The following is a 46,424-nucleotide window of genomic DNA, read 5'->3' as shown; positions in this document are numbered from 1 at the left end:
CCCTCAAGATAAGATATCCCATCTTCGGAGTAAGACCCCTTGAAGACTACAAGGTTGATAGGCTTTGTGTGTAAGTGTGGTAACGCACTCAGCTGAGAAGTACTAATAGGTCGAGGACTTATCCTTAGAGGTTTCTAAGAGATAAGCTTTAGAAGATACCTCTTTCTGTGTGAAATTCTGAAGGTACAAGTTAAAAAAATATAAAAAACACTTGCATTTTCAAGTCAAATGTGTTAACATTGACAAAGACGCCGTGGTTTACCAGGTGATATTCCTCGATAGCTCAATGGTAGAGCACTCGGCTGTTAACCGAGGGGTTGTAGGTTCGAGCCCTACTCGGGGAGCTGCTTTTGAAAACCTGGCCCCATGGTCAAGCGGTTAAGACATCGCCCTTTCACGGCGGTAACACGGGTTCAAATCCCGTTGGGGTCATTTGACAATTAAATATGCCGATGTGGCTCAATTGGCAGAGCAGCTGATTTGTAATCAGCAGGTTATCGGTTCGAGTCCGATCATCGGCTTTTTGCTTAAAGCAAGAAGTTGCCAAAAGCAATAAATGGGTGGATTCCCGAGTGGCCAAAGGGGACAGACTGTAAATCTGCTGCGTAATGCTTCGATGGTTCGAATCCATCTCCGCCCATTTTATTTTTTTGCCGCGGGGTGGAGCAGTCTGGAAGCTCGTCGGGCTCATAACCCGAAGGTCATAGGTTCAAATCCTGTCCCCGCTATTTTTATGTAAGCCCAGATAGCTCAGTTGGTAGAGCAGAGGACTGAAAATCCTCGTGTCGCTGGTTCGATTCCAGCTTTGGGCACTAGATGAAAAGCTGAAACTTTTATGAGTTTCAGCTTTTATTTGTTTATGCGGGCAAAGCCCTCCAAAACGTACAGTATGTATATTTATAGGATTCCGAAGGAGGAGATATCAGAATGGTATTTGAGGTTGGACAGGTTATAAAGATGAAGAAGGCGCATCCTTGTGGAACGAATTCCTGGGAGATACTCAGAGTAGGAATGGATTTCAGACTCAGATGTACTGGCTGTGCTCATCAGGTCATGGTGCCCAGAAAATTGGTGGAGAAGAACTTCAAGGGATTTATTGAAGAATAAAAAAGAAGCAGGATCATGATTAGGCGATTATGATTCTGCTTCTTTTTTTATATAAAGTTTTTTGTGAGCCGATTGAGTATAACTCATATATTAGCTTTACTCTCTTTAAGGGAGGAGCGCAGCCGTCAAGCGGCTGCGCCAATTAAGGGATTGGGGGGTGTAGTCATTTCTGACTACAAAAAAGGGAGTAAATAACAAAAAATAGTAAATTGTCAAATTTCAGTGTAAGCTGTCAACGCTTTCTGTTGTCTTTCTGTATCTCTTGCTTACAAGTTGATAATATGATAAATGGATCAGGATTGCAATAGCATTTGGCTCATTTAGGTTATAATGCCATATTTGTTGGCGATTTTGACTGTTTTTGACTACTTTTGCATGTATAATCGTAAAAAATCATCTGATGTAACATAACGCAACGATATTGCGCAAGTTGCACACAGACAAGTTGCGCAATACAGAAGAGATATATAATAATAAAAGAGCAGAATCACGATTAGGCGATCATGCTTCTGCTCTTTTTATTTATATAAGATTTTTTGTGAGCTGATATTGAATATATCATAACATTTGGTTACTCACCTTTAAGGGAGGGACGCAGCCGCTTGACGGCTGCGTCAATTAAGGGATTGGGGGGTGTAGTCATTTCTGACTACGAAAAAAGGGAGTAAAAACAAAAAATAGTAAATTGTCAAATTCCAGTGTAAGCTGAAGATGTTTCTGTTGTTTTTGTATCTCTTGCTTACAAGCTGATAATATGACATAAACGTTATTTATGCAATAGCATTTGACTGTTTTCCGTCATATTCACATATTCATAATAAATTTTGACTGTTTTTGACTGAAAAGGAATAAATCAGACATTTGTACTATTCAAATGGTATGTTTATGTGATATAACTTTACTTATATGACGTGATAATACATTATTCCACAGATGAATTATCACAGATAATATGCATACGAAAAAAGATCAGGGAGGATCAAGATGAAGAGCAGCAAGAAAAATCTTATTGCCATCGCCGTGGTAATTCTCATTATTGCGGTTCTCGGAATTCTGTCTATATATGTAGATAAGATTCCATCGCCATCGACATATGCGACATTCTGGGCACTTGTACCATCGGTTGTCGCTATCACGCTGGCACTTATAACGAAGGAGGTTTACAGTTCACTGTTTATAGGAATTGTAATAGGAAGTGTGTTTGCCTCCGGATTCAGTTTTACGGGCAGTATATCGAATGTACTGCAGGATGGACTGATCGCACAGCTTTCAGATTCATATAATGTAGGTATACTGATATTCCTTGTCATTCTTGGAACCATAGTTGCACTTATGAACAAGGCAGGTGGATCCAAGGCATTTGGTGACTGGGCAGCTACCCATATCAAGACCAGACAGGGCGCGCAGCTCTGCACAGTTCTTCTGGGAGTTCTGATATTTATCGATGACTATTTTAACTGCCTCACAGTCGGCAGTGTTATGAAGCCTGTAACTGATAAACACAGGATATCAAGGGCGAAGTTTGCATATGTTATAGATGCAACAGCGGCACCTATATGTATCATAGCCCCTGTATCATCATGGGCTGCAGCCGTCAGTGGATTTGTAAAGGGTGAGGATGGCTTTGGTCTGTTTATAAAAGCCATACCATATAACTATTATTCATTCCTCACACTTGCGATGATGATCGCAATGATCGTTATGAAGGTTGAGTTTGGTTCCATGGAGAAGCATGAGCTCAATGCCCTGAAGGGAGATCTTCTCTCAATGGGAGATGGCAAGAAGACTGTCACAGCAGAGGAGACTGATGTGGTCAACAGCAACGGCAAGGTAGTTGATCTTATAATACCTATCATATGTCTTGTTATCTGCTGCATTATAGGAATGATCTACACAGGTGGATTCTTCAGCGGTGTAAGCTTTGTAGAGGCATTCTCAAACAGTGATGCATCTGTTGGACTTGCAATTGGAAGCTTGTTCGGACTGCTTATTACAATTCTTCTGTATGTGATAAGAGGAGTCCTGGATTTTGGTAAATGTATGGAGGCTATACCAGAGGGCTTTAAGGCAATGGTACCGGCTATACTGATCCTTACATTCGCATGGACGCTCAAGGGAACTACCGATATGATGGGTGCAAAGGATTTTGTACAGACAGCAATGACATCTGCATCGGGAAGTCTGTTTAGTTTCCTTCCTGCGGTTATATTTATAGTTGGATGTCTCATGGCGTTTGCAACAGGAACATCATGGGGAACATTTGGAATACTTATCCCTATTGTGTGTGCAGTATTTGAGGGTAAGAATAATGAGCTTATGATCATAGCGATATCAGCATGTATGGCTGGAGCTGTGTGTGGAGATCACTGCTCACCTATATCAGATACCACTATCATGGCATCAGCAGGAGCGCAGTGTAACCATGTAAATCATGTGGCAACACAGCTTCCATATGCGATAACAGCGGCTATCATGTCATTCGTGTCATATGCTATAGTTGGACCGCTTACATACCATCTGCATGTTAAGTGGTTTATCATGCTTCCGATATTCATAGCAATGATGGTTCTTCTGATATTTGTACTCAGGGTCATCAAGCGCAGGAATCCTGCAAGTTATGTGAATGCGGATACTAGAGTAGCGGATGCGGAGTAGGCAGATCAAATTGTAAATAAAAGGTATATTTAACGAAAAAAATAGTTGACTTATGATGGAACATAAGTTAATATGTGAGAGTAGAGTTTTCATTTATTTGAATCCTCTCTCCCCTCATTATGGTGACCAGGTACCCCCTGGTCACTTTTTTGTTTATATGGACAAAATATAGCATGGGCACTTTATATTTGTTAACTTGAGCAATCACATGTAAAGGTATATTCTATATACCATAGATGCCGGGGAGACAGACATCATAATAAATAAAGGAAAGAGAGTAGTTATGCAGGATAACAGAGAGATAACAAATGAAGAAGTCCAGAAGGCTTCGGAGATAATCAACAATTTGCTGAGTTACTATAACAGTAAGGTTGTGGGACAGCCTTATCTGGGATATTCACTTCTGGTTGCAATGATGACAAACGGTCATGTGCTTCTGGAATCCGTTCCAGGACTTGCCAAGACCACTGCTGCCAGGGTTATGACAGAGGCGGTTAATGGATCATTTTCAAGGATCCAGTGTACACCGGATCTTATACCGAGCGACATAATTGGAACCCAGATGTACAACATGGCGACCAATACATTTGAGGATAAGATAGGTCCGGTTTATTCGAACTTTGTACTACTCGATGAGATAAACAGGTCCAGTGCGAAGACACAGAGTGCCATGCTGGAGGCGATGCAGGAGAGAGAAGTCAGTATAGGAGGAAAGACATATAAGCTGCCGGAGGTGTTCGTGGTAATAGCGACCCAGAATCCGATCGAATCTGAGGGTACGTATGTGCTGTCAGAGGCACAGCTTGACAGATTCCTTCTAAAGGAGACTGTGACATATCCAAGCGCAAGGGATGAGATGGAGATACTCAACAGAGTGGAGGCAGGGGTTTTTTCAGACGTGAAGTCCGTTGCCAGCGTTGACGATGTGGTGTATCTTCAGAAGCTGTGCAAGAGGATTTATATAGATCCGGCGATAAAGAAATATATAGTTGATATAGTTCAGGCAACCAGAATGACGGATAAGATACTTGCACCTGAGCTTGCACAGTATGTTGCCATGGGTGCGAGCACAAGAGCGGCTATTGCGTTCATGGAGGTAGCAAAGGCGATCGCACTTATAAATGGGAGAAGATATTGTGTTCCTGATGATGTGAAAGCACTCAGATATTCAGTCCTGAGACACAGGATCATGCTTACATTTGCCGCTGTTGCGGAAGACGTGAAGATTGAGAAGATTATAGATGCCATAATAGGTTCGGTTAAGACGCCGTAGGGGAAGACAGTTAATTATGAAGATGACATATATATCCAGAATACAGGGAAATATGAAGGGATATAAGACCATATATACTACCAAGGCAACGTCGAGGATAATCGATGGTTCGTACAATTCCATCTATAAGGGCAGGAGTATGAACTTTGATGAGCTCAGGGAGTATGTCGTTGGCGATGATATCAAGGACATGGACTGGAAAGCATCTGCCAGGAGCCAGAAGCTTCTGGTCAGACAGTATATCGCCGAGAAGAAGCATAATATAATGCTGGTGATGGATGCCGGAAAACGTATGCTTGGATATGCCAATGATGTTCAGGAGAAGAGTGACGTTGCACTTATGGCGGCAGGAACCCTGGCATATATGGTGTGTGACAATGGTGATTATGTGAGCGCTACTTATGTTTCAGACAGGGGCGTGGAGCACTATCCGTTTAAGACAGGCTTTGCAAATGTCGAAAATATTCTTGCGGGTTACCACAGGAACGTTACCATGACTAATGACTCGGATACGGGGGATGCGCTGAGCTTCATTGCGAGGAATTTCAGGAGGAGAATGATCATACTTGTGGTGACGGACACCAGAGGTATCCTGAATATGTCGGAGGCAACTGTAAAGCAGTTAAAGGTACTGCATGATATACTGCTTATAAATGTTGAGGATGCCGGGATGAACGGTAAGAATGTATATGACATATCCGGTGACACATATATTCCTGAATTTTTTACCAGGGACATGAAGCTGGCAAAGAAGGAAGAGAGGAAAAGGCAGGAGCTTTCAAGTGCCTGTGACGACAAGCTTAAGAAACTTGGTATTTCGTACCTGACGGTCAGGTCTTCTGACAGCATGGATGAAAAGATAGTAGAGCTGCTCAACAAGCACAAGACTGAGAGCTCTGGAAAGTAGTTAAATGGGCTGATGCCCGGAGATAAGAGGAAGAAGATATAAGATATGGAAAGTTCAGTGAATTTGCAGGAGCCGCTTTCGTATGTGGTATGGCCGATCGTGCTGACCGGAGCGATAACAGCCGCAGTGCTGTTGTTCTTTGGTGTCTGCTGGTATCTGGGAAGACGTAGAAAAATGGCGGCGGAGCTGCCGAAGGTGGTGAAGCCTGCGCCTATGGATATGGGTAGAGTGAAGGCCAGATATCTGTCAGAACTGGCGGATATTGCGGGACAGTATGATCAGGGAAAACTTGATGTAAGAGGTGCATATCAGCGTATGAGCCGTTGTATCAGGGGATTTGTTCATGCTGCAACCGGCATAAGGGTTCAGAATTATACTCTGTATGATATAGAAAGATTAAACATGCCGGAGCTGTACTACCTTGTGGCTGAGTATTATGCGCCGGAATTTGCAAGAAAGTCCGATGGTGATGTGAGGGCTTCCCTTGAGAAGACAAGGAGTTTGATTGAGAGATGGCAATAAAATATCATATTGTTCTATATGCAGGCCTGGCTATTGCGCTGTTTATGCTGGTATTTGTGTTTGTGAAATACAAAAAGACAAAGAAATATGCCGGAGGAAAAAAGATCGCAGGGCTCATATGCCAGGAAGATGAGGCATATTTCAGGAAAAGAAAAATATTATATAAGACCGGGCTTACAGCCACGCTCATATGCTGCGTACTGGTTGTCGTATCGGCATTCCTGCTCATGGCAAAACCATACACGAGCAGGCGTATGCAGGATGAAAAGTATTGCAGGGACATCATTCTGTGTATCGACATATCAACATCCGTGGATTATCTCAACGAGAATCTGCTGGACAAGCTGAAGAAAACAGTTGATGAGCTTCAGGGCGAACGTTTTGGAATCGTGATATTTAACACAAGTCCGGTGCTGCTTACTCCGCTCACGGATGATTATGAGTATGTGAAGGATCAGCTTGATCTGATCGCACAGTGTCTGAAGAGCAGAAATGAAGTGAATCTGGACGATGCATTTTCATCGGGGTACGACTGGATATATTATCAGGCATATATATCATCTGGAACTCTGATTGGAAATGAGCAGAGGGGAAGCTCACTTATAGGGGACGGCCTTGCTGCTGCGGCAATCGATTTTTCGGATGCTGACAAGGAGAGGACAAAGGTGGTAATATTCTCCACTGACAATGATATACAGGGAACACCGGTGGCAACTCTGGATGAGGCGGCCGATATATGTGTTTCAAACAATGTCACGGTGTATGGAGTTGGAACAAAGGAGATGACACCGGAAAACAAGGAGTCCATGAAGAATGCGGTGGAGAAGACCGGTGGTAAATTCTATCTTGAGGAGGAATCCGGATCATTTGGAGAGATAGTATCATCGATAGAAAAGCTGAGTAAGAATCTGGTCAAGGTGAGGATGGTGGATGTTGAGACACCTGAGCTGTTATATCCATTTGTATTGATGCTGGTTCTGTTTGCAGGAATGCTAGGACTTGGCCGCTGGCTCAAATTATAAGACGTTACAGGAGAGAATTATGAGAATAGATCCAATTATACCAATCTGGCTTATGCTCATATTGTGCGTTGGCATGGCGTTCCTGAAAAGGCGGAAGAGAAGCGCATATATAAGGCAGATAGCTGCCATCATACTGATATTTCTCATCAATCTGAGGATCATGGTCCCAAGCAGCAATGTGGAGACAAGTGTCCGGAAGCTTGACACATATGTGCTGTTCGTTGTGGATGACACCATAAGCATGCTGGCTCAGGATTATGCTGGGGATACAGAGAGGCTGACGGCGGTGAAGAAAGACTGCGAGCACATAGTTGATGAGATGGACGGTGCTAAATTTGCAGTCATAACTTTCAATAATAGTGCAAATCTGATATCGCCATATTCGGATGATTCAAATTTTGCAAAAAGTGTTCTGGATTCAATATATCCGCTGGATTCGCTATATGCCAGGGGGTCGTCCATGAATGTCTGCATAGATGTGATGACGGATACCCTTAAGCGTGCAAAGGAGAAAAATGATGGAAATGTGGTCGTGTTCTTTATAAGCGATGGTGAAATAACCAACGACGACAGACTCAAGTCATTTGACGGGGCGAAAAAATATATTGATGGAGGCGCAGTGTTGGGGTACGGCACAAAGGAAGGCGGCAACATGTATGTGAAATCATATTACGATGACCGGAAGGAGCTGCTTGAGGACACATCGGACTACCCGTATAAACCAGCGGTGTCGAAGATCGATGAGGATAATCTGAAAAAGATTGCCGATGATCTGGGCGTCGACTATATAAATATGAACGATGGTTCTGCGCTGGATAAGGTTGTGGAGAAGTCACTGGGAACCGCTGAGTCAACGGATAAGGGTAAGACCATAGGATATGTGGATATATATTATCTGTTTGCAGCATTATTTGCAGGACTTGTTGTATATGAATTTTTTGATATGAGAAAGAAAGTCATAAAATGAAAAACAGATCAGGAATAATAAAGATCGTTGCTGCAGTGACCGGAGCTGTCAGCCTGCTGTGTATGGCGGTGCTTCTGGTGAATTATCTGTGCAATGAGCATTTTATAAGTGAATACAAAAAGGGACAATATGTGGACAGCACAGTGAACGCCGTGCTTGGCTTTACTCAGCCACATATATACCATTATAATCTTGGTGATGTATATTACAGTCAGGGAGATTACGAGGGCGCCGAGCAGGAGTTTCGTAAGGCACTTGAAAAGAAGCCGGGTGGTGAGTCCGACTGTAAGACAAGGGTCAACCTCGCGCTGTCCATAGTGAAGCAGATAGATCCTGATGGTGTTACCAAAGAGAATCTGGATGAGGTGATAGACATACTTGAGGGGGCAAAGGACATTCTCATAGAGAATGACTGCGCCCACAGGGATGATGAGGATGGACATTACGAGGATGCACAGACTCTGAAGGATGAGATAGATGCCTTTGAGGAGCAGCTCAGGAAGCAGACGGAGGAACAGGATCAGAAAGGTGATCAGGATCCAAATGACCAGAAGAGTCAGGGCTGTGACGATGAAAACGAAGAGGATACACAGGAGCCTCAGTCTTCTGATAAAGAATCGGAGATACGAAAGCAGCTCGATGCCATCCAGGGAGACAGTCTTGAGCAACGAAATCAGGAGATGGATGCATACGAGACATACAAAAATGAACATGATTACTACGGCGGACGCACTTGGTGATCATACATTAATAGACATTAAATTCTAAATATAAAACTTGCGCAATATTAAGACGCGGGGTATAATACTGCTAGTTATGGTCATTTGTGGAAAAGTGACCAGAATAAGGAGATAGAATCGAGCAATGGTAAATGAAGAAAAGGTCATTCTAATGACGAAGATCGCCATGTACAAGGAGTCGCTTGGACGTGAGGATCTCGAAAAGGGTAAATATTTTCAAAGTGACTATGTGAAGCTTAACTGTCTTAAGACAATTGTTTCATCTACGGTGCTGTTTGTAGTTTTTGCCGCAGCTTACATATACTATAATCTTGCAGATATAGTTGAGAAGCTCACAGAGCTTGACTATGTGAAGGTGGCGAGCAGCATTGTGGGCGGCTATGCAGTGGTGTGTATTGCATTTGCGCTTTTCGCGTGGGTCTTATATACATACAGATATATGAAGGCAAAGCCAAAACTCATAAAGTATAACCAGAATCTTAAGAAACTGATAGAATTTTATGAGAACGAGGACGGAACACGCCGTTCTGTCAAAAAAAAGAGGAGGGCTAACTGATAATGTCAACACTTCTGGATTTCCGCGATGGAGTAAAGAATTTTTGTAGTAAGTATGATAAATTTGTTTCACCACTGTGTAAGTTTATACTGGCACTTGTTGTGTTCTGGTCAATAAACCATCTCACAGGATATAACAGCACGATAAGCAGTATCGTAGTGGTCCTGGCAGCAGCTTTTGTGTGTGCGTTCCTTTCAGGCCAGCTCACACTTGCCATTGCAGGACTGTACGCATGTGCCCAGGTTGCCAGCGCAAGTCTGGAGCTTGGAATCTCATTTGTTGTCATATTTGTGATAATGTATTGTGTATATATAAGATTTTTCCCTAAGGCATCATGGATCATTCTGTTTATGCCATTCTTTTACATTATAAAGTTCCAGTATTTCATGCCAATCCTGGCTGGAATGACAGCTGGATTCACAGGAATGGTTCCTGCAGCATTTGGCTGTATATTCTACTTCTTCCTGAAGCATACTGCTGATTACGTTGCTTTAAGCTCAAGTTCAGCAGAGGGTGATCTGATAGAGGGATACAAGTATATTTTCCAGCATCTGGTGCAGGATAAGACACTTCTGCTCACCATAATAGTGTTTGCAGTTGTTATAGTTCTTACATACATAATATATAGAATGTCATTTGCATATTCATGGTACGTTGCCATCATCACAGGCGGTGTGGTAGAGATCATACTGTTCCTGGTTGGAACTTTGTCCATGGAAGTTGAGGTATCCCTTGCGGGGGCTCTGCTTGGATGCATACTGGCGATACTGGTGACCATAGTGGTTCAGTTCTTCAAGATAGTTGTGGACTACTCAAGTGTTGAGAATACACAGTTTGAGGACGATGACTACTACTACTATGTAAAGGCTGTGCCAAAGGTCATGGGTGGTGCCCAGAGAAAGGCAGCCAGAAGAGAGCAGCCATCGCCAAGACCACAGCAGAAGAGGACGACTTCGTCCGGATCAGGCGCACAGAGAAGCCGGTCAGCGGCAAAGGAAGATTCTGTTACAGGATCAACAAGATAGATACATTGAAAAGAGCTTACATGTGAGTGACCTGACTTTTGTCAGGTCACATTAATTATACGGAGTATTTATATACCGAAAGGAGGATGAAATGGATAAGATATCAACGTTTATATCAACGTATTTTGATTGGTTTTATATAACAGTTCCAGGCACAGTAGATATAATAGAGATACTTATTTTGTCATTCTTTATATACAGGATCATGTTGTGGTTCAAGCAGAGCAGAGCATGGACTCTTCTGAAGGGTATAGTTATGATCGTGCTCTTCACTGCCATTGCGGCGGTGTTCCAGTTCAATACGATCTTATATCTGCTTAAGAATGCATTCAGTGTGGGAATAATAGCGGTGGTGATCCTGTTCCAGCCGGAGTTCAGACGAGGACTTGAACAGCTTGGAAGAAAGAAGCTGATCAATTACATTATACGAGATGGCGAGGATGATGGTGTTATATCGGAGAAAACGATATATGAGCTTGTGAAGACGGCCCAGGTCCTGTCTGCAAACCGTACCGGTGCACTCATAGTCATTGAGAATGAAGTTGCACTGGGCGAGTATATTGATACGGGAATACCGATCGATGCGGTCGTGACTAACCAGTTACTTCTCAATATATTTGAGCACAACACACCGCTTCATGATGGTGCGGTGATCATAAGAAAGAACAGGGTAGTTTCTGCCACATGTTATCTGCCACTGTCTGCAAATGACTCCATCAACAAGGAGCTTGGAACACGACACAGAGCCGGTATAGGTATCAGTGAGGTGTCAGACAGTATGACTCTTATCGTATCTGAGGAGACAGGTTCAATATCCATTGCACAGGGAGGCGAGCTCTTCAGGAATCTGGACAGCGAGGGCGTGAGAAGGCATCTTCAGACGCTGTGCAAGGAGTATAATGGAAGAAAGAGCCACAGGTCTTCAGGTGCCCGTCCGGTTAAGCGGAGAAAGAGAGTCGTTGTGGAGAATAAGAATAAAGCTTCCAGAAAGGAGGCTGATGAGAATGAAAAATAACAGCGCAGAGCCTAAGAAAAAGGCAAATAAGATATACAGCAATATAGGTCTTAAGCTTCTGTCGGTTGTGCTTGGATTTCTGGTGTGGCTTCTTGTACTGAACATCGATGATTCAGCCGTGACAAGGACCATAAGGGACATTCCGGTCAATCTGGTAAATACTGACGCCATAACAAGTCAGAATCAGTTGTACACGATAACTTCAGGTGATACCGTGGATATAGTCGTCAAAGGACGTAAATCACTTATAAGCGATCTTGATGCGTCGGATTTCAAGGCTGTAGCGGATATGTCAAAGATATCCATAACAAATGCGGTGCCTATCACTGTAACTGCGAACAGCACCAACATAGCTAAAAAGGTCAGCATAACTGTTGTGGACAACGTGCTGTCAGTTGAACTTGAGGACGAGAAGTCAGTGTCAGTTCCTGTGTCCGTGGTGACAACAGGCGAGGTTGCTTCCGGATATACGGTTGGTAACAGTGTGGCAGCTCCAAACCTCATAACGATAAAGGGTGCTGCAAGTATAGTTTCGAGCATAGATCGTGCAGAGGTGACAGTTGATGTGACCAGTGCAAAGGATGATATAACGACAAACTGTACGCCTGTATTTGTAACCGCTGATGGTGAGAAGATATCAGACAAGTCGATATCCTACGATGAGATATCGATAGCAGTCACAGTTCCGGTATACAAGACTAAGAATATACCTGTTCATGTGGATGTCACAGGAGATCCTGCGGATGGATATCTTGTATCAGATATAACATATGTACCGGAGACCGTTGATATAGGTGGAGACGCATCGATAATAAAGGATATAACAAGCCTTGATATAACGGATGTTGATGTGAGCGGATGTACAGCAGATGTTGAGACGACACTTGATGTATCAAAGTATCTTCCAGAGGGTGTGGTCGTGACAAAGGAGAGCGCATACATCAATGTGAAGATAGCGATCGAGAAATCAGTTACAAGAAATATAACGGTGACCACAGGGGATATCATCCTGAGGGGCAAGCAGAGTGGATACAGCTATGAGATGAGCATGGGTGATAGCAATACGATAACCGTGAGTGGAATCTCAAGTGCGGTGTCCAAGGTATCGGCCAAGAGCCTGAAGCTGTCCATAGATGCTTCCAAGCTCTCATATGGCGATAATACGATCACGCTCAGTGTCCCTGATGGAGATAAGTACACCGTGGTAAATACGTGTACAGTTATGGTAAAGGTTACTGAGACACAGTAGTCATTGTCTGGAGGTGTATGTATATGGATACAGAAAAGTTGAATGAGCTGAGACAGATCATAGAAGATTCGGATAATATCGTTTTCTTTGGCGGTGCAGGAGTATCGACGGAGAGCGGTATACCAGATTTTAGAAGTGTGGATGGACTGTATAATCAGAAGTATAAGTATCCGCCGGAAACTATAATCAGCCACAGCTTTTACAGACGTAACCCGGAGGAATTTTACAGATTCTATAAGGACAAGATGATATTTGCTGATGCAAAGCCGAACAAGGCTCATATAAAGCTGGCGGAGCTTGAGAAACAGGGAAAGCTCAAGGCGGTGATAACGCAGAATATCGACGGACTTCACCAGATGGCAGGTAGCAGGAATGTCATAGAGCTCCATGGTTCTGTTCATAGAAATTACTGTGAGAAATGCCATGCTTTCTATGACCTGGATTATATAGTCAATTCGGATGGTGTGCCTAAGTGTGAAAAGTGCGGAGGCACTGTAAAACCGGATGTGGTGCTGTATGAGGAGGCACTTGATGAGGACAATATGTCGAGGGCACTCCAGTATATATCCGAGGCGGATACGATGATAATCGGTGGTACATCGCTTGTTGTGTATCCGGCAGCAGGACTTATCAGATATTTCAGGGGGCGGAAACTGGTGGTTATAAATATGTCCCCGACACAGTCGGACAGCAATGCAGATCTTCTGATAGCGGATAAGATAGGAGATGTGCTGGGCAGTCTGTAGCATATGACGACAAAGGCATGTTGAAGGCATGCTATACAGATTCTATATAGTATGGAGGACGGTTTATGTATTTTGACAGATCAAATGGCTTCCCGAAAGATTTCCTGTGGGGCAGTGCGTCTGCTGCATATCAGATAGAGGGAGCGTGGAATGAGGATGGCAAAGGCCCATCCAACTGGGATCAGTTCGTAAGGATCCCGGGAAAAACATTTAAGGCTACGACAGGTGATAAGGCGGTTGACCATTACCACAGATACAAGGAAGATGTGGCACTTATGGCGGAGATGGGACTTAAGACTTACAGGTTCTCAATATCCTGGCCAAGGATCATACCTGATGGCAATGGCGAGATAAATGAAAAGGGCTTACAGTTCTATGATGACCTGATCAATGAACTGGTTAAGTATGGAATTGTTCCTATGGTAACAGTGTACCACTGGGATATGCCACAGGCACTTGAGGAGCAGTATCACGGATGGGAGAGCAGACGAATAGTCGATGATTTCGTCAGATACGCAAAGGTTCTGTTTGAGAGATACAGTGACAGGGTAAAGCACTGGATAATCATGAATGAGCAGAATGTATTTACAGGTCTTGGCTGGAATGCAGGAATGCACCCACCAGGAAAGGTTGATGACCAGAAGATGTTCTATCAGGTAAACCATCATGCATTTATGGCACACGCCAAGAGCGTTATTGCACTCAAGGAGATCTGCCCGGATGCTAAGGTCGGTTCATCCTTCGCATACACACCGTCATACGCATTTGACAGAAAGCCTGAAAATGCGATGGCGAAGATGGATTATGATGATCTGAACAACTTCTACTGGATGGATATGTATGCCTATGGTCGTTATCCAAGGGCTGCCGCTGCTTACCTCAAGAGCAAGAATCTAACTCCGGTTATGGAGGACGGTGACGAGGATATCCTCAGGAAGGCTGCAGGTCTCATAGATTTCATGGGTGTAAACTATTATCAGTCATGCGTTGTCGAGCACAACCCGATAAACGGAGTGGGAACGACTCACGAGATGAACACGACCGGCAAGAAGGGCACGGCAAAGGTTCAGGGTGTTCCGGGACTTTACAAGAATCCTGCAAATGAATTCCTCCCTACAACGGACTGGGATTGGACTATCGATCCGATGGGACTTCGTATGTGCTGCAGACAGATCACTTCAAGATACGACCTTCCGATCGTAATATCTGAGAATGGTCTCGGTGCATTTGACAAGTTCGAGAATGGGGAGATCCATGATCCGTACAGGATAGATTACCTGAAACATCACATAGAGGAGCTCAAGAAAGCGTGTGATGATGGCTGCCGTGTCCTGGCATACTGCACATGGTCTTACACAGATCTTCTCAGCTGGCTCAACGGATATCAGAAGAGATACGGATTTGTGTATGTGGACAGAGAAGAGGACGAGAACAGTGGAACTCTGAACAGATACAAGAAGGATTCTTATTATTGGTACAAACATGTTATAGAGACCAATGGTGAGGAGCTGTGATAATAGAATAATATCAGAACAGGGAGAACCGGCACATAAGTGCTGGTTCTTTTTCGTACTAAAGTTATGCATTTAGTCATTTAATTTTTAAAACTAGCCGTTTGGCTAGTTTACTAAAAGCCCCAGTGTATTATAATTATTTGTTATGTTGATGGCAATATCTGGCAGTAACTGCCAGGGATTAAAGACAGGAGGAAAGGGATAATTATGAAATCAAAGAAATTGGTAACTGGGTTGATTATGGCATGTATATTTGCTGTAGTGATTATTGCGGGAAAGAACTCTGTGAAGGTGCAGGCCGCGGATGGGGATGTGGCAATTGTGACGGATGGCAATGGCGATGAGATCGGATCATATGCTACACTGGCTGATGCATTTGCAGCCGCACAGAATGGCTATACAATATGTATAATTAGTGATATATATGATCCTTCGGCTTCTATAGGATACAATGATAGTGAACATAATAAACATATCATTATAGATCTCAACGGTAAAAGTGTCACTTTGCAGATGATGAATTTTGATTATTCGTTATACGTGAAAAACGGAACATTAAATTGCGGTATCACAAATGGAAGTGTTGGATTTACTAATGCTATGCTGACTTTGTCAAATGTAAAATTCATTACGGATGATATCAACTGGATGACAAATGATGGAATCTGTCTGAATAATGGCTCAAATGTGACACTCAACGGTTCACAGTGTTGGTTTGAAAAACTTGAGATGGATACAGACTGTGTATTCACGGTACAGAACAGTAACGGACTTAGCAACTTTGGGAATATTGCAGATGGATTTGACGGCGTGAAAGAGTTTGTACCAGAGGGACTTTCTGTAGAAGGAACGACAATCATTGATGATGAGACAGGAGCCAAGGCTAAGGATTTTATTCTCCGTTACCGCAGCTTGTCGGATGATGCAGATGTCGCTGTCAGCATTGATCCAAAAACATATGTGTACGATGGAAAAGAAAAGAAACCTGCGGTTACGGTTTCTTATGGCGGAAAGACTCTGACAGAGGGAAAAAGTTACTCATGTGTATATGCGGATAATATTGATGCGGGAACAGCTACAGTTACTATCAAGGGTGAGAATACCATGCATGGACAGATCGTGGAAGAGTTCACAATAGATAAGGCAAAGCAGAAGGCACCTACAGGTTTGGTCGCAACGGCAGAAACTGTGGATGGGAAAAATGATGGTCAGATATCTAATCTGAAGACGTCAATGGAATATAGTGTCGACAAGAAAAAATGGTTGGATTGTGAAAGCACGGTACTTAAGAAACTTGCAGATGGAAATTATTATGTGAGATATAAGGAGACCAAAAATTATTATGCATCTCCTGCTGCAAAGGTAGTGGTAAAGAAGGGGAATGTACCAGCAACAAATGAACCGACTACAAATGAACCTTCAACTGAAAAACCAACGTCAAGTGAGCAGACGACAGAGAAGGTAACAACAGAGAGACAGACAACCGATGAGAAAACTAACGTGACCTCAACAGAGAATACAACTGTAGCAGACTCAAAAAAGGGGTCAGGTGTACCAAATACCGGAGATGACGGAAATGTGGCATTGATGCTCATAGTCATGATGGCATGTTTATTAGGGGCTGCCGGGGTGGTAGTTTACCATAGAGAGAAATAATTTAAAATAATAAAAAAATGTTAGCACTCAGTATTGACGAGTGCTAACAAGTGTGTTATATTATCATCAGACAGGGAAGTGATATTAAGGTATCAGTTCCCTGAAAGTTTAGTTTAGGAGGTAAACAGCTATGGAGATGGATAAATACACACGTAAATCGTTGGAAGTTGTAGAGAAAGCAAAAGAAAAAGCTCTGGAGTACGACAATCAGGAACTTACGCAGATGCACCTTTTGGCTGGCTTGCTTGAGATAGATGACAGTTTGATAGCCAAGATATTTGAGAAGATGGGCGTGAATGTTACTGGTGCCGTGAATGCGGTGGAGGATAAGCTGGCAAGGTTGCCGAAGGTCAGCGGTGGCAATATGTATGCCGGAAATAACTTCTCAAAGGCTCTCATCCAGGCAGAGAAGGAAGCGAAGCAGATGGGCGACACATATGTGTCTGTTGAGCATTTGTTCCTCGGCATGGTGGATAAGGCTGATTCGGATATCAAGGAGCTTCTTAAAGGCTGGGGAGTTAGCAGGAATGCATTCCTCAAGGAGCTGGCAGAAATCAGAGGTAACCACAAGGTGGACAGCGATGATCCGGAGAGCTCATATGAGGCTATGGAGAAGTTCGGATATGATCTGGTCGAGAGGGCAAGACAGCAGAAACTTGACCCGGTAATAGGACGTGACGCTGAGATACGAAATGTGATCAGGATCCTGTCAAGGAAGACAAAGAACAATCCGGTGCTTATCGGTGAGCCTGGCGTAGGTAAGACTGCGGTTGTAGAGGGACTTGCACAGAGGATACTCAGAGGTGATGTGCCAGAGGGACTTAAGAACAAAAAGATATTTGCACTTGATATGGGAGCTCTTGTGGCCGGTGCCAAGTACAGAGGTGAATTTGAAGAGAGACTTAAGAATGTCCTTGATGAGGTTAAGAAGTCTGAGGGTGAAGTGATTATGTTCATCGATGAGCTTCACACTATCGTCGGAGCAGGCAAGACTGATGGTGCAATGGATGCGGGAAACATGCTTAAGCCTATGCTCGCCAGAGGTGAGCTGCACTGTATAGGTGCCACAACACTGAACGAGTACAGACAGTATATAGAGAAGGATGCGGCTCTTGAGAGACGTTTCCAGCCGGTTATGGTGGATGAGCCAACCGTTGAAGATACAATATCTATCCTTCGAGGAATCAAGGAGAGGTACGAGGTGTTCCATGGAGTTAAGATATCAGATGGTGCCCTTGTAAGCGCAGCGGTTCTTTCCAACAGATATATAACAGACAGATTCCTGCCGGATAAGGCAATAGATCTTGTTGACGAGGCGTGTGCCATGATCAAGACAGAGCTTGATTCAATGCCTGTTGAAGTGGATGAGATCACACGTAAGATAATGCAGCTGGAGATTGAGGAGACAGCCCTTAAGAAGGAGGAGGATAATCTGTCAAAGCAGAGACTGGCAGACCTTCAGGCTGAACTGGCAGAACTCAAGGATCAGGCAAATTCCCTGAAAGCAAAGTGGGAGAATGAAAAGGCTGCAGTTGAGAAGATAAGAACACTCAAGGAAGAGATGGAGCAGGTCAAGGCCGATATACAGGCTGCTCAGAGAAACTATGACCTGAACAAGGCAGCAGAGCTTCAGTATGGTAAGCTTCCTGCTATCCAGAAGGAACTTGCAGAGGCTGAGTCTACAGCTTCAGATAAGGAGAGGGAGCTCGTACATGAGGTGGTTTCAGAGGACGAGATATCCAAGATCGTATCCAAGTGGACGGGAATACCTGTTGCAAAACTTACGGAGAGTGAAAAGAGTAAAACTCTTAATCTTGCCAGTGAACTTAAGAAGAGAGTTGTAGGTCAGGATGAAGCCGTTGACTATGTCAGCGATGCGATCATCAGATCAAAAGCAGGAATAAAGGATCCTAGCAAGCCAATCGGTTCATTTATATTCCTTGGACCAACCGGTGTAGGTAAGACAGAGCTTGCAAAGAGTCTTGCTGCGGCGCTGTTTGACAATGAGCAGAACATGGTCCGTATCGATATGAGTGAATATATGGAGAAGCACAGCGTGTCAAGGCTTATAGGAGCGCCTCCGGGATATGTAGGTTATGATGAAGGCGGTCAGCTGACAGAGGCTGTTCGTAGAAAGCCATATTCGGTTGTCCTCTTTGATGAGATAGAGAAGGCACATCCGGATGTGTTCAATGTGCTCCTTCAGGTACTTGATGACGGACGTATCACGGATTCACAGGGCAGAACGGTGGACTTCAAGAATACGATCATCATCATGACATCCAATATCGGCGGTGCGGATATCGCAGCTGCCGGCGGAGAGATCACAGATGAACTAAAGAATGACGTAATGGCTCAGCTAAAGAGCAGATTCAGACCTGAGTTCCTGAACCGTATTGATGAGATCATTACATTCAGGGCACTGTCCAAGGACAACATCAGTGGTATAGTTGATCTTCTCATGGCAGATCTCAACAGCAGACTGGCAGACAGAGAGATCGCGATCAAGCTTACGGAGAGTGCAAAGCAGCACATCATCGATCAGGGATATGATCAGGTGTATGGCGCAAGACCGCTCAAGAGATATCTGCAGAAGAATGTGGAGACACTGGTTGCAAAGATGATACTTGCGGGCAGCGTAAGCACACAGTCAGCCATAGTCATCGATTATGATGGAACGGCTCTTGTGGCAGAAAATGAGAGATAAAATAATACAGGTCATACAGAGAAGGGCACAGGGGTAATACTCCTGCGCCCTTCTCTGTATTCACAAAGAATGAAATTAATGGTATAATTGGCGCTGGTGAAAAATGTTCGGTATACTATTTGAAATTTACATGAGGAGGGCAGGGAGTGAGTACAGAGAATGTCAGCTTAAAAAAGATAGATCTTGGCGATTATGTTTTTCTGGCAAGACCATGCGTGACTGTTTCGGAGGAAGCTGTGAAGCATTTGGCAGAAAGGGCCGTGCAGGAGAAACTGGAATTTATCGGAGTGTTTGATGACAGAATGGATGACAGTGTCCAGCGGGAAGTGGTTATGAGCCTGGCATCGTCTCCTGAGATATCGATTGCGATACGGCATGTGTGTGCGGGGCTTTACAGCAGAAGCTTTCTGGACACATACTGCGACGGAGTGGAGGCACATCAGCAGGGCCTGTTTCCTGATCTGTATATATTGTGGATGGCATTTGTACATGCTGATAGGGCGATGTTTGCAGCCTGTGACATGTGTGACAGAGTTGAGATAGACACAGTGTGGATAGATGATGTGGATGCGGCGTACACGGTCAATATAACCTACGACCGCATAAAGGATCATCTCATGCAGGACTGGTCTGTGTGGGAGAAGTGGAAGGGATATTACACTCTTCAGAGATGGAGATGTTACTACGAGATGCTTCACTGGATGACAGAGGATGCGGGCTGGCAGTTTGCTGAGCGTATGGCTGTTGATTTCCACAGGAGCATGGAACTTGATGAGCTTGACCAGGAGCTGTTCAGCCAGGAGGAGAAGACAGGGCTTTATGTTCTTGCTAAGGATCCGGGATTTCTCAAGAGATATTATCTCGGCAAGGTAGTCTACAGCAAAAAGATATTTGACCTTAACAATGAACTGGGGCGACGCGCTGAAGAGCTGGATGCGAGTCACAGAGAAAATGATGAACTCAGAAGAGAGATGGAAGCTCAGCGGATCAACTATGAGACATCAACCACTTTCCGTGTGGGCAAGGCTGTGATGTTTGTTCCGGTGACACTGAAGAAGGCTGTAAAGAAGCTTTTGCATAGAAACTAACAGATGAGATGGAGGGGGTGTATCAGTGATTGATGTATCGATTGTGTTGACAGTATACAATGCGGAGAGTTACATAGAGGGATGTCTGGACATGATAACCGGACAGACCCTTAGAAATATACAGATAATATGCGTTGACGATGGATCCACCGATAATTCGGCGCAGATCATAGAACAGTATGCGCAGAAGGATGACAGGATCGTACTTATAAGAGAGAAGAATGCCGGAGCGGGTGCGGCAAGAAACCGTGGAATGCAGGAGGCAACAGGAAAATATATACTGTTTCTCGACTGCGACGATTTCTACGAGCCTGAGATGGTAGAGAAGGCTTTCCGCAGAGCCGAGGAGGAGCAGGCGGAGATAGTCATCTACAAATCAGACCAGTACAACATGGATACTGAGGAGTATGTATATGAGAAGTGGGCCATGATAGAGTGGGCACTTCCACCGTATGAGCCGTTTAACCGCAGACAGATATCCACAAATATATTCAGAGCATTTGTGGGATGGGCGTGGGATAAGCTGTATCTCAGGGAATTTGTGATGAAGAATGATCTGAAATTTCAGGAGCAGAGAACCACAAATGATGCGCTGTTCGTGTTCAGCGCGCTGGTGCTGGCTGAGCGCATATGTACAGTAAGTGAGATACTCATCCACAGAAGAGTGGATACCCGGGATTCGCTGTCCAAGACCAGAGAGAAGTCGTGGGATAACTTCTATCACATGCTGCTGGCACTCAGACAGATGCTGAAGGATCACGGTCTGTACACAGAGATAGAGAAGGACTATATAAATTACGCTCTTCACTTCAGCCTGTGGAACTACAACACGCTGGCGGAGCCGACAAAGACAAAGCTCAGAGAGAAGCTTCTCGGCGAATGGTATGACGAGCTTGGAATATCCGCAAGACCTGAGGAATATTTTTATAATGAGTACGAGTATGGCCAGTACAAGGACATGTTAAATTTTACTGTTGAAAAACAGTGATATATATGAGTATAATAGGAACAAATTTTTGATGGAGGTAAATTCGATGTTCAGTTTTGACGAGATAACAAAGGTAGATCCAGAAGTAGCGGCAGCAATGACAGACGAGTTCAACAGACAGAATAACAATCTGGAGCTCATAGCTTCCGAGAATATAGTATCAAAGGCGGTTATGGCAGCCATGGGCAGCCATCTCACCAACAAGTATGCAGAGGGATATCCTGGTAAGAGATATTACGGTGGATGTCAGTATGTGGATGTTGTTGAGGACCTTGCGAGAGAGAGAGCCAAGGAGCTGTTTGGCTGTGAGTATGTGAATGTACAGCCACACTCAGGAGCACAGGCAAACATGGCAGTATTCTTCGCAATGCTTAATCCTGGCGATACATTTATGGGAATGAATCTTGATCACGGCGGACATCTCACCCACGGTTCACCGGTCAACATGTCTGGAAAGTATTTCCACTGCGTGCCATACGGTGTAAACGATGACGGATTTATAGATTATGACAGAGTTCTCGAGATTGCAAAGGAGTGCAAGCCAAAGCTTATCGTAGCAGGAGCTTCAGCATATGCCAGAGCTATTGATTTCAAGAGATTCAGAGAGATCGCTGATGAGGTTGGAGCATATCTCATGGTAGATATGGCACACATCGCCGGACTTGTGGCAGCAGGACTTCACATGAGCCCGATCCCATATGCCCATGTGACAACAACCACAACGCACAAGACTCTCCGCGGACCTCGTGGTGGTATGATCATGTGCAGCAACGAGATAAATGAGAAGTTTAATTTCAACAAGGCTGTATTCCCTGGAATCCAGGGCGGTCCTCTCATGCATGTGATAGCCGGTAAGGCAGTATGCTTCAAGGAGGCTCTTACACCTGAGTTCAAGGCATATCAGGAGCAGGTTGTCAAGAATGCGGCAGCACTTGCAAAGGCACTCATGGCAAGAGGCTTTGATATTGTATCAGGTGGAACAGACAATCATCTGATGCTCATGGATCTCAAGAGACTTGGACTAACAGGTAAGGAAGTTGAGAAGCTTCTTGACGAGGTTCATATCACAGCAAACAAGAACACTGTTCCGAACGACCCTAAGTCACCATTTGTAACAAGTGGAATAAGACTTGGTACACCAGCCGTTACCACAAGAGGTGCAAATGAGGCTGACATGGAGATCATAGCAGACGCCATAAAGGCAGCAGTCCTTGACAATGATAAGGCAAAGGCTGAGCAGCTTGTAAAGAGTATTGTAGAGAAGTATCCACTGTATGCATAATCGATAAGAAATATTGATGCATTGCAGTACGTCAGGCATATAAGATAAGAACAAGAGCGGCACGGAAGTTTCCGTGCCGCTTTTTGAGAACATGAACATGAAAAGTAACAGTAAAGTTAAGAAAAAATTACTCATAGCAGCCATGGCTGTTCTGGCTATAGTTGTGGCGGTGATCCTGGTATGTGCGGCATATCTTCATGCGGGCAGAAGCTCCCTCAGAGGACAAAGATCCAGGGATGCTGAAATGCTGTATGAAGGTCACAGCTACATGTATGATGAAGACAACATTAATATACTGTGTATCGGTGTGGATGCCAGAGGAGAGGCTGACACCGTGGGACAGGGGGATGCCCTGATACTTGTCACACTCAATGTCAGGGACAAGACGATAAGATGCCTGAATATCAACAGGGATACTCTGGCACCTGTCAAGGTATTTGGTGTTGCGGGCAAATATATCACGACCCAGAATCTTCAGGCAGCACTGGCATTTTCATATGGCAGTGATGTGGCTGACGGTGCGGAACTCACGGAATATACGGTATCAGAACTGCTTGACGGACTTCCGATACATGCATATGTGACGCTTGACTTTGATGGGATCAGCAAGATGAACGAGCTTGTCGGCGGAGTGACGGTGAAAGCCATGGAGGATCTGGACAGAGCAGATATACGCCAGGGCGAGACAGTGACACTGTCAGGGGAGCAGGCGGTATATTATGTGACGGAGCGCAACAGTGCCTCGGAGGATATAGGAACAAATGCCGCCCGTATGGACAGGCAGAAGCAGTACATGTGTGCATGGTGTGGCCTGCTAAAGGAAAAGCTTAAGAGAAATCCCCTGAAGATATGGGATATGTATGAACAGATGTCGGGATATATATCAACAGACATATCCAGAACCGGGATGCTGTATCTGGCGTGGAAATTTGCCGGGGCGGAGTTTACTGATGACGGAATGTATGAGTTCCCGGGTTCATATGAGAGAGAGAATTATTATGATGAATATATTGTTGACGATGCGGCGTTAAAGGAGCAGCTTGTCGAAATGTTCTACAGAGAAGTGGAGTAATGCCTGTATGCAGAACGATGATAGACAGGAAGAATTAGAAAGAAAAATTGCAGAGGCGGTGGCGCTCGCGCAATCCGTTGTCGAGGACAATGAGCGGGAAAGTCACGCAGAAAATGGAAATACCGACAGCCCTGAGACAGAGGCAGTGATGACCGAACCGGGAGGAGAGCGTAAGAAGCTCTTATGGAAGGTAGTCTTGGGGGTATCATCGGTGGTTTTGCTGGTGTGCATCTGCCTGATCGTGAGATATGCGTTTGCACATAACCGGAGCAACCGTGCAAACCGGGCACTCAGGGAGTATGTGGATTATGGAACAGATGGAGCTACGGAGAGCGATGCCTCGTCCAAGCAGGATGCAGGAATTGATGATGTGATATTCCCGCATGTGAAGGTGGACTTTGATGAACTTCAGAAAAAGAATCAGGATATATGTGCGTGGATATACATACCTGGAACAGATGTCGATTATGCGGTACTGCAGGGCAGTGACAACAGCTATTATCTGAGCCATGATGCATATGGGGAGTACAGCCCTGATGGAGCAATCTTCATAGACTCTGCAAATTCCAGAGGATTTTCGGATTTTGATACGGTCATGTATGGACACAACATGTCCAGTGGAACTATGTTCAAGACTCTGCACAATTATGAGGATGAGGAATTCCTCAGAAGCAACAGGAATGTGTATGTATACACACCGAACAGTACGCTGTGTTATACGGTGTTTGCTGCATACAGGACAAATGACAGACATATATTCACATACAATGATTTCTCTGACAAAAAAGGCAGACGGTCGTACATAGATGGAATATTTGACGAGAATTTTGATACTGGGGTTGTGCAAAATGACCAAAAAATAGATGTTGACAGCAGACTGCTGACTCTTTCTACATGTTGTGGAATGGATGGAAAAAGATGGATCGTGCAGTCGGTACTCACAGGGGAAATAGAAGCGGATGCCAGATAAAAAAGGGAGTTTTGCACAATTGACGCTCTCTTTTTATGATGGTATACTTTGGAACAAAGTATGATGTCAGGAGAAGGACATCAGGGAGACAAGGAGTGAAGGTTATGACAACAAGATTGGGGAAGGCAGCTTCATTTAAGAGAAAAGCGGCAGCCTGGCTTGCAGCGGTGGCGATAACATTAGGCTGCGGAACAACAGCATTTGCGAATAACAGCCCGGAGAATGATTATGAGACAGATTCGACACACATTCTCATATCCGAGGCGGATACAACTATAGCGGATATTGACAATCTCATGCTTGGAGATGCACCATCGGAGGTGCTTGGAGATAAATCACTGGATGGATATTCAACTCTTGCAGTGTTCTCAGTTACAGCGGTGAATGATTATGATTATTCTGAGATAGAGACGACAAAGATCAGAGGAGCGGCCATCACCAGTGATATGACAGTTCAGGTGAGATTTCTTCCGGATGACGGAGACTGGACCAAGATCCCATTCAGCGTAGAGAGCGGAGTTCTTCTGGCAGAATTCCCATCGGATGGACAGCTTGCAGTGTTTGTCAAGGATGACATAGATATACCGGATGATGATGATCCTCAGACTGCGGGTGTATCACAGGCAGGAAAGGCACCACAGACAGGAGACAGACTTCCAATATACATATTTACCGGAATCGTAGCGGCGGCACTTGTGGTTGTATCAGTGAGAAAGATAAGAAAATAATATATAGTGTATATAAAAAAGAACTTTTGCATATATATGTGCAAAAGTTCTTTTTTATGTTTAGAAAGTCAAGTGATTATTTCATAAAGCACATTGAATAACATATTGATTTTTGGTAAAATTGTATATAAATGGGGTTTCCAGACACTTATACTGGTTATTCCGCAAATGTACATATCAAGAAAGGCAGGGAGTAATTTATGAGAAGAAGTTATGGCAGACGAATGATCGCATTTCTCATGGCATTCATTATGGCATTGTCCGTATTGTTCCAGAGTGATATTGCGATCGGAGGGATTGCGCAGGTGCTGGCGGCACAGTCACAGAATGTGGCGACGGCCAGTGATGCGGAGAAGCAGAGTGATGTGGGGGATTCTGTTGCCACGCTGGCGGCGGATGATGCCATAGATCTGAATGCGGACGGATATTATTGTTATACAACGGTGACATCCGGTAAGACGTATTCGGGAAAACCATGGACGCTCACTTCGTCAGAGCTGGTGGTAAAGAAGATTGGAGATACGACCAACGACACGAAGCTGTCGTCAGATTATTATACTGTAGAATACAGTAACAATGTTAATGTTGGTACGGCAACAGTTACAGTCAGAGGTAATGCAGACATGAACTGCAGCGGTACTCTTACATGTACCTTTACTATAAAGGCAAAGAGTATAACTTCGACTGCACTTTTCTATATAGATGGAAAAGAGAAAGCGAACCAGCATAAAAATTGCAAAAATAAAATTTACACATATCAGGCTGGTGGTGTATGGCCGCAGATATATGTAAAGACAGCGAATACATCATCAGGATATTTCCTTACAGAAGGAACTGACTATGTTGTCGATTATTATAACAACGACGAGGAGTCAGAGGTAGTGGAGGATCCTCTTGGGGACGGCCCTAGAGTTGTAGTGTCCGCTGCAAAGAACAGCAATTATAAGATCGGTAGCGACGGAGAGTATTACATATACTACGGAATCAGCGCTGCAAACCTCAGTGATCAGGAGATATCACTGGAGGGTGATACATTTGTATATACAGGAAAACCTATAAAGCCGGCTGTTAAGATACTGGACAAGACCAACAACAAGTATCTGCACAGCATAGACGAGTGGGGTACAAATGACTATGAGTACAAGGTTGAGTATACCAACAATACAGATGTTGGAACAGCGACTGTCACAATAACAGGAGCACCTACCAGATTCAAGGGAACTGTAACCAAGACTTTCCAGATCGTGGATCAGGGAACTGAGGTATACAGCATAGCAGACGCTGACGTTACGGTGGATGACGACCTTGTATATGACGGAACTGCCAAGACTCCAAGTCCGGTGGTTAAGTATAAGGGCACGACACTTGTCGAGGGCAAGGATTATAAGGTGTCATACTACACCAACAATACAAATGCATCCACATCCACATCTAAGCCATCACTGACTATATCAGGACTTGGTTCATATGTGGGTTCAAAGACGGTGAACTTCACCATCAAGCCTAGGAGCACGGAAAATCTCTCCGTAACATTTGATGATGCAGTGTTCAACACCGCAAACAACATAACGATACAGGTTTCTCCACAGAATATTTCTGTCAAGGATAAGGAACTTGGAACTACACTTAAGTTATCCCAAGATTTCTCATATGACTTCAGTGAGTATTGGAATGCCAAGGATTACAATGTAGGAACACATAAGTTTAATATAGTAGGTATTGGAAATTACACTGGAACTGTTCCATGTGAGTTCCAGATTGTTGCAGCGGATATATCCAAAGCTGTAATAACTGCCGATGACGCCGAGTACACAGGTTCTGAGGTGACCACAACCCTGTCAAAGGTCACATTCAGCAATACGGATCTTGTGGAGGGCGTTGACTACGAGATATCAGGTTATGAGAACAACGTGGAGATCGGAAATTCAGCCAGAGTCATGATCAAGGGTCTCGGCAATTTCCAGGGAACATGTGTAGGTACATTTGCGATAAAGACATCTAAGATCAGCATGAATGATGTGGAATTTTCCACGATATCATCGATGAAATATACCGGAGCACAGTTGAAGCCGGATGTGACATTGACATACGACGGCAAGACACTTGTGGAGGGAACCGATTACTCTGTTGCTTACGGCGAGAATATCGTGCCGGGAACCAACAATGGTAAGGTTACATTTACAGGTATGGGAGACTATGCGGGTACTGTGTACAAATCATTTAACATACTTGCAAAGTCATTCTCAGATGCCGATGTAAAGCTGACTGTGAATAAGTCCAGTTATGAATATACCGGAGAGAACATAAAGCCGGATATAACAATTACATACAACGGAATGACATTGGTTGAGGGAGTTAACTACACCTTCCCGTTCAGCTACAAGGAGACCGGAACATGGACAGTTATTGCCATGTCAGCATCGGTATATTATTCCGGTTCAAAGTCATTCCAGATCACTATAGTTGCTCCGTCAGGTGATATGGGCAAACTTACATATGAGGATATACCTGACCAGTATTATAACGGCGGCGAGGTGAAGCCGGAGCTTACCATTAAGAATGGCAGTTATGTTCTGAAGGAGGGAACAGACTTCACAGTCACCGACAGAAAGAACAATGACAAGGTAGGAACTTCTACTATTACTATAGAAGGAATGGGCTCATACAGCGGAACTAAGGTTCTTGAGTTCAACATTTTACCTAAGCCTCTTGAGAACTGCGATGTCAAAGATATATCCGACAGCCAGTACACAGGAGAGGCATTAGAGCCGGCAGTCACCATCAAGAATGGCAGTGTTGAGCTGGAGCAGGATGTAGACTATACGGTAGAGTACAGCAATAACACGGATGTGACAGATGAGGCCAAGGTCGTAATAAAGGCTGCAAATGATAATTATACAGGCGAGATCGTCAAGTATTTCAAGATAACACCTGTTTCAATCATTTCATCTTCAAGCGGAATGGGAATAACCCAGGCCGACCAGTCACAGATGTACACAGGTATGGCCATCGAACCGGTGATAAATGTAACCAGATACGTTAATGGTGAAATTATCAAGCTGGAGAGAGACAAGGACTATACTGTTGAGTATGCGAATAATATAGAGGTAACAGGTTCAGGAGAGAAGGCTTCGATCACTGTAACCGGTATAGGAAATTACACAGGACAGAAGGTTATACGTTTCGAGATAGAGAAGAGAGCTGTGTATAACTGTCAGATGGATGCTATAGCGGATCAGTTGTGGACAGGCTCAGCTATAACACCTGAGATCAATATATACAACGGTGAGATCAAGCTTGTTGAGAATGAGGATTACACAGTAGAGTATGCAGACAACACGGATGCCGGAAAAGCGTCAGTGACCATAACAGGCTGTGGTGATCATTACACAGGTCAGATCATCAAATACTTCAATATTACTAAGGAATTTATAGACATAAGCACAAGTGACAAGATCACTTTGACGGGACTTGAGGATCAGTCATACAACTTTGGCATGGCGGTCAGACCAAGCTTTACTCTGAGCTATGACGGCGAGGAGATGACAGCCGGATCAAACGGTGATTATACATATACCTTCAAGGACAACTATGAGGTCGGTACCGCAACACTTGTCATAACAGGTGTGGGCAAGTACAAGGGAACAAAGGAATACACGTTCAAGATCGCCAAGTATGACATATCAGGTGATACACTGATTATATCAGGCGACACATTTGAATATAGCGGTACTGCTATCAAGCCATCACTTGTGGCTGTGAAGGTTGGAACCGTCAACAGAATAACATCATTTGATGATTTCAATGTCACATACGGTGAGAATACAAATGTTGGAAATGGAAGTGTGACCATCACTCCAAAGGCGGACAGCAGCTATACAGGAGAGCTCACACAGAAATTTGTAATATACAAGAAGAGTATTACAGGTGCAACAGTTTCAGCTTCAAGTGTGACATACACAGGTAAGGCACAGACTCCTGCGGTGACAGTTACATGCAAGGACGGAATGGCAGTGCCTTCAGGAAGTTATAGCGTTGAGTATGCCAACAATATCAATGTTGGTACAGCTAAGATCACGGTAACAGCTCTGGAGGATGGCAATTTCGATGGAACCGCTACAGGAAGCTTCGAGATAAAGGCTATAGATATTGCCGGAGCCGATGTGGCTGATATAGCTGACCAGACATACACAGGCTCAGCGATAACACCGGATATAACAGTCAGCTACGATGGCACCGAGCTTGTTGAGGGTGAGGACTATGTTGTATCTTCATATGATAATAATGAGAATGTCAGCACGGCTTCAGCTAAGGCGTCGATAACCATAACTGGTAAGGGCGTATACAGCGGAACAAAGAAGATCGAGTTCAATATTGTTCCTGCATCAGTCAGCAAGGCAGTTGTAACAGGCGTTGAGGACAGTGTGGTATACACTGGCGCAGATATAACATTTGCAGGACTGGCAGTTACAGTGTCGGGCAGAAAGCTCACTGCTGCTGACTACACAGTGAAATATACAAATAACAGAAATGCTTCCACAACTGACAGCAAGGCAGAGATACTTATCACAGGTAAGGGCAATTACACCGGTGAGAAGATAGTTCAGTTCGTGATCGAGCAGAAGGATATAGCAGATTGCACAGTTCAGCCGATCAGCGCACAGATCTATACAGGAAAGGCTGTTGAGCCTGAAGTGACTGTCACTGACGGTGCAAACACTCTTGTAAAGGGAACGGATTATACCGTTGCATACAGCAACAATATCAATGTCACAACAACCGAGTCAAAGGCTGTTGCTGATATAAGTGGAACAGGCAACTATAAGGGATCTGTGAAGGCAACATTTGATATTGCCAAGAAGATCGTCAAGATAACAGATGCGGATGTTGCTGATATAGCAGATCAGACATACCACATGGGAGATAAGATAGAGCCGGCTGCAACAGTCACAGTGGATGGCGTGAAGCTTGACGCTGACTGCTATACGGTAACTTATACAAACAATGTGAATGTCGGAACTGCGACAATGACAGTTACAGGTATCACTGTACAGGGATATTCAGGAACTGTCGAGAAGACATTCAAGATACTTCCATTGTCTATTGCAAAGGCAGTGGCATCTAAGACTTATTCAGCGGTGTACACACCGGCTGGAACGACATTTACAGTGGAGAGCTTTGACATCACAGTTGATGGCAAGAAGTACACTGTGACGGACATGTCAGATTTCACTGTAACACAGAAGAACCTGATAAATGTTGGAACAGGAACAATAACAGTTACTGCAAAGGCTGACTGTAACTTTACAGGAAGCTTTGATATCGCAGTGACAATAACTGCAGCGAAGATAGAGGAGAGCTGGGCAAGCCTTGAGCAGACAGAGTTCAGCTATACCGGATCTGAGATAACTCCTGAGCCGGTTGTCAGAAGTGGAAATGTCATTCTCAAGAAGGATGTCGACTATACACTCAGCTACGACAGCAATGTGGAGTGTTCCGATAAGGCAAGCGTGATGGTGACAGGTACAGGTAACTATACAGGAGAGGTAAAGCTTCTCTTTACTATCGGTGCGAAGTCGCTCACGGGAGCAAAGGTAAGTGCTCAGGCACAGAGCTATACAGGTAAGCCGCTCACCACGAAGATCTCAGTCGTACTTGGAGACGAGAAACTTGTGGAGGGCCAGGATTATACAGTAGAGTATGTAGAAGGCGAAGTTACAAATGCAGGAACCGGTAAATTCAAGATCAAAGGTAAGGGCAACTATACCGGAGAGCTTGACGGCACATTTGTCATAAATGCGAGAAGTATAAATGCTGAGGGCATTATGGTTGCAGGTGTGGCAGATAAGACATACACCGGATTTGAGATAACACAGGATATAACAGTTAAGGATGGAGATGCGGTTCTCACAGAGGGAACAGATTACACTGTCGACTATGAGAATAACGTCAATGCATCGACCACAGATTCAAAGGCTGCAGTTATAGTCAGAGGTAAGGGTAACTATGACAGCAGTACAACAAGACGTGTAGAATTTACAATTGGACAGAAGGATATAACAGATGCAGAGATGGACGGCGTGGAGAGTTCAGTCGTATACACAGGAAAGGCTATTACATTTGATCAGGCTGTGCTCACTGTGGACGGTGTTAAGCTTGTAAATGGTGTGGACTACGAGACTGAATATGTCAACAATCTGAATGTATCTACTGCCAGCAGCAAGGCGAATATCATCTTCAGTGCAAAGGGTAATTATACAGGAAAAGCAAGCTGGACATTCACTATCACAGCAAAGAGCATAGAGGATTGTACAGTCAGCGATATTCCGGGACAGACCCACACAGGAAAGGCACTTACACCTGACATAACAGTCAAGGATGGCAGCAGAACTCTTGTGAAGGGCACGGATTATGATGTCGTATACAGCGACAATATTGAGGTGTCAACAGCAGACAAGCCGGCAAAGGCGGTTGTCACAGGAAAGGGCAACTACACCGGATCTGTACAGAAGACATTTATGATAGCAGAGAGAGTTATAGATATAACACCTGCGGTCATCTCTATAACAGACAAGGGACCATTTGTATATAACTATGGCAAGCAGATCACACCGGTTATATCAGTTACACTGGATGGAGAGGTGCTTCCAGAGGATGCGTATACAGTAAGCTATCAGAGCAATGTGAATGCCGGAAAGGCATACATAATCGTGACAGGAGCCGGAGAGTATCATGGAGTCATAGATACATCATTTACTATCGAACAGCTCGATGTGACAGGAGGAGTCCTTGAGCTTGAGAAGGATGCTTACGGATATACCGGAAGCGAGATCAAGCCTGTAGTGACAGGAATCACTCTGGCTGGCGGCAGCATAGAGCCTGGCACAGATTTTGACGTGACATACAGCAACAATATAAATGTAGGCAGTGGAGAGATAGCTCTCACAGCCAGAAGCAGTTCAAACTATAAGGGAACAGTTACAGGCAAGTTTGCGATCACTGCGGCAGACATCACAGATGCCCAGCTCACGGTTGCCGATCAGACATACACAGGTGCTGCACTCAAGCCGGCAGTGACAGTATATCTGGGACAGACAAAGCTTATAGAGGGAACAGATTACACAGTGGGATATGCTGACAATACCGATGCCGGAACAGCAACGGTTACTGTAAAGGGTATGGGCAACTATGCCGGAACAGTTAAGACGACCTTCAAGATCGCAGCAAGATCCATAAGTGCAGCAAAGATAACTGTTGCAGATCAGGTGTATACTGGAGCTCCGCTTACACCGGAGATAACAGTTATATTAGGTGGAAAGCAGATCGCAGACACCGAGTATGATGTTGACTATAGTGGAAATACCGATAAGGGTACAGCCACAGTGACGATAACAGGTAAGCACAATTACACAGGAACAGCATCAGAGACATTCACCATATCCGCAATGGATATAAGCAAGTGCGTGGTCTCACCTATAGCGTCTGTTGTATACGACGGAACAGCCCACAGTCCAAAGGTTACAGTCAAGAACGGAGAGATAGTTCTGACAGAGGACAGTGATTATGACGTCACATACAGCGACAATGTAAGTGTTACAACAGACTCAAGAAAGGCAAAGGCAACTATCACAGGCCGTGGAAATTATACAGGTCAGTGTGTGGCTGAGTTTGAGATAACAAAGGCAGACTTTGCAGATGCAGTCATAACAGGAATACCTGAGAGTGTAGAGTATACCGGTGAGAGCATAGTCCTCACAGGATATGAGCTCACACTTGGAGATACAAAACTTGTAGAGAATCAGGATTACGTTGTTGAGTACACTGATAATAAGGAGATCGGAACAGCGACTGTCAGATTCATCGGAGCAGGCAATTACAGCGGTGAGAAGACTGCAGCCTTCAAGATAACAAAGGCAGATATAGCAAACTGCGAAATCAGCCCGATCCAGGGACAGACATGGACAGGTAAGGCCATAGAGCCGGTGCTCACCATAAAGAATGGCAGCGTCACCCTGAAGGCCGGAACAGACTATGAAGTTACATACAGCAACAATATAGACGAGACGGATGAGGCGAAGGCAGAGATCACCGGTATTGGCAACTATACAGGAACTGCTGTAGTCTACTTCTCGATAACAAGAAGCGTTGTGGATATAAACGGCGCTACAGTGTCGGCTATACCGACGCAGACATATGCATTTGGCAAGGCTGTAACTCCTTCAGTCACTGTTATGTATAACGGAATTACACTGAAAGAGAATACAGATTACACCTTAACATATGAGAACAATATAAATGCTGGAACAGCATATGTGATCATAACCGGAACAAAGTATTACTCCAAGACAAAGAGAGTAAGCTTCGCCATCAACCCTGCGGACATATCAGCAGGCCGTGTGGTTATAGATCAGGAAAGCTTTGTGTACACAGGAAAGAGCCAGAAGCCTGAGGTTACAGGCATAGAGTTTGGAGATGTGATGATAACTGATATGGACAGCTTTGACATAAGCTTTGGCAGCAATGTCAATGTAGGAACAGCGTCCATCAGCGTATCAGCAAAGAGCAACACCAACTACAAGGGCAGCGTGACAGGTGAGTTTGCCATAACAGAGGCAGATCTGTCAGGCGCAGCAGTTGAGGTAGACGATGCGGTATATCAGGGAACACCTCTTACCCCGGCTGTCAGGGTAACACTTGGTACAGTGGTTCTGACAGAGGGCAGGGATTACACTCTGAGCTACAGCAGTAACACAAACGTAGGCAAGGGTACTGTAAAGATTACAGGAAGTGGCAATTATAAGGGCACCGTCAGTGCAGAGTTTGCTATAACAGAGAGAACGATCACTGATGCCGATGTGGAAGTCGCAGATCAGATCTACACAGGTAAGGAGCTCACTCCTGATGTGGAAGTAACACTTGGAGACAAGCTTCTGACAAATGGTGTGGATTACACAGTTACCTATGAGAAGAATGTCAATGTCGGCACGGCAAACGTTATAGTAAAGGGAACCGGCAATTATAAAGACACTATCACAAAGACCTTTAGAATAGCTGCAGCAGACATTTCAAGTGCAGTTGCGTATAAGATCAGTGATCAGACATATACCGGAAGTCCTATCACCCCGGCAGTGACAGTAAGCATGGCTGATGGAACAACACTGAAAGCCGGTGTTGACTATGAGGCTGAATACACAGGAAACACAGATGTTACGACAAAGGATGCACCTGCACAGGTGGTTATCACAGGAAAGGGCAACTATGTAGGAACCCTCAGAACAACATTTGCGATAGTACCTAAGTCACTTACAGGAGTCGCCATCAGCGGATACAGTGAGTCTGTGGCTTACACAGGTGCTGATGTGACATTTGCAGATATTATAGTTGCCGATGGAAGCGAGATCCTCACAGAGGGAATTGATTACAGGATCACATACACAGGCAACAAGGCAGTCACAACAGAGGATGGTACATACTTTACAGTAACAGGTACAGGCAATTACACCGGAAGCAAGGATGTACACTTTGTGATTACGGCAAAGGATCTCAGGGAATGTGATGTCGAGGAGATTGAAAGCCAGGTATACACAGGAAAGGCCATAGAGCCGGAAGTAACGATAAGAAATGGTAATGTTCTTCTTGTGAGCGACGTTGACTATGATGTCACATATGAGTCGAATATAAATGAGACTACAGAGACAACAAAGGCTAAGGCTATAATCACAGGAAAGGGCAACTACACAGGAAAGGTAACGAAGGAATTCGTTATAGGAAGAGTATTTACAGATATATCAAAGGCTGAGATAGAGGCTATTCCGGATCAGACATATACATTCGGACAGGCCATAACCCCTGAAGTCAAGGTAAGCTTTGGAGGAAAGGCACTCACACTTAACACCGACTATACAGTGACTTATACCGATAATATTGATGCGGGAACTGCAACTGTAAAGATCATAGGTACAGGTGATTACAACAAGTCAGTTACAAAGACATTTGTCATAAAGCCGGCAGATATATCAAAGGCGTCAGTAGTTCTCAGGGGAACATCATTCACCTACACAGGTGAGGCGATTACACCTGCAGTGACAAGACTTGGCGTTCCTAATGGTGGTGTGACTGAGAGTATCACAGATCTCTCTTCATTCGCTGTGGAATACAGTGACAATACAGATGCCGGAACGGCAAAGGTTACTGTAAGTGCAGGAAAGGATACGAACTACACCGGAACTGCATCAACCACATTTACTATCACAAGAAAGAGCATAAGCGGTGCGGTCGTGAGCGTGGCAGATGCTGAGTACACCGGATCAGAGGTTATACCGGATGTAAAGGTAACTCTGGGAGATAAGGTGCTGACAGCCGGCGTGGATTACACGGTATCGGCTGAAAACAATGTAGAGGCAGGAGAGGACGCTCTGTTAAAGATCACCGGATGCGGTAATTATGAGGGCGTACTGAGCCAGACATTTGAGATCAGTGCAAAGAGCATAGACGGCGGAAAGTGCAGCATACCGGCTCAGGTATATATAGGATCTGCGCTGACACCTGATGTAGTTCTTGAGGTTGGAGGCAAGACTCTGACCAAGGGTGAGGACTACACAGTTACATACGCAGACAACATAGATGTCACAACGGCTGAGAAGAAGGCATCAGCGATCATCAAGGCCATGGGCAACTACACAGGAAAGCTCACAGTTTACTTTGACATCACGGCAAAGACTCTTACAGCAGCCGATGTTGACAGCATTGATGCTCAGGAATACACCGGCGAGGCGATAGAGCCAGTGGTGGTCGTAAGAAACGGAGACACAGTTCTTGTTGCGGGAAGAGATTACGATGTAACATACAGCAACAATACAGACAAGACTACAGAGGCGAGAGCAGTAGTCAAAGGTAAGGGTAACTATCAGGGAACCGTTACAAAGCTGTTTGAGATATGCGGAGCAAGCATAGCACCGGCGGTTGTGACAGGAATACCTGAGAGCGCAGAATATACAGGTGACAGCATAACCTTTAAGGACATAACAGTTGTGATGAATGGAAAGACACTTGTATATGGAACAGATTACACAGTAAGTTATGAGAACAATGTCAATGCAACCACTGAGGACAGCATGGCTTACGTTATCATAAAGGGTAACGACAACTACGGTGGACAGATAAGAACAGCCTTCAGCATAACCCCAAGAAGTCTTGAGAAGTGCAAGGTCGATGCCATCGGAGGACAGACATATACAGGCAGGGAGATCACCCCTGAGGTTACAGTAAGAGATGGATCAAAGGTACTCGAAAATGGAAGAGACTACACGGTATCTTACAGTGATAATATCGAGGTGGGCAAGAATGCCAAGGCAGTTATAGAAGGTAAGGGCAACTACACCGGACAGCTTACAGCAGAGTTCACCATCGCAAAGGAAGTGCTCGACATTTCAAATGCGGTGATAAGTGATATCGCAGATCAGTATTACAACTTCGGTGAGGAGCTCACACCTGCACTCAGTGTAAATCTTGGAGGAAGAAAGCTTACAGAGAATGTTGATTACAGCGTAACCTACACTGATAACATTGAGGCCGGTACGGCTACAGCTACAGTGAAGGGAATCGACCAGAATAAGGGCGAGGTAAGTAAGACATTCAAGATCCTTCCTATAGATATAACAACTGCAGAGATCGCACTTGTGAAGGATTCATATGGTTTCACAGGAGATGCGGTAACAGCAGATGTAGAATCGATAACAGTCACAAGAAATGGAGTTAAGAAGGTACTCACAGATCTCGCAGGATTTGAGATCACATGTACAGACAATGTAAATGTCGGTACGGCTACAGTTAAGATCGCCGCAGGCGAAGGCCAGAGCTATACAGGAAGCACAAGCACATCCTTCAGGATCGTTGCAGCTTCAATAGAGCAGGCAGAGGTCAGCGTTGACAGTGCAGTATATACGGGAAGCGCGATCACTCCTGTATGCAGAGTAGTTCTCGGAGGAAAGACTCTTGCAGAGGGCGTTGACTACAAGGTAACAGTTTCAGGCAATGTGAATGTTACTGACAATGCACTGGTTACTATAGAGGGAACCGGAAATTACACCGGAAAGCTCTCACAGAAGTTCAGCATAACTCCTAAGAGGATATCACAGGCTGAGGTAAAGGCCGATGATGCTGAATACACAGGAAGCGCAGTTACGACAACAGTCAGTGTAGTCCTTGATGGAAAGACTCTTGTTCAGGGAACTGACTATAAGCTCAGCTACAGCGACAATGTGAATGTCACATCTGACACAGCAAAGGCTGTTGTGACAGTGACAGGAACAGGCAACTACACAGGAACAGTCCAGGGAGAGTTCTCTATAACTCCTATGGATATATCAAAGCTTGACATACCGGAGATACCAGATCAGACATACGGCGGTCAGGCAGTAAAACCTGAACTGAGAATTGTAAATGGCAACAATGTTCTCTCAGAGGGCACTGATTACACAGTGGCATACGAGAACAACGATTCGGTTACAGACAAGGCCAGCGCTATTATCTCAGGTAGAGGAAGCTACAAGGGATCAGTGACCAGAACATTTGCTATAAAGGCATACAGCATAGACAATGCAGAGATAAGTGGAATCCAGGATGCGGTAGTATTTACAGGAGATGCCATTGAATTTGCAGATATAGCAGTTGTAGTAAACGGCAGGACACTTGTGAACGGTACGGACTACACAGTAAGCTACGAGAACAACCTGAACGTTACAGATGAGAAGAATCCTGCATATGTGATCATAAAGGGCACAGGAAACTACGGCGGACAGGTTAGAACAGCATTTGCCATAACAGCTAAGAATATCGGCAGATGCAGCATTGATCCGATTGGCGGACAGATATACACAGGTAAGGCGGTTGAGCCTGAGATCACAGTCAGAGATGGCGCAAGGATACTGGAGACCGGAAAGGATTATGACATTACTTACAGCAACAACACAGATGTGACAGACAGTGCTGAGGTCACCATAACAGGTAAGGGCAACTACAGAGGCAGCAACAGTGCGGTATTCACCATCACACAGGAGGTTGTGGATATATCAAAGGCTGTAATGAGCAAGGTCGATGACCAGTATTACAACTTTGGAAATGCCATAAGACCAGAGGTTACACTTACATATGGCGGCAAGACATTGACACAGGATGTGGACTACGAGCTTGTATACATCGACAATATCAATGAAGGTACGGCGACGATACAGGCAAATGGTATCAACAAGAACACAGGCTCGGTGAGCACAACATTTGCCATAAAGCCAGTAGATATAACAACTGCTGAGGTTGTACTTGAGAATGACTCATTTGAGTACACGGGATCAGAGATCAGACCTGCAGTTAAGATGATAACAGTAAGCAGGGATGGCAAGGCGACGGCAGTGACATCTATGACAGCATTTGATGTGACATACACGGACAATACAAATGTCGGAACTGCTGGTGCGGTTATAAAGGCAGCACAGGGAAGCGGATTTACAGGATCTGTGACAAAGAAGTTTGAGATCACAGAGGTGGATATCGCACAGGCTGTAGTTGATGTGGAAGACCATGTGTACACAGGAAGTGCAGTAAAGCCTGCATATACAGTGACACTTGATGGCAAGAAACTCACTGCGGGAACAGATTTCAATGTGGTGTTCAGCAACAATGTAAATGTTGGAACAGCAGCCATCCTCACAGTGACCGGTACAGGAAACTACAAGGGAACAGTTGTCGCATACTTTGCGATAACTGCAAAGGATCTGAGCAAGGCAGATGTGAATGTCCAGTCATCAGTTTACACTGGAAAGCCACTTACACCGGCTGTGACAGTAACTCTCGATGATGAGATATTAAATGCAGACATTGATTATGTTGTTTCTTACAGCAACAATGTGAACGCTACGACAGCAAAGTCAAAGGCGACTGTGACCGTCAAGGGAACAGGAAACTATAAGGGCACTGTGACTGCTACATTCGACATTGAGCCAAAGGCGATCAATGAGGCGAAGATCAATGATATACTGGATCAGATGTACAGCGGCAGTGAGATCAGACCGGATGCAAAGGTGACACTCGATGGAGTACAGCTTGTTGCAGGAACGGACTACACTGTGACATATGAGAACAACATAGAGGTTTCAGATTCAGCCAAGCTTATCGTAACCGGTAAGGGCAATTACAAGGGAACTGTAGAGAAGAACTTCAGTATAAAGAGTCTCACTCTTGAGGACGCAGAGGTATCAGGTATACCAGCCGGCACAGAATACACAGGAAAGGCCATAACATTTGGCGAGATCGTTGTGACACTGGTCGGAAAGAAACTGTCCGAGGATGAGGATTACACAGTAGAGTATAAGAACAATGTAAACGTGACAGACAGTGCGGAGGTTGTGATAACAGGTATCGGCAATTACAGCGGAGAGCTGAGCAGAACATTCAAGATCACAGCTAAGGACATAAGCAAGTGTAGAGTCGATGCGATTGGCGGACAGGTACACACAGGAAAGGCTGTAACACCTGAGGTCACAGTGAGAGACGGAACACAGGTTCTCGTGTCTGGAACAGATTACAAGACAGAGTACAGCAACAACATAAATGAGACAACGGCCAGCTCGAAGGCTGAGATCAAGATCACAGGATCTGGTAACTACACAGGAAGCATAACAGTGAACTTCACGATATCTAAGAATCTTGTGGATATATCCAAGGCTGTGATAAGCAAGATCAGTGATCAGCTTTACAACTTCGGCCAGCCGCTCACACCGGATGTGACAGTTACATTTGGTGGAAAGACACTTGTATACGGCGAGGATTACGCACTCGTATATGTGGACAACATCGATGAGGGTGTGGCAACCGTAACAGTTAGAGGTATCAATTCAAATACCGGATCTTTATCGGCTAAGTTTAACATCAATCCGGTCGATATAAGTGATGGACAGATAGCTCTTGATGCATCCGAGTATATGTATACAGGAACAGCAGTAAAACCGGTGATCAATTCATTTACAGTGAAGAGAGCTGGAAAGACAGTGACAGTTACTGATTTTGACAACCTTGAGATCAGCTACTCGTCAAATACAAATGTTGGAACAGGTAAGGTTACTATAAAGGCACTTGAGGGTGAAGGCTTCACAGGAAGTGTCAGCAAGACATTTGCAATAGTAGGTGCTTCAGTCGACAATGCTTCAGTAAAGGTTGGAAACGGAGTTTATACGGGTGAAGCTGTAACTCCGGATCACACAGTTACACTCGGAGGCAGGACACTTGTTGAGGGACGCGACTACAGAGCAGACTACAGCAACAATGTGAACGTGACAGACAGTGCAGTGCTCACCATCACAGGTATGGGTAACTACAGTGGAAGCACCACAGCAAGATTTAAGATAAGTGCCAGAAATCTTGCAGATGCAGACATTACGGTGGCATCGGCAAGATACACAGGAGATCCACTTACACCTGCAGTTACAGTTTCACTTGGCGGAACAGCTCTTGTGGAGGACAGAGACTTTACAGTTTCATACAGTGACAATGTGAATGTCACAACAGACACAGATAAGGCAGGCGTTACCATCACAGGTATAGGCAACTACACTGGAACGGCGGTTGAGAAATTCGATATCGCAGCCAGAGACATATCTCTTGCAGAGATAAAGGACATCGACAGACAGAATTATACCGGTAATGCGGTTACACCAAAGCTCACGGTTGTTGACGGACAGAGAGAGCTTGTGGCAGGCAGGGATTACACCGTAAGCTACAAGAACAATGTCGAGGTGACAACGGCAGCAGTTGCGGTGATAACAGGAAAGGGCAATTATTCAGGAACTGCCAGCAAGCTGTTTGCTATTGGCGGTGCAGATATTGCAGATGCAGATATAACAGGTATAAAAGACAGCGTAACCTACACAGGAAAGGCAATAACATTTGCCGGACTTAAGGTAACATACGGCGACGATGTACTTGTGGCAGGAAGAGACTACACTGTATCATACAGTGGAAATAAGAACGTGACGGACAAGGCAAGTGTTACCATCACAGGTATTGGCAACTACACAGGAAGTGTTACCAGATACTTTGCTATAACAAGAAGAAATCTTGCAGACTGTCATGTGAGCGAGATCGAGGGTCAGATTTACACAGGCAAGAAGATAGAGCCGGAGCTCACAATTACATATGGAGATCTGGTGCTTGTAGAGGGTGTTGACTACGAGATCGAGTACAGCAATAATATTGAGCCTACAGCAGGCGGACAGCCGGCAAAGGCAACAGTAACAGGTAAGAGAAGCTACACAGGAACTGTGGAGAGAGAATTTACCATTACAAAGGATCCTGTAAATATAAGCGGAGCCAAGATCAGTGCAATACCTGATCAGGAGTTTGCAAAGAAGAATATCACACCTGCGGTAAATGTTACATACGGTGGCAAGACGCTTGTACAGGGAACTGATTACAAGGTTTCATACATCAATAACTATAATGTTGGAACTGCCACAGTGACGATCACAGGATATGGAGACTACGTAAGTTCTAAGACGGCAACTTTCGAGATCGTCAAGAGAGACGTAACAGGTTATGTAGCAGAGCTTTCAAAGAGCAGCATGACATACACCGGAAAGGCACTCACTCCATCAGTTACAGCTATTAACAGCAGTGACGGAGCATTTGTGCTTGACGATGAAGATATCGCGGGCTTCATAGTGAGATATGCTTCAAATGTAAACGTTGGAACAGCAACGGTTACAGCTACAGCAGGAAGCCGGTCTAACTACACAGGAAGTGTGACAGCAACATTTGCCATAACAGCGGCATCAATCGATAATGCAGTAGTTGTGGCAGAGGATACGGAATACACAGGAAAGCCGGTAACTCCAGCCGTTACAGTGACAGTCAACGGTGTTGTGTTATCAGCAGCGGATTACACAGTGGCTTACAGTAACAACACTGAGGTCGGAACCGCAGAGGTAAGCATAACAGGAAAGGGCAACTACACCGGAGAGACAACAGGTACATTTGAGATAACAGCAAGAAGTATCAAGAACTGTACAGTTGAGTGCAGCACATCGATCGAGTACACAGGAAACCAGCTCATACCTGTTGTAAAGGTAAAGAATGGTGATGTGGAGCTGACAGAGGGAGTTGATTACATACTCAGCTTCGATATGAACACAGATGTGACAGGACGCGCAAAGGTGGTTGTGACCGGTAAGGGCAACTACAAGGATTCAGTGACAAGATACTTTGCAATTACAAAGAAGAGTATCGCTGGAGCTGAGATCAAGGGTATTACAGGAAAGGTATTCACAGGTAATGCAATAACACAGGATATTGAAGTTGAACTGGATGGACAGAAGCTCAGCCAGGGAACGGACTATACTGTGAAGTACGAGAACAATGTTCATGTAGGAACAGCAGTCATAACAATAACAGGTGCAGGCAACTACACAGATTCTGTAAAGAAGAGCTTTGTGATAAGCAAGGCAGATATAAGCAACACGGCTGTTATAAACGGAATTGAGTCCGAGGTTATATACAAGGGCACAGCATTTAAGTTTGATAATGTCACGATAACATGGGGAACAAATGTGCTGAAGGAAGGCAGAGATTACACGATCACATACCAGAACAACAGCGGAATCACCATGACGAGAACAAGTAAGGCTTCAGTCACTGTGAAGTTCATGGGCGACTACAAGGGAAGCGTTACAAAGCAGTTCAGGATCAAGGCATTTGACATATCAAAGGCAACCGTATCAGCGATAGCAGACAAGACCTACACAGGATCAGCGATCAAGCCGGTGGTTACAGTTAAGATCGGCAGAACAGTGATAAATCCAAAGGAGTACACGGTTGAGTACAGCAACAACGTGAAGCCGGGTGTTGCAAGTGTTACGATCACAGGACTTAACAACTTCTACGGAACAAAGAAGGTTACATTCAACATCCTTCCTGCAAAGGTGAAGAACCTTGCGGCAAGCGGTGAGACAACAACATCACTGAAGCTATCATGGAGCAGCAGTGCATATGCCCAGGGATATGAGGTGTACAGATATGATACAGGTAAGAAGACATATGTGAAGGTTGCAACAGTGACGGGCACAAGCAGCAATATCACAGGTCTGGCAGCGGGAACTGATTACAAATTCGCGGTATCAGCATATGTGAAGTCGTCAGGCAAGACACTGTATAGCGAGAAGACAGTCATAAATGCAGCAACAAAGCCAGCTAAGGTTTCAGGTGTTTCATTCAGCAGCAGGGCAGAGAAGTCGATAGCGCTCAAGTGGAATACAGTTAAGGGAGCTACAGGCTACAAGGTATACAGACTTGTAGCAAAGGACAATTACAAATATCTTGGTTCGACATCAAAGACAGCTTATAATGTAAACGGTCTGACTGGAAGTACAGCTTACACATTCAAGGTAGTTGCATACAAGAAGGTCGGCAGCAAGGAGCTCGTTGGTGAGAATGCTACAGCAAGGATCATGACAACGCCATCGGCAGTCAAGAATCTTAAGATCAGTGCCAGAAGCAATGCATCGATAACGATGAAATGGAGCAAGGTAAACAACGCTGATGGATACATAGTTTACAGATACCGCGGCAACAGAGCAGTCAAGATCAAGACCATCACAAGCAAGTCAAAGGTCGTATTTGTAAGCTCAAAGCTCAGTGCCGGAACAACGTATAAGTACAGAGTTGTGGCATACAAGAAGGATGGAAAGGCGATCGTAGAGAATGCCGGAACATATGTATCAGGATTTACACTTCCTGCAACACCTGTTGTATCAGCGAAGGCCGGAGTCAAGCAGGCGAAAATTGCATGGAAGAGAGCCAAGGGAGCAACAGGTTACATCGTATACATGTCAACATCAAAGCGTGGCACGTATAAGGCTGTTGCAACTATAAGAAAGGCAGGAACTACTTCGTACACCAAGAAAGGCCTGAAGAAAGGCAAGACATATTACTTCAAGGTGCGTGCATTTAACAAGTCAGGTAAGACAACATATAAGAGTTCATACTCAACAGTAAAGAAGATCGTTGTCAAATAGTGACTGACAGTTAGATAAGGGAAAGCCGGAAATAAAACAAAAAAAAGCATCCAACTGGGTGAGCCTGGAAACAGGCTTATCTGGTGGATGCTTTTTTGTTATCTGTGAGGCGGAGGAATCTGTCCGCCTGAGAGATGATAAAGTCCTTAAGTGCTTTATATGGAAATACATTCGTTGTATTATTGCCTACATCGGTGTCTATTGAGGTGAATGAGTCGAGATCACTCTGCAGTCTGCTCTGTGAGAAACATAGACATTTTTTTATGGTCATATCAGGTGATGAAACCTTCGGTATGATCGGTGAGAAATCCCTGATAAACAATGGATTTGTCACATTGTAATCACCGTAGAAAAACTGCTCTGAGAAGAAATCTCGGAATGGGATGCACATTCCCTCCGGCTGCATGCTCAGCTCGTGCATTCGGACATGGTCTATGTCGCGGGTCACACAGGTGGGAGTGTTATCGCCTGCCTCAAACTGAAAATATTGCGGCCATAATTCCTCCACATAGGCGGCGTCCATCATGAGATGGGCAAGTATGCCAAGGTCGGCAGGTGTCATAGCTTCCACTGGATATTCTGACAATATGTGATCGATGTCCGGATATTTTGTTATGAGATCGTTCTGCCATTCCGGCCTGAAATGTGTCAGGGCTTTGTCCGTAACCGCATCTGGAAGAACGCAGCCCAGCAGGAAATCATTCAGCAGCTCCGGCTGGGATTCCTTTGAAATATGAAGTTTGTCTGCGATGTATCTGCCCTCGCACAGGTGTATTATGTATCCCGGCATTGCAGCCCTCCCATATAGAATATATTTGTCAATTTGTAAAAAAGTGTACCCCCGGAGCCCCCGTAATGTCAATAAAGACAATTTCATACAAACAGTTTACTTGACTTATAATTTGTTAGGCGGTAAAGTCATAGATGGATAAATGGGATATCCATATCAGAGTAAAAGGAGAAACGTGTTGAATAACGATTACAACAAAGAACAAAACGACAAGAATGACGACAACAAGAATAATGGCAACAAAGGCAAAAACAGGAATGTCATGGTTCTGCTTGTCATCTCGGTGATATTGACACTGCTGTGCTGGAGAGCATATGACAAGATCACAAATGGAACGAAAAAAGAGATCCCGTACAGCGGATTTGTGGAGATGCTGGATTCGGGAGAGGTGGACAATGCGGAGATATATGCCAAAAAGATCAGATTTACCTCAAAGGAGTCTGACGGCACTCTGGATAAGAACACCTATGTGACAGTGAGGATAAGCGACGATAAGCTGGCAGACAGACTTAAGACAGCCCATGAGAAGTATGCCACAACATACAAGGGCAAAGACGAGAGCGGTTCAGCCATGGTCGGAACGATACTCTCATATGTGGTCATGATAGCTGCATTCTATCTGTTCCTCTCGTTAGTGACAAGGCGGAGCGGAATGATGGGCTTTGGCAAATCAAACGCCAAGGTATATATGGAGAAGAAGACCGGAGTCACATTTGCAGATGTTGCAGGAGAGGATGAGGCAAAGGAATCCCTGACTGAGATGGTCGACTTCCTTCACAACCCTAAG

Annotated in this window: 25 protein-coding genes, 6 tRNA genes and 1 rRNA gene; 31 read left to right on the top strand and 1 reads right to left on the bottom strand. The window is 44.6% G+C overall.

All coding sequences use genetic code 11. The features are described from left to right. The 30 genes from ABUA34_RS05270 to ABUA34_RS05125 form a co-directional block, all read left to right on the top strand. A 23S ribosomal RNA gene (locus tag ABUA34_RS05270) occupies positions 1-126 on the top strand; the annotation flags it as partial. 146 nt (positions 127-272) lie between these two features. Next, positions 273-344, top strand: a tRNA-Asn gene (locus ABUA34_RS05265). Positions 345-360: 16 nt separating this feature from the next. Beyond that, a tRNA-Glu gene (locus ABUA34_RS05260) sits at positions 361-432 on the top strand. A 16-nt stretch (positions 433-448) separates the two neighbouring features. Further along, positions 449-521, top strand: a tRNA-Thr gene (locus ABUA34_RS05255). Between the two features lie 37 nt (positions 522-558). Then, a tRNA-Tyr gene (locus ABUA34_RS05250) sits at positions 559-640 on the top strand. Positions 641-654: 14 nt separating this feature from the next. Beyond that, positions 655-728: transfer RNA gene (locus ABUA34_RS05245), tRNA-Met, on the top strand. Positions 729-739: 11 nt separating this feature from the next. Then, a tRNA-Phe gene (locus tag ABUA34_RS05240) sits at positions 740-812 on the top strand. Positions 813-927: 115 nt separating this feature from the next. Then, positions 928-1,107 carry a DUF951 domain-containing protein gene (locus ABUA34_RS05235; RefSeq protein WP_349822962.1) on the top strand — a complete coding sequence of 60 codons (180 nt, stop codon included), beginning with the start codon at positions 928-930 and terminating at the stop codon, positions 1,105-1,107. 984 nt (positions 1,108-2,091) lie between these two features. Further along, entirely contained in the window at positions 2,092-3,762 is a 1,671-nt protein-coding gene (locus ABUA34_RS05230; RefSeq protein WP_022216147.1) for a Na+/H+ antiporter NhaC family protein, read from the top strand. 283 nt (positions 3,763-4,045) lie between these two features. After that, on the top strand, positions 4,046-5,035 hold the full coding sequence (locus tag ABUA34_RS05225; protein WP_015533980.1) for an AAA family ATPase: 990 nt from the start codon (positions 4,046-4,048) through the stop codon (positions 5,033-5,035). 16 nt (positions 5,036-5,051) lie between these two features. Continuing rightward, positions 5,052-5,942, top strand: coding sequence for a DUF58 domain-containing protein (locus ABUA34_RS05220; RefSeq protein ID WP_022216145.1), 891 nt, complete (start codon positions 5,052-5,054; stop codon positions 5,940-5,942). Positions 5,943-5,987: 45 nt separating this feature from the next. Beyond that, positions 5,988-6,464, top strand: a complete 477-nt coding sequence (locus tag ABUA34_RS05215; protein ID WP_055147058.1) for a hypothetical protein — start codon at positions 5,988-5,990, stop codon at positions 6,462-6,464. Further along, complete coding sequence (locus ABUA34_RS05210; RefSeq protein WP_022216143.1) at positions 6,455-7,486, top strand: vWA domain-containing protein; 1,032 nt, start codon at positions 6,455-6,457, stop codon at positions 7,484-7,486. The genes ABUA34_RS05215 and ABUA34_RS05210 overlap by 10 nt, the downstream gene beginning before the upstream one ends. A gap of 19 nt (positions 7,487-7,505) precedes the next feature. Further along, positions 7,506-8,453, top strand: a complete 948-nt coding sequence (locus ABUA34_RS05205) for a vWA domain-containing protein (protein WP_349822961.1) — start codon at positions 7,506-7,508, stop codon at positions 8,451-8,453. After that, positions 8,450-9,193, top strand: coding sequence for a tetratricopeptide repeat protein (locus ABUA34_RS05200; RefSeq protein WP_055147055.1), 744 nt, complete (start codon positions 8,450-8,452; stop codon positions 9,191-9,193). Before ABUA34_RS05205 ends, ABUA34_RS05200 begins: the two co-directional genes overlap by 4 nt. Positions 9,194-9,317: 124 nt before the next feature. After that, the gene (locus ABUA34_RS05195; RefSeq protein ID WP_015533974.1) at positions 9,318-9,749 is read left to right on the top strand and encodes a hypothetical protein; all 432 of its coding nucleotides are present in this window, start codon (positions 9,318-9,320) and stop codon (positions 9,747-9,749) included. 2 nt (positions 9,750-9,751) lie between these two features. Further along, entirely contained in the window at positions 9,752-10,774 is a 1,023-nt protein-coding gene (locus ABUA34_RS05190) for a hypothetical protein (RefSeq protein WP_055147049.1), read from the top strand. Positions 10,775-10,865: 91 nt separating this feature from the next. Beyond that, complete coding sequence (gene cdaA, locus ABUA34_RS05185) at positions 10,866-11,789, top strand: diadenylate cyclase CdaA (RefSeq protein ID WP_055147046.1); 924 nt, start codon at positions 10,866-10,868, stop codon at positions 11,787-11,789. Then, positions 11,779-13,038: a CdaR family protein gene (locus ABUA34_RS05180; protein WP_022216139.1), complete on the top strand. Its 1,260-nt coding sequence runs from the start codon at positions 11,779-11,781 to the stop codon at positions 13,036-13,038. Before cdaA ends, ABUA34_RS05180 begins: the two co-directional genes overlap by 11 nt. A gap of 23 nt (positions 13,039-13,061) precedes the next feature. After that, positions 13,062-13,784: an NAD-dependent protein deacylase gene (locus ABUA34_RS05175; RefSeq protein WP_022216138.1), complete on the top strand. Its 723-nt coding sequence runs from the start codon at positions 13,062-13,064 to the stop codon at positions 13,782-13,784. 65 nt (positions 13,785-13,849) lie between these two features. After that, the gene (locus ABUA34_RS05170) at positions 13,850-15,298 is read left to right on the top strand and encodes a glycoside hydrolase family 1 protein (protein WP_349822960.1); all 1,449 of its coding nucleotides are present in this window, start codon (positions 13,850-13,852) and stop codon (positions 15,296-15,298) included. A 207-nt stretch (positions 15,299-15,505) separates the two neighbouring features. Further along, a complete protein-coding gene (locus tag ABUA34_RS05165) occupies positions 15,506-16,954 on the top strand; it encodes an LPXTG cell wall anchor domain-containing protein (RefSeq protein WP_161171911.1) in 1,449 nt (482 codons plus the stop codon). A gap of 130 nt (positions 16,955-17,084) precedes the next feature. After that, the gene (gene clpB / locus ABUA34_RS05160) at positions 17,085-19,661 is read left to right on the top strand and encodes an ATP-dependent chaperone ClpB (protein WP_055280480.1); all 2,577 of its coding nucleotides are present in this window, start codon (positions 17,085-17,087) and stop codon (positions 19,659-19,661) included. A gap of 146 nt (positions 19,662-19,807) precedes the next feature. Next, positions 19,808-20,749 (top strand): hypothetical protein, encoded by a 942-nt coding sequence (locus ABUA34_RS05155; RefSeq protein WP_349822959.1) that lies wholly within the window; start codon positions 19,808-19,810, stop codon positions 20,747-20,749. Positions 20,750-20,774: 25 nt separating this feature from the next. Continuing rightward, positions 20,775-21,737 carry a glycosyltransferase family 2 protein gene (locus tag ABUA34_RS05150; protein WP_349822958.1) on the top strand — a complete coding sequence of 321 codons (963 nt, stop codon included), beginning with the start codon at positions 20,775-20,777 and terminating at the stop codon, positions 21,735-21,737. 46 nt (positions 21,738-21,783) lie between these two features. Further along, on the top strand, positions 21,784-23,019 hold the full coding sequence (gene glyA, locus ABUA34_RS05145) for a serine hydroxymethyltransferase (RefSeq protein ID WP_055147028.1): 1,236 nt from the start codon (positions 21,784-21,786) through the stop codon (positions 23,017-23,019). Positions 23,020-23,116: 97 nt separating this feature from the next. Next, positions 23,117-24,091 carry an LCP family protein gene (locus tag ABUA34_RS05140; protein ID WP_349822957.1) on the top strand — a complete coding sequence of 325 codons (975 nt, stop codon included), beginning with the start codon at positions 23,117-23,119 and terminating at the stop codon, positions 24,089-24,091. Between the two features lie 7 nt (positions 24,092-24,098). After that, entirely contained in the window at positions 24,099-25,061 is a 963-nt protein-coding gene (gene srtB / locus ABUA34_RS05135; protein WP_349822956.1) for a class B sortase, read from the top strand. Between the two features lie 104 nt (positions 25,062-25,165). Continuing rightward, positions 25,166-25,789 carry a hypothetical protein gene (locus ABUA34_RS05130; RefSeq protein WP_015533966.1) on the top strand — a complete coding sequence of 208 codons (624 nt, stop codon included), beginning with the start codon at positions 25,166-25,168 and terminating at the stop codon, positions 25,787-25,789. A 200-nt stretch (positions 25,790-25,989) separates the two neighbouring features. Beyond that, positions 25,990-44,847, top strand: coding sequence for a fibronectin type III domain-containing protein (locus tag ABUA34_RS05125; RefSeq protein ID WP_349822955.1), 18,858 nt, complete (start codon positions 25,990-25,992; stop codon positions 44,845-44,847). 76 nt (positions 44,848-44,923) lie between these two features. Here the strand turns inward: ABUA34_RS05125 and ABUA34_RS05120 are convergent, their stop codons facing one another. Beyond that, the gene (locus ABUA34_RS05120; RefSeq protein ID WP_349822954.1) at positions 44,924-45,637 is read right to left on the bottom strand and encodes a hypothetical protein; all 714 of its coding nucleotides are present in this window, start codon (positions 45,635-45,637) and stop codon (positions 44,924-44,926) included. Between the two features lie 178 nt (positions 45,638-45,815). Between ABUA34_RS05120 and ABUA34_RS05115 the strand changes: the two genes are divergently transcribed. Continuing rightward, on the top strand, positions 45,816-46,424 hold a 609-nt coding region (locus ABUA34_RS05115; RefSeq protein ID WP_349822953.1), incomplete at its 3' end, for an ATP-dependent metallopeptidase FtsH/Yme1/Tma family protein.

Source organism: Coprococcus sp. RTP21428st1_C9_RTP21428_210409 (assembly GCF_040227395.1).
In the GTDB taxonomy this organism is placed as follows: domain Bacteria; phylum Bacillota; class Clostridia; order Lachnospirales; family Lachnospiraceae; genus Coprococcus; species Coprococcus aceti.
Note: the sequence above shows the minus strand (reverse complement) of the source record. Positions and strands in the feature narration are given on the sequence as shown.

What these genes read in the sequence shown, in the direction of transcription:
- clpB (WP_055280480.1), top strand. Translation starts at nt 17,085, where the DNA reads ATGGAGATGGATAAATACACACGTAAATCGTTGGAAGTTGTAGAGAAA.
- ABUA34_RS05210 (WP_022216143.1), top strand. Translation starts at nt 6,455, where the DNA reads ATGGCAATAAAATATCATATTGTTCTATATGCAGGCCTGGCTATTGCG.
- ABUA34_RS05175 (WP_022216138.1), top strand. Translation starts at nt 13,062, where the DNA reads ATGGATACAGAAAAGTTGAATGAGCTGAGACAGATCATAGAAGATTCG.
- ABUA34_RS05140 (WP_349822957.1), top strand. Translation starts at nt 23,117, where the DNA reads ATGAAAAGTAACAGTAAAGTTAAGAAAAAATTACTCATAGCAGCCATG.
- ABUA34_RS05130 (WP_015533966.1), top strand. Translation starts at nt 25,166, where the DNA reads ATGACAACAAGATTGGGGAAGGCAGCTTCATTTAAGAGAAAAGCGGCA.
- ABUA34_RS05200 (WP_055147055.1), top strand. Translation starts at nt 8,450, where the DNA reads ATGAAAAACAGATCAGGAATAATAAAGATCGTTGCTGCAGTGACCGGA.
- ABUA34_RS05180 (WP_022216139.1), top strand. Translation starts at nt 11,779, where the DNA reads ATGAAAAATAACAGCGCAGAGCCTAAGAAAAAGGCAAATAAGATATAC.
- srtB (WP_349822956.1), top strand. Translation starts at nt 24,099, where the DNA reads ATGCAGAACGATGATAGACAGGAAGAATTAGAAAGAAAAATTGCAGAG.
- cdaA (WP_055147046.1), top strand. Translation starts at nt 10,866, where the DNA reads ATGGATAAGATATCAACGTTTATATCAACGTATTTTGATTGGTTTTAT.
- ABUA34_RS05125 (WP_349822955.1), top strand. Translation starts at nt 25,990, where the DNA reads ATGAGAAGAAGTTATGGCAGACGAATGATCGCATTTCTCATGGCATTC.
- ABUA34_RS05205 (WP_349822961.1), top strand. Translation starts at nt 7,506, where the DNA reads ATGAGAATAGATCCAATTATACCAATCTGGCTTATGCTCATATTGTGC.
- ABUA34_RS05220 (WP_022216145.1), top strand. Translation starts at nt 5,052, where the DNA reads ATGAAGATGACATATATATCCAGAATACAGGGAAATATGAAGGGATAT.
- ABUA34_RS05120 (WP_349822954.1), bottom strand. Translation starts at nt 45,637, where the DNA reads ATGCCGGGATACATAATACACCTGTGCGAGGGCAGATACATCGCAGAC.
- ABUA34_RS05235 (WP_349822962.1), top strand. Translation starts at nt 928, where the DNA reads ATGGTATTTGAGGTTGGACAGGTTATAAAGATGAAGAAGGCGCATCCT.
- glyA (WP_055147028.1), top strand. Translation starts at nt 21,784, where the DNA reads ATGTTCAGTTTTGACGAGATAACAAAGGTAGATCCAGAAGTAGCGGCA.
- ABUA34_RS05170 (WP_349822960.1), top strand. Translation starts at nt 13,850, where the DNA reads ATGTATTTTGACAGATCAAATGGCTTCCCGAAAGATTTCCTGTGGGGC.
- ABUA34_RS05190 (WP_055147049.1), top strand. Translation starts at nt 9,752, where the DNA reads ATGTCAACACTTCTGGATTTCCGCGATGGAGTAAAGAATTTTTGTAGT.
- ABUA34_RS05215 (WP_055147058.1), top strand. Translation starts at nt 5,988, where the DNA reads ATGGAAAGTTCAGTGAATTTGCAGGAGCCGCTTTCGTATGTGGTATGG.
- ABUA34_RS05195 (WP_015533974.1), top strand. Translation starts at nt 9,318, where the DNA reads ATGGTAAATGAAGAAAAGGTCATTCTAATGACGAAGATCGCCATGTAC.
- ABUA34_RS05230 (WP_022216147.1), top strand. Translation starts at nt 2,092, where the DNA reads ATGAAGAGCAGCAAGAAAAATCTTATTGCCATCGCCGTGGTAATTCTC.
- ABUA34_RS05165 (WP_161171911.1), top strand. Translation starts at nt 15,506, where the DNA reads ATGAAATCAAAGAAATTGGTAACTGGGTTGATTATGGCATGTATATTT.
- ABUA34_RS05225 (WP_015533980.1), top strand. Translation starts at nt 4,046, where the DNA reads ATGCAGGATAACAGAGAGATAACAAATGAAGAAGTCCAGAAGGCTTCG.